40 protein-coding genes and 3 pseudogenes are annotated in these 47,153 nt (G+C 37.5%); 5 read left to right on the top strand and 38 right to left on the bottom strand.

What is annotated here, in order from left to right:
• Positions 1-189: 189 nt before the first annotated feature.
• From LDK52_RS13660 to LDK52_RS13645, 4 genes are all read right to left on the bottom strand, one after another.
• The gene (locus LDK52_RS13660) at positions 190-558 is read right to left on the bottom strand and encodes a hypothetical protein (RefSeq protein ID WP_277586510.1); all 369 of its coding nucleotides are present in this window, start codon (positions 556-558) and stop codon (positions 190-192) included.
• A 59-nt stretch (positions 559-617) separates the two neighbouring features.
• On the bottom strand, positions 618-1,022 hold the full coding sequence (locus LDK52_RS13655; RefSeq protein ID WP_277586509.1) for a hypothetical protein: 405 nt from the start codon (positions 1,020-1,022) through the stop codon (positions 618-620).
• Between the two features lie 228 nt (positions 1,023-1,250).
• Entirely contained in the window at positions 1,251-1,802 is a 552-nt protein-coding gene (locus LDK52_RS13650) for a hypothetical protein (RefSeq protein ID WP_277586508.1), read from the bottom strand.
• A 7-nt stretch (positions 1,803-1,809) separates the two neighbouring features.
• Positions 1,810-2,589 (bottom strand): hypothetical protein, encoded by a 780-nt coding sequence (locus tag LDK52_RS13645; protein ID WP_277586507.1) that lies wholly within the window; start codon positions 2,587-2,589, stop codon positions 1,810-1,812.
• 754 nt (positions 2,590-3,343) lie between these two features.
• Between LDK52_RS13645 and LDK52_RS13640 the strand changes: the two genes are divergently transcribed.
• Positions 3,344-4,900 (top strand): YifB family Mg chelatase-like AAA ATPase, encoded by a 1,557-nt coding sequence (locus LDK52_RS13640; protein WP_277586506.1) that lies wholly within the window; start codon positions 3,344-3,346, stop codon positions 4,898-4,900.
• The gene (locus tag LDK52_RS13635; RefSeq protein WP_277586505.1) at positions 4,857-5,468 is read left to right on the top strand and encodes a transposase; all 612 of its coding nucleotides are present in this window, start codon (positions 4,857-4,859) and stop codon (positions 5,466-5,468) included. Before LDK52_RS13640 ends, LDK52_RS13635 begins: the two co-directional genes overlap by 44 nt.
• 97 nt (positions 5,469-5,565) lie before the next feature.
• On the opposite strand, the gene LDK52_RS13630 is transcribed toward LDK52_RS13635, so the two are convergent.
• From LDK52_RS13630 to LDK52_RS20135, 9 genes and pseudogenes are all read right to left on the bottom strand, one after another.
• A complete protein-coding gene (locus LDK52_RS13630) occupies positions 5,566-5,982 on the bottom strand; it encodes a hypothetical protein (RefSeq protein ID WP_277586504.1) in 417 nt (138 codons plus the stop codon).
• Positions 5,983-6,374: 392 nt separating this feature from the next.
• Positions 6,375-9,506: a hypothetical protein gene (locus LDK52_RS13625; protein WP_277586503.1), complete on the bottom strand. Its 3,132-nt coding sequence runs from the start codon at positions 9,504-9,506 to the stop codon at positions 6,375-6,377.
• Between the two features lie 550 nt (positions 9,507-10,056).
• Positions 10,057-10,305, bottom strand: coding sequence for an ROK family protein (locus tag LDK52_RS13620; protein ID WP_277586511.1), 249 nt, complete (start codon positions 10,303-10,305; stop codon positions 10,057-10,059).
• A 90-nt stretch (positions 10,306-10,395) separates the two neighbouring features.
• Positions 10,396-10,584 (bottom strand): hypothetical protein, encoded by a 189-nt coding sequence (locus LDK52_RS13615; protein WP_277586502.1) that lies wholly within the window; start codon positions 10,582-10,584, stop codon positions 10,396-10,398.
• A gap of 164 nt (positions 10,585-10,748) precedes the next feature.
• Positions 10,749-11,146, bottom strand: a pseudogene (locus LDK52_RS20140) (LutC/YkgG family protein).
• Between the two features lie 15 nt (positions 11,147-11,161).
• Complete coding sequence (locus LDK52_RS13610) at positions 11,162-11,347, bottom strand: hypothetical protein (RefSeq protein WP_277586512.1); 186 nt, start codon at positions 11,345-11,347, stop codon at positions 11,162-11,164.
• Positions 11,295-12,085: pseudogene (locus tag LDK52_RS13605) on the bottom strand (lactate utilisation protein LutB domain-containing protein); the annotation flags it as partial. The pseudogene LDK52_RS13605 and the gene LDK52_RS13610, both read right to left, overlap by 53 nt.
• 610 nt (positions 12,086-12,695) lie before the next feature.
• A pseudogene (locus LDK52_RS13600) lies at positions 12,696-12,922 on the bottom strand (class II aldolase/adducin family protein); the annotation flags it as partial.
• Complete coding sequence (locus LDK52_RS20135) at positions 12,882-13,286, bottom strand: Gfo/Idh/MocA family protein (RefSeq protein ID WP_407081819.1); 405 nt, start codon at positions 13,284-13,286, stop codon at positions 12,882-12,884. The gene LDK52_RS20135 and the pseudogene LDK52_RS13600, both read right to left, overlap by 41 nt.
• A 73-nt stretch (positions 13,287-13,359) precedes the next feature.
• Between LDK52_RS20135 and LDK52_RS13595 the strand changes: the two genes are divergently transcribed.
• The gene (locus LDK52_RS13595) at positions 13,360-13,656 is read left to right on the top strand and encodes a hypothetical protein (RefSeq protein ID WP_277586501.1); all 297 of its coding nucleotides are present in this window, start codon (positions 13,360-13,362) and stop codon (positions 13,654-13,656) included.
• Between the two features lie 80 nt (positions 13,657-13,736).
• Here the strand turns inward: LDK52_RS13595 and LDK52_RS13590 are convergent, their stop codons facing one another.
• From LDK52_RS13590 to LDK52_RS13570, 5 genes are all read right to left on the bottom strand, one after another.
• Positions 13,737-14,585: a nuclease-related domain-containing protein gene (locus tag LDK52_RS13590; protein WP_277586500.1), complete on the bottom strand. Its 849-nt coding sequence runs from the start codon at positions 14,583-14,585 to the stop codon at positions 13,737-13,739.
• 527 nt (positions 14,586-15,112) lie between these two features.
• Positions 15,113-15,334, bottom strand: a complete 222-nt coding sequence (locus LDK52_RS13585; protein WP_277586499.1) for a hypothetical protein — start codon at positions 15,332-15,334, stop codon at positions 15,113-15,115.
• 231 nt (positions 15,335-15,565) lie between these two features.
• Positions 15,566-16,294, bottom strand: a complete 729-nt coding sequence (locus LDK52_RS13580; RefSeq protein WP_277586498.1) for an amino acid ABC transporter ATP-binding protein — start codon at positions 16,292-16,294, stop codon at positions 15,566-15,568.
• Positions 16,295-16,315: 21 nt separating this feature from the next.
• Complete coding sequence (locus LDK52_RS13575) at positions 16,316-16,975, bottom strand: amino acid ABC transporter permease (protein ID WP_277586497.1); 660 nt, start codon at positions 16,973-16,975, stop codon at positions 16,316-16,318.
• Between the two features lie 81 nt (positions 16,976-17,056).
• Complete coding sequence (locus tag LDK52_RS13570; RefSeq protein WP_277586496.1) at positions 17,057-17,884, bottom strand: transporter substrate-binding domain-containing protein; 828 nt, start codon at positions 17,882-17,884, stop codon at positions 17,057-17,059.
• A 269-nt stretch (positions 17,885-18,153) separates the two neighbouring features.
• Here LDK52_RS13570 and LDK52_RS13565 point away from each other — a divergent pair, with 269 nt between their 5' ends.
• Complete coding sequence (locus tag LDK52_RS13565; RefSeq protein ID WP_277586495.1) at positions 18,154-18,708, top strand: helix-turn-helix domain-containing protein; 555 nt, start codon at positions 18,154-18,156, stop codon at positions 18,706-18,708.
• 544 nt (positions 18,709-19,252) lie between these two features.
• Here the strand turns inward: LDK52_RS13565 and LDK52_RS13560 are convergent.
• The 12 genes from LDK52_RS13560 to LDK52_RS13505 all read right to left on the bottom strand — a co-directional run bounded on the left by LDK52_RS13560 (position 19,253) and on the right by LDK52_RS13505 (position 32,738).
• The gene (locus LDK52_RS13560) at positions 19,253-20,206 is read right to left on the bottom strand and encodes a nuclease-related domain-containing protein (protein ID WP_277586494.1); all 954 of its coding nucleotides are present in this window, start codon (positions 20,204-20,206) and stop codon (positions 19,253-19,255) included.
• A 485-nt stretch (positions 20,207-20,691) separates the two neighbouring features.
• Entirely contained in the window at positions 20,692-21,816 is a 1,125-nt protein-coding gene (locus LDK52_RS13555; protein WP_277586493.1) for an acetylornithine transaminase, read from the bottom strand.
• Complete coding sequence (gene argB / locus LDK52_RS13550; protein ID WP_277586492.1) at positions 21,813-22,592, bottom strand: acetylglutamate kinase; 780 nt, start codon at positions 22,590-22,592, stop codon at positions 21,813-21,815. Before argB ends, LDK52_RS13555 begins: the two co-directional genes overlap by 4 nt.
• On the bottom strand, positions 22,555-23,781 hold the full coding sequence (gene argJ, locus LDK52_RS13545; protein ID WP_277586491.1) for a bifunctional ornithine acetyltransferase/N-acetylglutamate synthase: 1,227 nt from the start codon (positions 23,779-23,781) through the stop codon (positions 22,555-22,557). Before argJ ends, argB begins: the two co-directional genes overlap by 38 nt.
• Positions 23,782-23,798: 17 nt before the next feature.
• Positions 23,799-24,833, bottom strand: coding sequence for an N-acetyl-gamma-glutamyl-phosphate reductase (gene argC / locus LDK52_RS13540; protein WP_277586490.1), 1,035 nt, complete (start codon positions 24,831-24,833; stop codon positions 23,799-23,801).
• Positions 24,834-24,999: 166 nt separating this feature from the next.
• Positions 25,000-25,686, bottom strand: a complete 687-nt coding sequence (locus LDK52_RS13535; protein WP_277586489.1) for an L-ribulose-5-phosphate 4-epimerase — start codon at positions 25,684-25,686, stop codon at positions 25,000-25,002.
• Between the two features lie 21 nt (positions 25,687-25,707).
• The gene (locus LDK52_RS13530; RefSeq protein ID WP_277586488.1) at positions 25,708-27,243 is read right to left on the bottom strand and encodes an FGGY-family carbohydrate kinase; all 1,536 of its coding nucleotides are present in this window, start codon (positions 27,241-27,243) and stop codon (positions 25,708-25,710) included.
• A 38-nt stretch (positions 27,244-27,281) separates the two neighbouring features.
• Positions 27,282-28,355 (bottom strand): alcohol dehydrogenase catalytic domain-containing protein, encoded by a 1,074-nt coding sequence (locus LDK52_RS13525; RefSeq protein ID WP_277586487.1) that lies wholly within the window; start codon positions 28,353-28,355, stop codon positions 27,282-27,284.
• Positions 28,356-28,374: 19 nt separating this feature from the next.
• Positions 28,375-29,367, bottom strand: a complete 993-nt coding sequence (locus tag LDK52_RS13520) for an ABC transporter permease (protein ID WP_277586486.1) — start codon at positions 29,365-29,367, stop codon at positions 28,375-28,377.
• The gene (locus LDK52_RS13515) at positions 29,360-30,868 is read right to left on the bottom strand and encodes a sugar ABC transporter ATP-binding protein (RefSeq protein ID WP_277586485.1); all 1,509 of its coding nucleotides are present in this window, start codon (positions 30,866-30,868) and stop codon (positions 29,360-29,362) included. The genes LDK52_RS13520 and LDK52_RS13515 overlap by 8 nt, the downstream gene beginning before the upstream one ends.
• Before the next feature lie 62 nt (positions 30,869-30,930).
• A complete protein-coding gene (locus LDK52_RS13510; protein WP_277586484.1) occupies positions 30,931-31,884 on the bottom strand; it encodes an ABC transporter substrate-binding protein in 954 nt (317 codons plus the stop codon).
• Positions 31,885-32,156: 272 nt separating this feature from the next.
• Positions 32,157-32,738: an ANTAR domain-containing response regulator gene (locus tag LDK52_RS13505; RefSeq protein ID WP_277586483.1), complete on the bottom strand. Its 582-nt coding sequence runs from the start codon at positions 32,736-32,738 to the stop codon at positions 32,157-32,159.
• Positions 32,739-32,813: 75 nt separating this feature from the next.
• Between LDK52_RS13505 and LDK52_RS13500 the strand changes: the two genes are divergently transcribed.
• Positions 32,814-34,667 (top strand): GAF domain-containing protein, encoded by a 1,854-nt coding sequence (locus LDK52_RS13500; protein WP_277586482.1) that lies wholly within the window; start codon positions 32,814-32,816, stop codon positions 34,665-34,667.
• 217 nt (positions 34,668-34,884) lie between these two features.
• Here LDK52_RS13500 and LDK52_RS13495 read toward each other — a convergent pair whose 3' ends face one another.
• The 8 genes from LDK52_RS13495 to LDK52_RS13460 are packed head-to-tail and all read right to left on the bottom strand — an operon-like array spanning position 34,885 to position 47,087.
• A complete protein-coding gene (locus LDK52_RS13495) occupies positions 34,885-35,565 on the bottom strand; it encodes a DUF4956 domain-containing protein (protein WP_277586481.1) in 681 nt (226 codons plus the stop codon).
• 19 nt (positions 35,566-35,584) lie between these two features.
• Positions 35,585-36,295, bottom strand: coding sequence for a polyphosphate polymerase domain-containing protein (locus LDK52_RS13490; RefSeq protein WP_277586480.1), 711 nt, complete (start codon positions 36,293-36,295; stop codon positions 35,585-35,587).
• A gap of 1 nt (position 36,296) precedes the next feature.
• A complete protein-coding gene (gene pelG / locus LDK52_RS13485) occupies positions 36,297-39,383 on the bottom strand; it encodes an exopolysaccharide Pel transporter PelG (RefSeq protein ID WP_277586479.1) in 3,087 nt (1,028 codons plus the stop codon).
• Positions 39,355-40,800 (bottom strand): GT4 family glycosyltransferase PelF, encoded by a 1,446-nt coding sequence (pelF, locus tag LDK52_RS13480; protein ID WP_277586478.1) that lies wholly within the window; start codon positions 40,798-40,800, stop codon positions 39,355-39,357. The genes pelG and pelF overlap by 29 nt, the downstream gene beginning before the upstream one ends.
• 5 nt (positions 40,801-40,805) lie before the next feature.
• Positions 40,806-42,635 carry a DUF2194 domain-containing protein gene (locus LDK52_RS13475; RefSeq protein WP_277586477.1) on the bottom strand — a complete coding sequence of 610 codons (1,830 nt, stop codon included), beginning with the start codon at positions 42,633-42,635 and terminating at the stop codon, positions 40,806-40,808.
• On the bottom strand, positions 42,610-43,527 hold the full coding sequence (locus LDK52_RS13470; protein ID WP_277586476.1) for a hypothetical protein: 918 nt from the start codon (positions 43,525-43,527) through the stop codon (positions 42,610-42,612). The genes LDK52_RS13475 and LDK52_RS13470 overlap by 26 nt, the downstream gene beginning before the upstream one ends.
• Positions 43,524-45,704: an NAD-dependent epimerase/dehydratase family protein gene (locus LDK52_RS13465; protein WP_277586475.1), complete on the bottom strand. Its 2,181-nt coding sequence runs from the start codon at positions 45,702-45,704 to the stop codon at positions 43,524-43,526. Before LDK52_RS13465 ends, LDK52_RS13470 begins: the two co-directional genes overlap by 4 nt.
• Before the next feature lie 36 nt (positions 45,705-45,740).
• Entirely contained in the window at positions 45,741-47,087 is a 1,347-nt protein-coding gene (locus LDK52_RS13460; RefSeq protein WP_277586474.1) for a right-handed parallel beta-helix repeat-containing protein, read from the bottom strand.
• Positions 47,088-47,153: the final 66 nt, after the last annotated feature.

The following is a 47,153-nucleotide window of genomic DNA, read 5'->3' as shown; positions in this document are numbered from 1 at the left end:
GGAAGGTCGTCTAGACCTTTAACTTCAAAATCCATTTCAACATTTAACGATATGTACATCTTAATCACCTCAAAATTATTATAAAGAAGTGATCATTTTTGTCCATATTTATTCAAGCAACTTTGTACATATTTAAATTAACATTTGTAAATAGTTAATATACATAAAAAAGAGTTTTATTCTAACGGATTAAACGTTAAGTTTATTTCCTGGCCAAGTAACAAATTCATTCTTGGGACAACGAAACACAACATTAACCCCATTAATATTCAAAATGATTCCTTCATTTTCCAAAGCTTTTCCCACGATTGGAGCTAATTCTATAGCATAAGCATTTTTCCAGCTCCTAGTTTTGCGTTCTTGTAAAAATTCTTTCCTTGTCTTAAATCCCACCTGTAGCGCTAACTCGTCTAATTCTTCATTGTTAGTATGACAAAGCCCACTTATGTAAGACTTGCTTGGTTCTGCGCATCGTTTGTCACCATAATATTCATAAAATCCCGAAACTCCGTCTTCTATATCAGGAAAACCAATGTATCTTACTTGCACCTCTTTCATGCACTAAACATCCTTTCCTTTAATTGAAAATATGTTTGTCTTTGTATACTAATTCACAACTAGACATATCTATTTACTTCAAACCATATTTCTTTAGATACGGGAAAGCTAAACTTTAGTGCAGTTACATTAAAGGGTTTGGCAAAAGAAGGGTCGGCTTTTTGCAAGATACTCTGAATTTTATTATAGGGTATGGCTTTAATATATTCATAGAATTCATTTAATGACATATAATATTCAGCATCTATTTCACCTAGATCATCTTTCATCTTTACCTCTCCATCTGCTATTCCCCTTGCCACTATCCCAGAACCATTGCTATACAATAATACTTTATCTCCCTTTTGAATGTATTCAATTTCCCCTTTAGTAGAACGGTAAGCAGCACACTTTTGTTCTTCAATCATTTCCTGCTCATAGCGTTGGTCAGCTTGTTTATTCGTGTTGATTATATATAAATTCATTTAGATCACCTCATAGCATTATTGTAGAATCCAAAATCCCAATTATTTACCTCTTGACTCAATTCAATATTAAAAAGTAAAAATAATCGTATATATGTCTACCAAGTTCTAAACATATATAAGCATTCAAAAATTTTAAGTTTCTTCTATTATAATAAATTTACATTCATATACCTTTTAAACCAGACAATCACTACGTTTGGTATTGGTGTTAACAGAAATACTTAATTATAACTTGCACATATCCTCCACAATTTCTAAGACGTCGTTATTTGATTGAATAGTTGTAAGAGGCTTGATAGAAAATGTGAACTTATCTTTGGAATCTATGAAAGGAGTATATGTATATAAATTTTTATTAAATAGATCTATCTTCAAATCACCTTCAAAAATAGCATACTTCATAAACCAAGGCTTAAATATACTTCGAATGTTATCAGTAGGATGCTCAAATGCTAATCTTCCTGCTGCTATGGAAGGAATGAGTTGCTCATGCAAAGGGTGTGTGAACTGGATATTAATGATAAGTAAATGATCTACTTTATTGCTTTCAAGTTGTAATTTAAATCCATAAGGTCTTGCAATGTATTGAGGGATAAGTGTCGTGTAACTATCAGGTGTTTGTAAAATACTTTTACTAGTTTCGGTAGCTAGTCCGTTACCGATAATTGGAATATAACCTTTATCTGACAGTAAAGCATCAGTATCTTTTAAAAGTTTGATTGAATTGTCTACAACTTTACGTACATTTTGAAATGATTGAATTAAAATATTATCCATTGATTAATCACCCCTTATTTTGATTATAATTCCATTCTGTCTCGTTAAGTACCTTTTGTGGCCATTTGATTGTTGACCCAGATGAGTAAAAACCGTAGTAAGGTAAGACATTCGACATTCTTCCCCATCCACTAAAACGAGTAAGATTTTTCCGTTCACATAAGTCTCGTAGTTCGGAAAGAATAATTCGATCTTGTTCTGTCTTAGATTTCATGCAAGCAGCTTCATAAAAGCTTGCCCATGACATCCAGTAGAGGTTACTTACTGGAGCTTGTGAATACTTAAGACCAGACTCAATATCCTCTTCCGGATAGACAGTATGATTAGTCAAATAGATTAATTGTATTGAGATGATGTCTCTACAGTCAATTCCAAGTTTCTTTGGTGTATCCGAATCATTTAAATCTTCAAGTTCTCTTGAAAGTTGGTCACGTTGCCAACTTTCTCTCTGCTCAACATCTACAGTTTCATCTTCTTCACTTGATTTAGGTGACATGTACTTTGCCTCAATCCCAACGATATGAATCCCATCATTTTCATCAGTTAATATCAATACTACATCAGGTTCACATTGTTTAAGAGATGGCCAGAATACATAGCGAACCTTTTTGATGGTAACTGGAAAAGAAAGCAAATTTCTATCAATATCTAAACTAGAACACAAGGCTTGCATAACGTACTCTACATTGGACAAATACCGAAATCCTCCGAGTATTGAACTTGTTATCACATCCTCACTATTCCACACTGAAGAAGGGAGCTTTCCATGAATAATTGCATTAAGCACACTAATACCTCCTTAGGGACAGTAATACATTTACAATATCTATTTCTATATTGCCATAAGTATTCTGACTAATAAACAATAATTCGGAAAAAAAGTACATTTGTCTTTTATCCGAAAAAAATATACATGTCCAACTGTATTATAAATGTAGACATATACGGTTTTTTACAATTATGTTAAAAATGTTTTTTTAGAATGGAGCTTCAGTATATAAACGTAGCTAAGAATGAACTTAATCATCCAAAGTAAATAAACTAATTTAAATAGAAGAAAATAAGAGAGGATTGATTAAATAATCCTCTCTTGTAGTCAGTTATGCAATACCTGCATAAGTTTCTCCTCATACCCATATTTTTGAAAGAATTCCGCAAGCGCAATCTCCATGATTGCTCGCTGGGTGATATTGAACTCGTCACTGAAATCTTTTAATAAGACAAGGACAGACCAGGGAAGTCCTAGTGTTTTGGTGACTTAATCTAGGGTACCAGGTTCTCATACAATTCAGATACTATTCGGACGATTTTGTAATGCCTTGTAAGCTCCTCGTTTTTTTGATAGAGGAGCCTTTCTTTGTAATAGATGTAATCTTTCACTATCTTCGTGATTATCTAAAATTTAATTTTGGGACCACTTTTTGCTTCAAAAATGAAATTTTGATGCGAAATTCTTCCTTTTGACTGCCCAAATTGCCATTGTTGCGTTTTTAGGACAATTTACTTATTTGCTCCTTTCTATTAGGATAGTGGCAAAGGATGTGACTTTTAAATTGGAACAAGTGACGAGTGTTGGATTAGAAGGGATGCGCGGGCACAGAGTTGTGGTGGAAGCAAATGTACGGGATGAAAAAGAAGCATGCATTATTATTGGATTGCCAGATGCACCGATGAAAGAGTCGAAAGAACGTATATTAAGTTGTTTACATACACTTGGCGTCGATGTATCCATGAAAAAAATAACGATTCATCTATCGCCGGCTGACAAACGAAAGACAGGTACTGGTCATGATTGTGCGATGCTTATTGCTGTGTTGCAAAAAATGGTGGTGGAGCCTTTGCCAACTGGCAGGAATACTTGTTTTCTCGCTGCCCTTTCCTTATCTGGTAACCTCGTCCCATTCCATGGATTAATACCTGCTATCCAACAAGCTGTATTATTAGGGTTTGAACGGATTATTTTACCTCCAATTGATATTAGATTTCTTGGAAAGATGAAAGCAGTAGAATTTGTTCCAATTCATACTATTTCAGATTTATTAACTTATTTACGTGGACAACAAGTACTAAACCTTTCGCAAGAAGATCTCCTATTACCAAATGAGTCTTCTCATGCAGATGACTCTGATATGTATACAGATTTTGCGAATGTTCGTGGACATGCTGAAGCGAAACGTGTATTAGAAATAGCAGCAGCTGGTGGCCATCATGTTTTACTTAACGGTCCTCCAGGATGTGGGAAAACGATGCTTGCGGATGCTTTTCATACTATTTTACCGGATTTATCGAATGATGATATGTTGGAGGTTTTTGGAATCTATCATCTTGCCAAGGAGAATAGAGGTTTTTCCAAGAGACCACCTTACCGGCATCCTCATCATTCTGCATCTGCAGTTTCTCTTATTGGGGGCGGAACATTCCCAAAACCCGGAGAGATTTCACTTGCTCATAAGGGTGTACTGTTTTTAGATGAATTAGGAGAGTTTTCCCGAAAAGCACTTGATATGCTTCGACAACCGATGGAAACAGGAGAAGTGACCATCAATCGAGTAAGGCAATCTGTGACGTATCCATCCTCTTTTTCACTCATTGCTGCAACCAATCCATGTCCTTGTGGGTACTTCGGATCGAATGAGCGCTACTGTACATGTACGCCAACACAAGTAAAATCCTATCAATTAAAAGCATCTGGACCACTTTTAGACCGTATCGATTTCATCTTGACTTTGCATAGTGTTGGGTTAGCAAAAACAGATGTCGGAGAATCTTCTGAAATTATTCGAAAACGTGTACAAAATGCAAGACGCATACAAAAAGAACGATATTCTAGCAGTGAATTAAACGGTAATATCCCATTCGCACTTCTAATGCAAACCGCATTGTTAACCGATGCAGAACATACAATGCTTCAAGCAATCTGTTTCCAGGAAAAATGGAGCAATCGGACACAAGCAAAACTCATTCGAATTGCTCGCACAATCTCAGATTTAGCAGGTGAAACAAACATTAGCAAAGCTTCTTTAGAAGAGGCGATAAAGTGGAAGCGTATAGCTAATGGGATACAAAACATTCCTAACGAGAGACTTAACAATGGTTAGAAGAAAAAGAAACTGGCATCCAAACGGCTTCTATCACATTATCGTACGTGGCAACAATCGCCAAAATATCTTCAGAGGAGACCAAGACGTCAACGAGTACTATCGCATTCTAAATTACGTATTTGATAAGTATCCCTTTGACATATTTGCTTATTGTATCATGACAAACCACCTTCATTTTCTTTTAAAGTCTCCGAATGTACCCATTGGTAAACTGATGATGCCTATTAATAGAAGATACAGTGACTACTATCGTAAAAAACACAATTACACAGGTCAAATATACGAAAACCGGTACTATTCCAAAGAAATTTTAGACCCTACTGGATTACTACATGTTAGTTCCTATATACATCGCAATCCAATCGAAACAAAAAATCCGATGGTCCAATCATTAGAACACTATCCTTATTCTTCGTATCCTTATTATTTTCATAATAGGAAAAGTCCGCATCCATTTTTAAATCTGGATCTTCTCCCATCCCTTCTTCCAACAAGTAGAGAAAAATCACCAACCGAATATTCGAGGTACTGTATCGAATATAATCCGCAACCTAATGAACAATAATAATCTCTCTACTTTCCCAAAGAAGGTAGAGAGATTATTTATTTCCACTTACTAACTATATTTACCCTATAGAGAAAATCCCCTCGATTAAATAGATTTACAAATAGTATTTAGTTATATGTTGCCATACCCTTAAACCAATAAAATATGGCAAATGAATCATTGTCTGGTTATATTTAATAGTATACTTGTCATCCGTAATAGACTTGGCTAGCTCTGTTACTTTTACTGATGGCAATGGAATTTCCAAAGTTTCAAAACGCTCTAGATGCATATAATGCTCTTCGTCAACATGATTATCTATATCGCTCAATTCTACTATCCCTGTTGCAATTCCTCTTGCTATTATTCCATTACCATTGCTATATAAATAAACAATGTCTCCCGCTTCAATCTCATCAATCAAATACTTCCACGGAGAATAATAAGCGGATACTTTTTTGTCATTTATCATCTCAGTCTCATTTTTGGTATTATGTGTTTTATTCGTATTTACCATATACACTTTTGACACTATTAATCATCCTTTTCATTGTTAATACGCTACTTTAGACTTTACGCAACTACTAGTAAAAAAGTTTCATTATGTATATTAAATCATGATCTGACCTATGAAAAAAAAACAAAAAGAAAAAGCCCCCCAATCGATTTCTCGATCAAGAGACTTCCCCCCCCCCTCACAACCAAGCTTTCTTAAACCAAATTGTCAGAATTGTATTAGAACCTGGTACCCAAGATTACTTCATTTAGATTCTGAAATCTGTTAAAAGAAATCGTTAGTATTATAATTAAACTTTTATAGGAGAAGCAGGAATCTATACAAAAAGAAAAGCCCTTAATCGATTTCTCGATCAAAAGGACATTTCTTTTCATTTAAAAATTATATTTTACTTTTCTCAAAAGAGATTATTTACCAGTTAATACTACTTCTGATAGAGCATCAAATGTAGCTTTAGCTGTATTAGCTGTTCCAACTGCAGTATCTAGTGTAGATGTAGCCCCACCAATTGTTGTCGGAGATGAAGCGTCTGCATCAACTACAGCTGCTGCTTTAGCTGTATCAATTGCTGTTTTTAAAGTTGATAATGCAGTGTTGTATGTTGTAAATCCACTAGCATTATTTGTATTAATTGCATCAATTTCTGATGCTGCAAATGTAGCTAATCTAGATTTTTGAGTATTATATACTGTTTCTGCATCTACTACTTTAGCTGCTAATGCTGTTTTTGCGTCTACTAATGCTTTTTCAGCTGCTACTAATAATGATAGATTAGTAATTTTAGCTTGATCCGCTGCACTTAAAGCATTGTAAGCTGCTCTAGCATCTTTAACTTCTTTGTTAGTATCAGCAGTTGTAATTGCAGTTACTAATGATGATACTGCTACACTTGCATCAGCTTTGTTAATTACTGCTTGTAATTCAGCAAGAGTATCTACATCAGCTGCTGTTAATGCATCAATTGCAGCTTCATATGCTGCTAAGTTAGCTGCTACTGATCCTTTATGAGTTAAGTCAGTTACAGCATTTAATGTTGCTGCTGAGATACCAGCTCCTGCTGCTGCTACTTTAACTGCTGCAATTTTAGCTTGTTCAGAAGCTACTGTTACTCCTGTTAATGATTTTACAACGCCGTTTTCTACTACGATATTAGAAACTACATCACCGTTCGCTAGTGCTGCATCAATTGCTGCATCACCAAAAGCAATTACTGTTCCATTAGCATTTTTCAATACTGTAGCCGCGTTATAAGTATAACCATTTCCACCTGCAACAAATGTATTAGAAGCAGCAGTGAAATTAGAAACTGTACCTGAACCTGCAACTGCACCAGTTCCACCGAAGTTTAATGAAACATCAGTAGATTCAGCTACGTTGTAAGCAAGTTCATCTTGGTTAACTATTCCAGTAGCAGCCGTAACTGTTAATGAAGCAGAGTTATTTTTGAATTTGTCATTATTTGTAGCAAAACCAGTAACTTTTAATGTATTAGTACCCGTTTCTTCAACATTTACAACAACAGATTGACCAATTCCATCTGCAACTGTAATTGTTCCAGTTATGTTCTTCTTGAATGCGTGACCATATGATGATCTTTCAAACGTGAAGTTTAAAGTATCACCAATAGATAATCCTGGATCACCGATATCAGTTAAAGATAATACTTCTGAAGCAAATTCACCTTCGTTGATTAATACTGTAGCAGCAAGTCCTTCGAAAGCACCAGTTAATCCACCATCTTTACCAGGTGCATATTGGATTGCTTTGAATTCGTTTCCTACATTTTGAGTTAAGTTAACTCCACGAAGAGTCCAGTTACCGCTTGCATCAGCTACTGAAGTACCCATTAATGTAGTACCACGGTATACTTTAACTGTGTGTCCAGCTTGTGCTGTACCACTTAAGTCATAGTTGTAACCATCAAAAGTAACTTTTTCTTTAGCTGGGTTTGTGAATTCTACATCAGCTGCAAGAGTTACATCATTAGTAATATTCCAAGTTGATGAGTTTTCAACTTTTGATTTGTAGTCTACAGCAAGTGTATCGCCATTTGACAAAGCAGTTTCAAACGCTGCTTGTGATACTACTTGACCACGAATGAAGAATTGATCGTTTGCATCCCATTTATATTTTAAAGAGTTAGCATATACATAATCATTTTCTGCAGAAACGTAGAATGTTTTAACAGCTAATGATGATACATTTCCATCAGCAGCTAATTTAAAGAAATGAGTTTTAGCTGTTTTCTTAGAAGTTTCAGCACTATCAGTTTTTTCGATAGTTGCTACTACATCAACTACAGATGCGCTACCAGTTGGTACGCCAACAGTGAATACTAGGTTACCATTTGAGTCAGTTACACCAGACCAAGCTGTACCAGAAGTTAAAGTACCGTTAACTGTAGTAATTTGAGCTGCAGTTAGTGAAATTTTTACACCACCAACATATGGAGTACCATCAGTGTTAGTTAGTTTAGATGTGAAAGTACGTGTATCAGTAGTTTCAAGGTAAGCTACGTCAGTTTGGTTAACTGCAATACCTGAAGTATCTGCTACTGCTGGTGTTTTGAATGAAACTGTCTTACCTTGCCAAGTAACAGTATACTCAGTGTTAGCTTTTTGAGTAGAAGTTCTTAATAATACAGATTTTTTATCAGCTGAAAGTACTGCTGATTGAATAGTTAATCCGTTAATTTTAAATTGACCAGCTTCTAAAGTAGTAATTTTTTCATCTGAAGTATAAGCTTTAGAGAATTTAACTGTAACTTGGTTTGCACCATCACCAATAGCAGAAACTGCTTGTAGTGGAAGTGAAACAGCTGCATCGTCATAGCTCTTTTGTAATTGAGTTTTGAATGTGAATTTAGCATCTTTAAGAGTTAAATTGTAATCTGCTTTAGCTAATTCAGCTGCTGCTTCTTCTAATTTACCTGCTTTGATCAAAGCAGAAGCTTTGTCAATGTGCATTTTAACAGTTACATCATACTTAACTGAGTCAAGTGCTGCTTCCATTGCCGGTTTAACTGCGTTACGGATACCGTCACGAGTAGATTGTCCGTATACACGGTCCAACAATTTAGCTTGTTTTTTATATTCGAATGAAGCTGCATGGTAAGCAGTTTCAACTTTAGCAAGATCACCAGTTGCGATTGCTGCATTAAGGTTGCTTGTTAAAGCTTTGATTTTTTCACTTGAAGTGATTGCATCAATATAAGCTGTAGCGCGTACGATTTGAATTTTAGCATCTACTAATTTAGCTTGTAGGCTTAATTTTTCATTAGCACCTAATTTTGCTGCTGCTGTCTCTGCTGCTGCAACTGCTTTTTTAGCTGCATTAAACTCGTTGAATGGACGAGTTTTGAAATCTGCTGAACCTTCATAAGAGATAGCCCATTTTAGTACTGTACCTGCATTTTGTGCGTTTGTTGCTAATTGTGTTGCGTTAGTTGCTGCATCAGCTTGTTGAACTGGTGCTACTGCAACGAAAGCTGAAGCTGCTACTGCAGTTGAAGCTGCAATTTTGATAGCTGTTTTCTTCATAAACTTGTGATCTCCCTTCGCTTGTGTGGTGCAATTTTTTTGTAGTGTGTAATGCCGGTCGCTGATCGCGTCCAATATCGTCACCCTAACTAATATATGAGTATACAAAACTCATATGCTAAAATCAACTAATATCGTAAAAGATTACCAGTTTTTTTCGAGTTTGACATTTTGAAAGCACCAAGGACACCATTACATATTCCATATTACAGCAATGTATCCAATAACGCTAGTATTATTAGTGAATAATTTTTACTATTTTTAAAATTGATAGATTTTGTTTTTCATTTCATCCGTTGAATGAGTGAATCTTTAGAATAAATCTTTCTAAAAAACTTTTTAATATTTTTGTATTTAATGCGTGCTTTTTTTTTATATTATGTTATGATGTACAGTATAGAAGGTTACTTATAAATGTGTAACGCCGTAAACTTGTTTGTACATTCATTAATGTGCAGCCTTCTACTTCCTTCGTTTTATCGCTCAAGAAAAGAAGCATCTGAACTTCGGATGCTTCTTTTCTTATTTTATCGGGACTTTGATCTGTTGATCATAGTCGCTTTTTTATTTGTCCTGCGAATATTAGCCCTCCTATTAAACCAGCATTATCTCCTAAAGCTGGTGCTATGATTGTATTCTCTAAGTTTGCAAGTTCTGGATAATAGGTGTAATCGTTAAGTTTCTCGATGATATTTTGTTTTACTTTCAGAAGAAGTTGGGTTTGGTTCAACACTCCACCCCCTATAATGATGCGATCAGGGGCATATGCAAGCATCATTTGATATACTCCTTGCCCTATTCAGTTTGCAATTGTCTCCCATGCAGGATGTATCTGTTGGGAGACTTTTTGCGTTAGGGCCCAAGCGTTTTTCAATAGCAGGTCCCGATGCTAACCCTCAAAGCAGTTGGTGTGAAATGGACAGTCACTATCTTTTATGTCTGAAGTGTCTCTTATTATAGTTATATGTCCCATTTCAGGGTGTTGCGGTGTATTTAGAAATTGCTTGTTAATATTACCTTGTTCATCTCCTATTGCGCAGTTCAACTTCGTACCGCCCACTTCTATGGAACCTAGCATTGAAATACCTCCTTTTTAGTTAGTAGGAAAGTCCCGTCCATTGATATTATAGGCCTATAGTAGATTTAGCTAAACCTTTTTGACGCATTAAAGTCTTGTTACAGAAGTTAATTTCTGCAATCAAACTGTTAAGAAACTTTCTATTTAGATATCATCATCTATTATTACGTAAATTGTACGCAATGCCCGTGGACTCCTACTACTAAATAACTTTCTATATCAGCAGAGTTACTAGGTCCGGTAATAAAGTTAATACAGGTCGGTATAGGTTTTCCTTGTTTTATGCGTTCGCTTAGTGTTGTCATGCTCTTCTGTAATCTTGGAATAATCGATTTTGCAGGGATGAGTACGACATGGATTTCTGGTAATAGACTGACCGACCTTCCTTTGTTATGTCGGTCAGTAAAACTACTGCGCCGGACTCCGCAAGCGCATGATCACAGGTGGTGAGTCCGATGGTCGCTCGTTCTGCATGTTGAATATTTTGTGAGCCTAATGCAGGATTCCATGTGGTCGTATTAGCATGGAGCCATTCATCTAATTTTACGTTTCCTCTTTCTATAGAAGAAAGTACTTTTTATGGCAGTATTTCTTTTATTGGTTCACTTAAGGTTTTGATAATATTTGTTTGAGTTGTTTCTACTATATCTGCTCGGATCAGTTTGGAAGATTCGATGAATACTTGTGTTAATAAGTTTTTATTGAGTGCACTATAAACACTCGAAATAGGCAGTTCTATTTTGTTTCTTTGTAGTGTAACCACCCTTCGTTCCCTTCCGCTCTTTCATCCAGTCTTGGAAACGACTTTGTTTTGGGGTTGGAAAATCCCGGCTATTTGTTCATTCATTTAAAAGACCTGGACCATTTGATATAGATTGTTTGTTTTTCAGTAGCATTTTGATACTAACTACTGCCATTTTGGAGCCCCCTGTATATACAAAGTTTGTAGATGCCCCGAAACCAAATGCTTTCATCATGAGGCGCTCGCTAATAGGCGCTTTCCCTTCTGTTTCTACTATTTTTTGGCGATGCTTTAGTAGAAGGCTATGCAATGGGATTTTCACTGGACAAACATCTGTACAGGCACCGCACAGCGTGGATGCGTACGGTAGTTCTTTGTGATCCTCATAACCGTCGAGCACTAACAGGACCTGGATAGGTAGATCCATATGCATGCCCACCAATGTGCCGTTATTCTGGGTACACGTTTAAGCATGCTCCGCAGCGAATGCATTGGAGAATTTCTTGAAAGTCAGTACCGAGAATTTTGGAGCGACCATTGTCTACAATTACGACATGTAACTCTCCCGACCCATCCACTTCCTCTTGTTTTTTAGGACAAGCGAGAAAGGTTACATAGCTTGTGATTCGTTTACCTACAGAAGCTCTTGTTAGTAGAGATATTGACGTCTAAGTCTTCAAAGGTTGGTACAAGTCAGATGGATCCGCTTTCTGCTACTCCAAAGTTACAGCCTGTTATTCCTAGGTCAACTTCAAGGTAGGATATATTCACCCGGAGTAATAGAGACTTGCTGATTTATTTGAATGCAGTATTGCTTAATCGCTTGTAGCATGGATATTGGGTTAAAGAAGAGGTCATCATCTGGATCGATGAATTTGTCTAATGATTTCGCTTGTTGCAGTGCGAGTATTTCTTGTTCATAAGTGAAGTGGAGTCCTTGTTGCTGCCATTCTTCTCAGCATTTTTGGAGAATCCAAAATCCCATGGCGTTTTTTGGGAATCGGTATTGCCCTTCACTTGTTCCCTCGTTTGTAAAGCGTTGTTGAAATGCTTCTATATGTAGTAATTGGAGATTTTATTTCCTTGCCGATCAGACCCCATGTTCCAATACTGATGAATATGGCGTTAGGGCGTTGAATTGGGAGTGCAGATAATGCGCAAGCTGTGTCATGGCCTGGAACGAGTGCCATTTGGATAGTTGGGTGATCCTTTAGCGTTCCACGATTTGATGTGGCATTTCGATTGTTGCAAATGGGAGTGTTTGATTGAAAAGAGTAAGTTGAATATCTTTGACCCATTGCTTGTTTTTGTTAACTAGCTATGATGTAGAAGCGATAGTGAATTCGTTCAGTTTGACGCCTGATAATGCGTGCATGAGTACTTCATATGGTGGGCGAAGATTCCCTTCAATTTCTCCTGTTGTAATGTCCACCTTCATCCATTGATAAGGTTCTATTCCTTTTATATCAAAGCCGCTTGGAGAGATGTACATGTCATTTCCATCTCGCATACTGAGGTTTCCACCAGCTCCTCAACTAGACTTTGATCTACTAATTTATGTGCATATTTGTTTAGTTCTTCGATAACATTGGGCATTCAGTCGCTTCCTTTCTATTAATATGCTTGAACATTGCGTTCGATGGTCTCTGTTTGTTGGAGCATTTGTGCAATCAATCGTTTGGGTCATTGGGCCGTAAAAACTTGCATCGAACTGCGCAAGGATTCCGGATGGATAGCTAAGTTGGACCGCTATATGAGTATCGATTTCTTTTGTTGATTTACCCCGGGGAGCTTGAATGTTTATTGGACTTTCTTCTATTAAATAGTTCAGTACATTTACCGGATAACAGCCGATGTCATTTAGTACCCCACCTCCAAGATTCGAATCGAGGCGAATGTCATCGTCCCAGTTTTCTAAAGTGAGGTGGAATCGGGCCCGCATTGTAAGGATTTCCCCTATTGCATCTTCTTTTTCATTTGCGGATGGAACGATACATGAAGGCTTGGCTTCAGGTGGAACTTGGGGGGGTTGGGTGGAACTGAGGGGATCTCGGGTGGAACTGGGGCGGGTTTGGGTGGAACTGGTGAACTTGGGTGGAGCTCGGGCGGGTGTGGGTGGAACTGGAGTTGCTTTGGGTGGAGCTCGGGCGGGTTTGGGTGGAGCTGGAGTTGCTTTGGGTGGAGCTCGGGCGGGTGTGGGTGGAACTGGAGAACTTGGGTGGAGCTCGGGCGGGTTTGGGTGGAACTGGAGAACTTGGGTGGAGCTCGTGAACTTGGGTGGAGCTCGGGCGGGTTTGGGTGGAACTGGTGAACTTGGGTGGAGCTGGTGAACTTGGGTGGAGCTCGGAGAGGCTTGGGTGGAACTCGTTTTTTGGAAATTTTAAAACACCAACTTGGGAAAGTTGGTGTTTTATGTCTTACTTTTTTGATAGGTGGTGTTGTTTCCTTTTTTAGTTTTGATTAGTTTCATTTTCTGGAATGTATAGTTCAGAGTGTATCGGGATTTTAGTTGTAGTAAGTTCATACATTCTTTCATGGTAACTTCATGTTTCATTAGAATAAATAGATCTTCTATATTTCGAGGAATTGGGTCCTTATCAATTTGTCCACAAGCATTGCACTTCCACTGACGTTCGCTGACTTTAATTAATCGATTTCCGCAATTTATGCATAGCACTCCTTTCTTTAATGCTCTTGCAGGGATTTCATATTTTTGGCAGAGAGGTGTTTCTATAAAATGTATGTTTTTTTGCGTTATTATTTCTTTTACTTTTAGAAAATGGTCTTTGGTGAGGTGAGGTGGAATTTTGTTTAACTTTTGGATATAGAGTGGTAGATTTTTTGCGAAAAGAATAGTTTGATCTTTCGGGGCTTTTTCTATTATTGCTTTATCGGATGCAAAAACAAGTACAGTGTATATTGGTACTTTCGATTGGGTTTGATTTAACCAGCCTTGAAGACCATCTCGATTTCTTTGTAGTTGAATGATTGGACATTTGAAGGCGGTAATTTCATCATCTAAAGTTCTTATTAATTGATTGGGGGAGGTTTTAAAATTGATAGTGCCAATGATATTTTTGACTTCTACTATAAGAATGTAGCTGGACGTGATGAGTAGCGTATCAATTTGGATGTAGCGGTTCTCATGAATTTTCATGTGAAAATCCGGGATGATATGAACTTCTGAAGGGAACTGTACTTCTTTGATAGAACGGTCAACACGCAATTCGCCGTAGTGGCCAGCTTCTATGTAGCCCATTTTTTCGACAATTTTCTGATATTGCTTGTGGTGTTCTGGTAGACGATGTTTTAGGCGGATGTAGTTGAAGTAGTTTGAGGGAATATTCCTGTGAATTTTTATGTTGGATTCTCCTTTTGATGTGTATTTGTAGATAGAATAACAGGTTTTAGGTGGTGGCGCAATAGGTTTTGGCTTATTTGTGGGGTACTCGAAGTTTGGGTGGAACTCGGGTGGCTTTGGGTGGAGCTCAAGCTACCTTGGGTGGAACTCGGGTGGTTTTGGGTGGAACTCGCGGATCTTGGGTGGAGCTCGGGCGGCTTTGGGTAGAGCTCGCGGATCTTGGGTGGAACTCGGGTGGAACTCGGGTGGAACTCGCGGATCTTGAGTGGAGCTCGAGCAGCCTTGGGTTGTGCTCGAGCGAGCTTGAGTTACTTTGATAGAAGAAAGTACTTTTTCTGGCGGTGCATCTTTTATTAGCCCAAGTTGCCATCTTCTCCCCTTTTTTTTTTAAAAAGAACACCCAATCGGATGTCCTTCTGCCGTTCCTAGACTCCTATTTCTCCTGTTAAAATGAAATCATGTATTTTCTTGCTTTCCGAATCATAAGTTTCTTCAAAAAGTTGTTCTAGTTCTTCCTCTGTAATAACACCTTTATCAATTAATAACTGTATCAAATTGTTCATGCGTATATGACCTGTAGTGACTTTAGCACCTATATTAACGACAACTTCACTTATGTCTAAGTTTTCCTTTTCGATTTTTTCCATCTCCCCTATCATCCATAATTCTACAAAAAAGGAAGTAAATCCTTCTTTATATTAAAATATATACCTTCTAATGATGTCGTATTTTAATTGCTTAGTAATATTAGAGTTCACTAGTTTGTCTCGGTGCACTTTGTTTAATTTGGTGTTATATCCAATCAATTGTTTGATGTTTCCGAGTTCAGGGAGTACTTAATGAGAGCTTTTATTCAAAACAAAAACCACTAGATCGCTCTAGTGGTTTAGGACTTTGGATAGGAAGTCTTGAGCACGCTGGGTGTCTGGATTGGTGAAGAATTTGGATGGTGCGGCGCGCTCGACTATTTTACCTTCTGCCATGAAGACGATTTCGTCGCAGATTTCTTTGGCGAAGCCCATTTCGTGTGTTACGACAACCATGGTCATGCCATCTTTTGCTAGTTTACGTATGGCATCGAGCACTTCGGTTACCATTTCTGGGTCAAGTGCGGATGTTGGTTCGTCAAATAGCATGACATTTGGGTCCATGGCTAGTGCTCGTGCGATGGCTACACGTTGTTGCTGGCCTCCTGAAAGTCTGTTTGGGAAGGCATCGAATTTGTCTGCTAGGCCTAGAGAGGATAGTAGTTCTTTCCCTCTTTTTTCAGCAGCTTCTTTGCTTAGTCCTTTCACTTTCATCGGCGCCATGGTGACATTTTCTAGTGCTGTTAGAAACGGGAACAGATTGAAGCTTTGAAATACGAATCCTATGTTAGTACGAGCTACATTAATGTCCGTTTTTTTGTTGTGAATGGAGATGCCGTCTACTGTTACTTCCCCGTTATCTATTGGTTCTAATGCGTTGATGGCACGGATTAATGTGGATTTACCTGCTCCACTTGGGCCGATCAAGGCGATAACGTTCGATTTTGGTACTTCGAGCGAAACGTCGGTTAGAACTTGGTGGTCGCCAAAGCTTTTATTAACATTTTTGATCGTAATCATTTGGGTACTCCCTCCTTAACGTTATGCATCGCTTCTCGATAATCGTTTTTCGAAGTATCGAATGATTAGTGATAGGCTGAATGTCATGATGAAATAGACTAGTGCAACGAATGTCCATACTTCAAGCGAGCGGAACGAGGTTGCTACCAGGTTTTTTGCATTTAGCGTCAACTCGGTTGCTGCGATTACGGATACTAGTGATGAATCTTTGATAAGCATGATGAATTGTGATGCAAGCGGCGGTAATACGCGTCTAAATGCTTGCGGTAAGATAATGTAAGTCATTGCTTTTGTATGAGACATTCCTAGTGAGCGAGCTGCCTCCATTTGTCCTTTTGGTACCCCTTGAATACCGGAGCGAACGATTTCAGCAATGAATGCACCAGCGAATATTGCAAGTCCTACAATCGAGCCCCAGTAGGAACCTAATGAGAAGAATTGCCCTAAAACATAGAAAATCCAAATGAGTAGTACGAGTAGCGGTACTCCTCGAATGATTTCAATATACGCAGATGAGATGTAAAAGATAATTTTGTTTTTCGAGATACGTCCGAGTCCAAATATTATACCTATTGGAATCGCCAATAGGATGGAAATCGCAGAAAGTTCTAGCGTCTTCAGCGCACCTTCGATGAACACGTCCATATTTCGACTAATGACACTCCAGTCGTACTGATACATAGTTGTTCCTCCTCTAAGTTGGCTGATTATGATGGATTAATATGTACTGAGCAGGGATTTTTCCCTACTCGGTGAAATGTTCTATTCTTCTACAACTTCATCCAACCAGTCAGAAGACTCAAACCATTTTGCACGAGACGCTAATTCTGTTGGACTTCCTAGGTAACTATTTAGGAAAGAGTTAGTCCATTGTATTGTTTCGAAATCATTTTTCTTAATAGCAATCCCTAAATTCTCTGTTGAAATTAAACCTTCAATTTGAGTCACAGCATCCTCGTTACGTAATTTCCATACAGCGATTGCTGGCTCATCGTAAACTACTGCGTCTGCTTGGCCTTGTGCCATTGCCGCTGCAGCTGATGGGAATTCTTCAAAATCTAATATTTCAGCATTTTTAAATACATCTTTCGCAAGTAAAGCACCAGTTGTTCCGATACCAACCGCAATTTTATTTCCTTTTACATCAAGATCTTGCCATGTTTTTGTTTTTGTATCTGAGCCAGGAACCATTACTGCTTGCCCAGTTTGGAAGTATGGATTTGCAAAGCTTACTGCTAATGCACGGTCTCCTCGAATTGTCATACCAGCGAAGATCATATCAACCTCGCCTGTTTGTAGTGCAGGAATCAATCCATCAAATGTGAATTGTTTATATTCTACTTTAATATCTTTTCCTAACGCTGCTCCAAGTGCATTCGCCGTGTCTACATCATAGCCAACGAAATCGCCTTTTGGATCTTTCATATCAAATGGGAAATATCCTGGAGACATCCCGATTACAAGTTTCTTTTCCTTTAATACCTTTTGGATTGTGGAGTTTTCTGTTGATACTCCGCCGCCTGAATCATCGCTACACCCTGCGATCATTAATACGGTAATCATAAGTACAGCTGCTAACCATTTTTTCATTTTCATTACCCCCGTTTTTGAAATTTCTCTGTTCCCCTTTGAAACTAGTGAATTATTAGTAGTATAAATTATTATTATTCACCTGTCTACATAAAAAATTATTATTTATAATATTTTTATTATTGATTCTATTTGCAAAAAGGTGCAAAATGGTATATATATAGTTGTATTATATGGTTTTTAATATGTATTTAGTATTTTTATATATTTTAAAATCAGAGTGTTTTATTATTCTGTCTAATGTATTTTTATTCATAAGGGGTGTTTTAATGGTATTTCCTAAGAGTGAGGTTGGTAAGCGAATTAAGTATTTACGTAAGTTTCAGGGATTGACGTCCGATGAGCTGGCGAAAAAAACGAATGTGAGCCAGAGTATGATTTCGCAAATTGAGCGCGGACAGGTATCCCCTTCGTTGGAGACGTTGTGGAAGTTAAGCCATAGCTTGAAGGTTCCGGTGTTTTCGTTCTTCGAGGCGGAGGAGAGTAATGCGGTAACTTTGACTCGTAAAGGTGAAGGTAATCTGATCAAGCGCGTGCGGCCGAATGTGGAATATGAGCTTTTGTCGCCGAGTTCGGGTAAGCAGATGAGTTTTTTTAAGATGATTGTGTCGCCGGGCGAGGGTACCGACGATCCGCTGATGTTCCATGGCGGCGAGGAATGCGGGCTGATGCTGGTTGGTAGTTTGCGGTTGGAGATTGAGGGCGAGATTTATGTTATTGACGAGGGGGATAGTATTTACTTTGATAGTTCGCTGCCGCATCGGTTTTTGAATGATGGGGATGCGGATGCGGTGGCTGTTTGGACGATGACGCATAATTTTTAGGTGAGGGGTCTTTCGCGTGGGCGGAGGGCTTTTTTTGTTGGTGGTTTTTTTGGCGCTCTCGTATAGCAGTTGTCCTCTCGCGGATAGGACGACTTTCCTCTCGTATACGGGTGACTCTCTCGTATAGCGGTTGTTCTCTCTCGGATAGAACGGAAATCCTCTCGTATACGGATGGCTCTCTCGTATAGCAGTTGTCCTCTCGCGGATGGGACGAAGTTCCTCTCGTATACGGGTGGCTCTCTCGTATAGCGGTTGTTCTCTCTCGTATGGAACGAAAATCCGGATAGCTCTCTCGTATGGCAGTTGTTCTCTCTCGGATAGAACGGAAATCCTTTTTTATACAGGTATCTCTCTCGTTCAGCGGTGGGTCGCTCTCTTATGGAGTGGAATTCCTCTCGTTTATGAGAGGCTCGGCTGTCCGCTGATTGGTTTCACTATTATATGGTTAAGAAATGGTTCCCATTTTATTGCTTTCCAGTTTTGATTAACATTCCATTAGTTAGACTTAATAATAAATAAAGCCCTTTGACAGTGGTCAAAGGACTTACTTCGGAAAGATCATTTGGTATTTAGTGCTTGAGGATTTTCCTACTTTAGTTAGATTTGCTTTTTTCATTATTCTAGTAGCCTCATGGTTGTTGTTTAGGCGCAAGAATTGTCTGCACTCTCTGTTTGATAGTGTTTTTCTAGCTATTAAAAAATATTCTTTAATTGTTTGTTGATGTGCAGTTTGACTCGTTGAATTACATTTAGGGCAAACCCACGTGCGTTTGACTTTTTTGATTCCAATATAGGTGCATTTTTCGCAGATTACTCCAGTGATTAAGTCATTGGGCTCAATCAAAAAGTTTTCACTTAGCGGAAATGGTTTATAGTCTTTGCTTTTCTGTAAAATGAGATTTTTTATTCGTTCGAGTTGCGTTTCGGTTAAATGAGGCTTTTGAGTTTTTATTGCTCTTAGATAAGGGAGTAAATCGTTTTTTAAGAGAATAGTTGCACGGTTGGAAGAATTGATGATATGCAGTGTTTCAAAGGCGAAGACAACAGCACCTAGCACTGGAAGATTGATATTGAATTGTTTGAAAAAGTAGGTTAGTTGGTAAATATAATCTTCTACCTGTGACTCGGGGCTGCGACAGACATTTATTGTTCCATTCGCAAGGGTCTGAACCATTTGGCTGGGGTTGGATGTTATTTCGACGGTGTCTTTAAAGTTTTTCACTTCCAGGATTAATGCGTAATGCGGGGTAACGATTAGGATGTCCATTTGGATTAGCTTTTCGGCGTAGAGACTGATGTTGTGGTAGGCGTGAAATGGATACGGGAGTTTGAGTTTTTCCAGTTCGCGCATTACTACCTCTTCTCCAATGTCTCCACCAGCTTTGTTTTTTGCTTTTTTCTGCATCTTTCTGTGCATCGGATGGGATATTGGGAGTCTTGTTGCAAGTGAATTTAGTGCTTCTGCTTCTAGTGTTCGTTTGAATGGTTTTACTATCAATATTTATCACCTCCATGATAGATTAGCATATTGTTTTTGGGGAATCTATCTAATTTTCAATTTTACATTTCTGATGGTTGTTTTGCTGTAGAAATGGAATAGTTGCGTATTTTAAACAATTAAAAGAAGGATTGATTATTAGTAATTGAGGTTGATATGATTGCGTTTTTCAATGGATCGGAAGGTATTCACCTATGAAATTGTTGGGGATTATACAAAATTAAGAGGCTGTTAGAATTCATGATTTTTAGGTGCTTTTCATTTTGATGAAAAGCTTGCGGTTGGGGTTTATTGTGGGATATATGGGAGATTCCACTTGTGTGTGAGTGAGGCTCTCTCGTATAGGCGGCGTTCATTCTCGTATAGGTCGATATCTCTCTCGCATGAAGCGGGGCTCTCTCGTGTAGGTGGCGATCGCTCTCGTATGGGCATGATTAAAGGACCTGCCGAGCCGGCAGGTCCTTTAGCGATTTAATTCAAGTTGATTAGGAAAGGATTGCTTGTAAGATGTCGACGGCTTGGTCGATTTCTTGGGTTGTTACGGTTAGTGGTGGCAGGAGGCGTATGACGTTTGGTCCTGCCGATACTAGTAGTAGGCCTGCTTGGTCGGCGGCTGTTATGTAGGTAGCGACTTCTTCTTTGCATACGATGCCTAATAGTAGGCCAGAGCCGACAACCTTGTGACTTGGTAGAGCTTCGTTTAATTTCTCGATAAGATAAGCAGATTTTTTATTCACATCTGCTATGAATTCTGGTACAAATACGTTGTCTAGAACGGCTTGTGCGACGGCTACTGCTAGAGGGTTTCCTCCGAAGGTTGTGCCGTGGGTGCCGGGACCTAATGTGTCGTGTAGGTCAGCCGTTCCGAGCATTGCACCGATTGGGAACCCTCCGCCTAGTCCTTTTGCTAACGTGATGATGTCAGGTTTGAGGACGGTTTGCTCGTATGCGTAGCGGGTACCTGTGCGGCTAATGCCTGTTTGGACTTCATCTACGATAAGCAGGATACCGTTTGCAGCGCATATGTCAGAGATGGCCTCGGCAAATTCGGGTGTTACTGAGCTGACGCCGCCTTCTCCTTGGATTACTTCGAGCATGATTGCTCCGACTTCATCGTCGATTACTGCTTCGAGGGCAGCTATGTCGTTGAATGGGACAGTTTTGAATGTTTCGAGCAATGGACCGAAGCCGTTTCGTATTTTGTCTTGGCCAGTGGCGGACATGGCACCGAATGTGCGTCCGTGGAACGATTTTTCAAAGGTGATGATGGTGTGCTTGCCGGTATGTTTGCGCGCTAGCTTGATAGCAGCTTCGTTTGCCTCTGCTCCACTGTTGCAAAAAAATGCGTGGGCAAGGTGTGTATCGTTTACAAGGGTTTCCGCAAGTTTTTCCTGTTCTGGATTTTCGAATAGGTTCGATATATGCCAGAGTTTCTCACTTTGTGCTTGAATCGCTTGGACTATCGCAGGATGCGTGTGACCAAGACTGAGCACGGCTATACCACTTGTGAAATCGAGGTAGTCTTTTCCGTTGGAGTCTGTAACGATTGTACCTTTCCCTTTGACAAGATGAATTGGTCGGCGCGTATAATTTTGGAATAATGAGCTCATGCGTATACCTCCTGTTGCAAAATGGTTGTGCCGGATAGTTGATCGTCGACGATTTGGACGGATGGAATACCTGCTGTTAGGCAGTCAAGAGCCGCTGTTACTTTTGGAATCATCCCTCCGTAAATATCACCAGAAGTGATCCAGTCCGTAATTTTTTCGGACGTAACAGTTTGTTGTACTTCTCCACCTATTTTTATACCTGGTATGTCGGTAACGAGTTGTAGACTTTCTGCTTTTATCGCTAAAGCGACTTCGCTCGCTACTGTGTCGGCATTGATGTTCAGCGGGACTCCTTCTGCCGTGCAACTAATGCTTGAAATGACTGGTGTGATTCCATTTTTTAGCAATGTTTCGATAAGTGACGTATTCACCTGTTGGATTTCTCCGACAAAACCGTATGTTGCTTCATCTAGTATCGTGCACTGCAGTAGTTGGTTATCGTAGCCGCTTAGACCGATTGCTTGGATTCCGCTTTTATTCAGTTGATGCACTAATGCTGGATTTACTTGACCGATTAGTGTTGACTGGACGATTCCGATTGCTTCAGCGGATGTCACGCGTAGTCCATTAATAGAAGTAGATTCTATTCCGCTCGTAGCCAACGCTTTATTGATCGCTGGACCTCCACCGTGAACGATGACGATTTCATTGCCCACCGCTTGCAGTTTTTTGAAATTGGTGAAGAAGTTTTCATTTAACCCCTCGAGCATACTACCGCCTAGCTTGATGACGATGCGTTTAGGAGCGGTACGTTGCGTTGATTTGGACGTAGTCATATGTCAAATCGCACCCCCATGCAGTTCCTTGGCCATTGCCTTGATGAATGTCGACGAAAATTTTGACTTCTGGTTGCTTCAAATAAACGATCAAATCCTCTTCGGAGAAAGGCACTGGCTCGCCGTTTTCTACTACTTTTGTCGTGCCTAGTAGGATAGTAATGGCGTTTGGATCAATTGTTGCACCGCTATAGCCGACCGCAGCAATGATTCGTCCCCAGTTTGCATCATTTCCAAAGATGGCTGTTTTTACAAGCGGAGAACCGACTACTGTTTTGGCGATTTTACGCGCTTCTATATCAGTAACGGCACCTTTTACTTCCACTTCGATTAGCTTTGTTGCGCCTTCCCCGTCTTTCGCGATCATTTTCGCTAGATCTTGTGAAACGGTGTGTAAGGTTTGCACGAAGTTTTCCCAGTCTGGATGGTCCGGTGTTAATGTGTTATTTTGCGCCATTCCATTTGCCATTACGATGACCATATCATTGGTCGATGTGTCACCGTCCACTGTAATTGCATTGAAAGTCACGTCGGTAATAGCTTTTAGTGCGTCTTGAAGATGGTTGGATTCGATATTCGCATCGGTAGTAATGAAACCAAGCATTGTCGCCATATTTGGTTCAATCATGCCAGAACCCTTTGCGGTTCCTGCGATAATTACTTCTTTACCGTCAACGATTGTGGAATAAGTTGTATTTTTCGTTACAGTATCTGTCGTCATGATTGCTAATGAAAAGTCGATCGCACCTTCCAGATCGTCCACTGGTTCTAGCTTTTGGATCCCTGTAGTTACTGGCTCCATTTTCATGAGCTCCCCGATTACTCCAGTAGAAGCAACTCCGATAAGGGATGGGTCAATGCCTAGTTTTTCTGCTGTGAGTAGTTGCATTGTGTATGCGTCTGCCATTCCTTGTTTTCCTGTGCAGGCATTGGCGTTTCCTGCGTTGACGATGATTGCTTGCATTTTACCTGTCTCATAGACGACATCTTTTGTGATGAGAAGTGGTGCCGCTTTGATCGCATTCGTTGTGAAGACGCCTGCTACACTCGCAGGTACGTCGCTAACTAGTAGTGCTAAATCCTTCTTTTTGTGTTTTAAACCACAATGGATTCCTGTTGCCTGGAAGCCCTTTGGTGAAGCGATGTTTTTATAAGAGATGCTTTTCATCGTAATCGTTTTTGTCGTCATCGGTTTTCCTCCTCTGTCTAGATAAATAGTGGAACTTGCTGAAGACCAGTCGTTTGGTCGAGATTAAATTGTACATTCATATTTTGAATTGCCTGGCCTGCTGCTCCTTTTACAAGGTTGTCGATAACTGAAATGATTGTTGCGCGATTTGTGCGTGGGTCGACTTTCACGTGAATATCACAGAAATTAGAGCCGTATACTTGATTGGTACCGAATTTGTCGGTTTGTTCGATGATTCGGACGAATGGATCGTATGCATATGTTTCTTTCAATGCGTTTGTCAAACGTTGCTCGGATACGTTCGGTTGAAGAGCGGCATAGCTTGTTGCTAGAATTCCTCTAGTCATTGGAACAAGATGCGTTGTAAAAGTGATTGGTGAATCTTGACCTGCAAAAATGTTGATCGCCTGTTCGATTTCCGGTATATGTTGGTGTTGATGTATTTTGTATATAGCAGTGTTTTCATTTGTTTCGCTGTAGTGTGTCATTTGAGATGGTTTGTTACCCGCTCCTGATACGCCACTTTTTGCGTCTATAATTATATTCGTTGTGTCAATTAAGTTTTCTTTTATTAGCGGTAATAAAGAAAGCAATACCGCTGTCGGATAGCATCCCGGGTTTGCGATTAGATCAGCCTGCCTGATTGCGGCTTCGTTCCACTCTGTTAGACCGTAGACACTTTTCTCTATTGCATCAGCTGGTGCGGGTGTTTTTTTGTACCACTGCTCGTAATCTGCTGGGTTTTTTAAACGGAAGTCACCCGATAGGTCAATAAGCTTCGGACCACTTCCTATTAAAGAAGGTAAAATCCCGGTAGATACCCCTGAGGGAGTACTCGTAAAAATGACGTCATATTCTGTTAGTCTATTATGTTCGATTGCTAGAAGCGCTTGATCGTGTATATTCAATAAATGTGTATATTTATGCGAAAATTGCATTCCTTCTTCTGAAGAAGTGAATAAATCAATATGCTCGGCTTCTGGATGATTATGCAATAGCCTTATTAACTCTAGTCCACCGTAACCAGTTGCTCCTATAATTCCTATTTTCATATCTATCACTCCAACCGTAAGATTAATGATTAGTATAATACTGCATAATTATAAAGTCAATTGTATTTTTAATTATTTTTAATAAATATATCAGATAATTCAAAAAACCCTTCGTAAGGAACAAAGGGTTTTTCGAATTACTCATGGCTAATTAATCAATTTTTTCCTACTGCCCATAATATGCATTTGTACCATGCTTCCGTAAAAAATGTTTATCTAATAGGGTTTTTTCCATGTTGTCTACTTTTGGTTGGAGCATACATGTATTAAACGCTAGCTTCGCAACTTCTTCCATTACTACTGCATTTTCAACTGCATGCTCAGGTGAAGTTCCCCAATTGAAAGGTCCATGTTTATCTACAATCACACCTGGAAAATACAATGGATCTCTGCCTTCCATCGTTTCTACAATAACTTTTCCAGTATTAAGTTCATAATCTTTTTGAATTTCACTGTCCAATAAAGCCCTTGTGCATAATATTTCACCATGGAAATAATCTGCGTGCGTTGTTCCAAAAGCCGGGATATTTCGACTAGCTTGAGCCCATGATGTACACCATGAGGAATGGGTGTGAACCACCCCCTGTACTTCATCAAAATTTTTATAAATTTCCAAATGAGTCAGTAAATCTGAAGAAGGCTTTAGTTTTCCCTCTACAATATTACCTTGCAAATCTACTACGACCATGTCATTGAAATCCATATTGTCATATGAGACACCACTTGGTTTAATCACAACTAGATTTTGTTCTCGATCAATTGCACTAACATTTCCCCAAGTGAATAAAACTAAACCATGATAAGGCAATGATTGGTTGGCCAATAGTACTCTTTCTTTTAGTGTCTCTAACAAGTGTAAACACCTCATCCCATATTAGTTTGTATTAGCTAAGGTCCACATTGTTTCTTTCACATTTTCATAAAGCTTCTTATACTCTTCATAGTAAATGTTATATAACTGATGATTTTTCATGTCGGGCTCTATTGGCTCTTCAAAGTCTAACCAGTCTTTGACTATAGATGCGTCTTTTATGACACCTGTTCCGATACCAGCTAGTAATGCGTCACCTAATGTAGCCTCTACATCATTTTTAATAATTCTTACTCTTTTTCCTGTTACGTCAGCATAGATATGCGGCCAAATTAGAGATTTAGAACCACCACCTACAATAATTACGTCACTGTCTAACTGGATATTAGTACCCGCTACCATTTCCATATTGTGACGAAGCGAATAAGCTACACCCTCCATTAATGCTTTGTAAATATCCGCTTTGTTGTGCAGAAGGCTTAATCCTATTATTAAGCCTCTGGCATCACTATCCCAAATAGGACTTCTCTCTCCCATAAAATATGGCAATGCAATTAAACCGTTTGATCCTGCTGGAACATCTTTTGAGATCAAGTCCAGTAGTGTGTATGCATTAATACCTGTTAAAGATTCAGCTTGCAGCTCATTTTCACCAAGAATATTTTTAAACCATTTCATTAATGCACCAGCTGTCGCTGCACCACCGAAGGTATAAATCTTTTCCAACGGATCAATTGCATGGGGCATACTCACCAGATTTGGAGAGAGATTCGCTTTACTTGTGACAAATCCCCAACACATAGAGGTTCCTAGCATAGCAACATGATTGCCTTCTGCAAGGGCACCCGCACCAATAGTTGAAACTGGGGCGTCCACCCCTCCACTTACCACAGGAGTACCTTCTGCTAGTCCTGTTATTTTAGCCATCTCAGAAGTGACTCCCCCTACTATTTCTGTAGAAGAAACTAATCTTTCTGGTAGCATCGAAATAGGAATTCCTAGCTTCTCTGCCATAATAATCGACCATTCTTTATTTCTAAGATCAAATACTCCACCTATGTTCCCTGCTGAAGAAAAATCAACTGCAAGACTATTAGTAAGTTTATACACTAAGTAAGGTGCGGGTGGAATAAAGTAGTTTATTTTATCCCATATGTCCGGATGATTATTTTTATACCAAAGGATTTTAGTGAATCCAAAATATGAGTTAACCGAGTTTCCTGTAATCTCGAAAAGCTCGTCAAGATCAATATTTTGTTGAACCCATTCGACTTCTTTTTTTGCTCTTCGATCCATCCAAATTAGGCATGGAGCAAGAGGTTCCATATTTTCATCAACTGGTATACCCGAACCGCCATAAAGACTACTTATTCCTACTCCTTTAATTTGTTTTGGTTCAATTCCTGATTTTTTGATTACATTACTAATCGTCGTGTAAGTTGCTTGCTCCCATACATCTGGCCATTGCTGAGCCCAAGATTGCTTAGGCGTTTCCACGTCATAACCGCTGTAACTATGAGAAAGAACTTTCCCATCTTTGTCTATAAGTACTGCTTTTGTTCCTTGTGTGCCAATATCTACACCAATTAGATAATCCATGTTCTATCCTCACTTCCTAAAGCTTTAAGATTCTCGTGCTACGGAATAAGTTGTACTTTGATTGCTTCTGAAGTTTGAGCTGTTGCAATAGCCTCATTGAACTCTTCAATTTTATACTTGTGTGTAATGATTCCTTCTGCTGTAACTAATTTTCTTTCAAATAAATCAATGGCAATTGGATATGTATATGGCCCTAAATGGGATCCACGTACATCGAGTTCTTTTTTATCACCAATAACGCTCCAATCAGTAGTTACTTCTGAGCCGAAGACGCTAAATTCTACGAAACGACCTAATTTTCTAACCATTTGAAGACCTTGCGTTACACCAATTGGTGAACCAGTTGCCTCTATATATACATCACAGCCGTACCCATCTGTTAAATCCTGAATGTACTTAACTGCATCGATTTTAAGAGGATTAATAACTTCATCTGCCCCTAATTTCTTCGCAATTTCTAGTCTTTTATCATTTGTATCAAGAACAATTAGTTTCTTTGGTGTTTTTAGTGCAATTAGTTGTACCATACATAAACCTAATGTCCCTGCACCCGCTAATACAACCACATCTTCAAATTCAATAGTTCCTCTTTGAACCGCATGAACAGCACATGCCATCGGTTCTATTAAACTAGCTTCATCTGCAGTAACCCCATCTGTAATTTTATAAACTCGAGAAGTATTACTAAAACGCATGTATTCAGCCATACCGCCTTCAGCAATTCCTTGTTGGAAGCCGTAGATATTATGAACTTGACACATCCAATATTTACCACTATCACAGAATCTACATTTACCACATGGGTTAATTTGATCAGCTGTTACACGATCTCCAATTTTAATATCATGTTTTTCTCCAGCACCTTCACCTAATTCAACTACAGTACCGTAAAATTCATGACCAGCAATAACTGGTGCTTTTAACCAAGGGTTCTCTCCTGCCCAGTACATATCAGATCCATGATATGCTTTAATATCACTTCCACAAATGCCACATGCTGCTACTTTTATAACTACTTCGCCTATTCGTGCTTTAGGAACTGCTACATCCTCTACTCTATAATCTTCTGGTCCGCAGCAAACAACTGCTTTCATCATTTTTTCATCTGACATCTATAATCTCTCCTTTAATCTAGTCAACTGTTTTCTTACTGCTAAAGTAAATTGCTCCAATAATAATGATTCCTGTTAATACCATCTGTACATAGGAAGACACGCCCATTAGGTTTAATCCATTCGAAAGAACACCCATTAATAATGCTCCTAGTAGGGTTCCACCTATATGTCCACGACCCCCAGCTATACTAGTTCCGCCTAATACAACTGCAGCAATTGCACTCAGTTCATAGCCTTCTCCAGCGTTTGGTTGACCTGACATTAGTCGTGACACTAAAATCATTCCACTAATGCTAGCCGTAATCCCACTAATCACATAAACCATAATTTTGTACTTTTTAACTTTTACACCAGATAATCGTACTGCTTCTTCATTTCCTCCGATTGCATAGATATATCTACCAAATGGGAGGTGATTTAAAATAATATAAGCTATAAGAAAAACTACGGCCATAATCAAAACAGGCACTGGAATTATCCCAAATACATAACCTCTTCCAATAACCGAAAAATTACCTGGTAATCCTGACAGAGGATAACCACCTGTATAGAGTAAGCCTGCACCGCGAGCAATTTCCATCATTGCTAAAGTTACAATAATTGCTGGTATTCTTGCATAGGCAACTAACGAACCCGTGATATAGCCAATCAATACTCCGATTGCAATCCCAATTAATATTGCAAGAATTGGAGGTAAAGAGAAATTTATCATCATACCTGCCATCATTGTTCCTGTAAGGGCCATCACAGAACCAACGGAAAGGTCAATTCCTCCAATTAAAATTACAAATGTCATACCTACAGCCAAAATCCCCACAATGGAAACTTGTCGAAGAACATTGGTTAAGTTAGACGCTGTTAAAAACTGGTCACTACCAAAACTCATGATAGCCATTAGAATAATAAAGCCTATCAGTGTGAACATTTCAGGATTCTTAAATAAATTTTTAAACTTCAGACTCATAGCTGAAGACTTAGGTCTTGTTTGATTGTCTGCTAGATTATTCATTGTCTACACCACCCGTTGCATAATACATAACCTTTTCCTGTGTTGCTTCTTCCCCAGCAAGTTCTGCTTTTATCTCGCCTTTATACATCACTAAAACGCGATCACTCATACCTAAAATTTCTGGTAGTTCTGAGGAAATCATAATGATGGAGATTCCTTTTTTCGTTAAATCCCTCATAATTTTATAAATTTCTTCTTTCGCACCGATGTCTATTCCTCTTGTCGGTTCATCAAAAATCAGTACTTTACAATCTGTATTTAACCATTTCGCTAAAACTACTTTTTGTTGATTTCCTCCACTTAAGAACTTAACTTGTTGGTTAGCACTTGGTGTCTTTATTCTTAAATCCTTTATAGAGTTGTTCACAATTACTAATTCTTTTTTTCGATCAATCAGTCTCATTTTGCTTTGCAAGACTTTCAGATTAGGTAATGTGATATTCTTCGCTACAGTCATTCCTAAAACTAAGCCTTGTGTTTTTCTACTCTCGGGTATTAAGCTTATCCCGTGTTCTAGAGCTTGTGTCGGTGAGTTTATAGAAACACGTTTATCATTGATATATACTTCTTTTTCCTTTGTTGGGTCTGCTCCGATTAACGCTCTAACTGTCTCCGTGCGACCAGCACCAACAACCCCTGCAATACCCAAAATTTCGCCTTTATTTAAATGAAATGAGATATTTTTTATATGATTGTTGCTAAGTTTTTTCACATTCAGCAACCAATTTTCTTCCGAATTTTGGACTTTCAATTTTTCTGGAAAAGCATTTATAACTTCTCTGCCAACCATCATTTTTATAATGTCTTGTTTCGTAACTTCACTAACTTTTTTTGTATCAATCCATTCACCATCTCTAAGGCATGTTAGTGAATCACAAATTTGTGAGATTTCATCTAAGTGGTGGGATATGTAAATAACGGTAACTCCTTGAGCTTTTAATCTTGCAATTAGTTCAAATAACTTATCAATGTCTTTGCCTGTTAAACTTGCAGTAGGTTCATCAAATATTAGTACTTTCGTTTCTATGGATATCGCTTTGGCGATTTCAATAAATTGTTGGTTTGCTACACTTAATCTGGAGACTAGATGGGTTGGATCAATCTTTGCGTTCAATTGATCTAATAGATCTATAGCTTTTGATTTCATTAATCTTTTGTCTAATACTGTACTCCACTTTTTCAGCTCTCTCCCTAAAAAAATGTTCTCAATGCCATTTAAGTGTGGAATTAAACTGAACTCTTGATGGATAATACTTATACCTTTTAATTGAGCATCTTTTGGATCATTAAATTCAACCTTTTTTCCTTCATAAATGATTTCTCCCGATGTCGGGGTATATACTCCCGATAGGAGTTTCATCAATGTAGATTTTCCAGCACCATTTTCTCCGACAAGCGCATGAACCTCTCCACGCTTAATCTTAAAGCTGACATCATTAAGTGCCACGACACCTGGAAATTCTTTTCTTATATTTTTCACTTCAAGAATAGTTTCACTCATTTTTACCACCTTCCTCGCAACTTAAGGAAATAGTAAGGCACTAATTAGTGCCTTACTAATTACTACCAGCTAAAACCTTCTGCGTTTTCAATTGTTATAAGCTCTACATCTATTGGAACTTCCTTAGGAACTACTTCCGCCCCCCATAGTTTAGCAAGTGCCATTCCCAAAGCAATTCTTACTTGGTCAGCAGGGAATTGTGCAGAAGTCGCTTTAAATGCCCCGCCAGCTAAAATAGCTTCAATTACTTCTGGGTGTCCATCAACACTGTATAACCAAACATCTTTTCCAGAGGCTTCGATTGCCCCAAGAGCTCCTAAGGCTCCTCCATCATTTACACTGAAAAGTGCATCCAAGTCAGGATTAGCTTGTAGAATATTTTCAGTAACGTCAGTAGCAACTGCACGATCTTGTTTACCATTTTGAATATCAACAATTTCAATTCCTGAACTTTCAGCAACAGCTGCTTTAAAGCCTTCTACTCGTTCTAAAATTGGTACTACTGGGATTCCGTCTAGAATTGCCACTTTCCCTTTTCCATTCAAATCTTCAGCCATCTTTTTACCCGCTAGATAACCAGCATCATAGTTTCTTGAACCAACGAATGTATCGATTGGTCCACTTGCCTGTGCATCTACTGCAACAACTATTACTCCTGCTTCCTTAGCCGCAACTACTGCAGGCTCTATGCCTTCACTATCTGTTGGATTAAGAATTAGGATATCAATACCACGTTGAATCATATCGTCAATGTCATTCGCTTGTTGAGCTACATCATGTGCAGCATCTGTTATAATAACTTCTGCTCCAATGCTATCGGCCGCTTCTTCAAAAGCCTTTTGCATGGAAATAAAGTAAGGATTATTTAATTCCTGAAATGAAATTCCTATTAATAAATCTTTTTTTTCTCCCGATTTCCCTTCACCTTCTGTAGTACCTTCTCCATTACTACATCCAAAAGCCACTAATACTAGTCCCATAAGGATAATTAAAAATTTTAAGCTAGTTTTTTTCATTGTCATTTTCTCCTTCACCCCTTTTATTTTTAAAGCGCTTACAAAAATACCCACTCCTCCTTTAACTTTAAATAACTTGATGTTTGAAAAAAAAATAAAGAGCACCTTGAAATAAACAGGATAATTCCTGCTATTCAAGGCACTCTTCACCTAGTTATATCAACTCGCCAGCCGTAAGCAAATTGCATAACAAATATTAAATTTTCAAACTATTATTAAGCACATTATATACTTAATAATAATTTAATGTCAATGTAATAATTGGTATTTAATCAGAATAATTCGTCAGCTTGTATTAAGCTTTTGGCAACCTGCACAACTTTTTCGTTTTTTTCGTTACTAATCTTTTGGAGTAATTTCATCGCTTCTGGTTCAGACAATTCTTTTCTTTTCATAAGTATTCCCTTTGCCTTCTCAATAAACACCCTATTATTTAAGGCCTCTTTTGTTGTTTTTAACTCCGTGTTTAACTTCATAATTTCTTCTGCTTTACTCATACTTATTTTAATCGCAATACTCAAATCTTTTTCATCTACAGGTTTCACAAGATAATACAAAACACCTTCAGCACTAGCTCTTTCGATCAATTCCGAATCATGATACGCACTAACAATTATCGATGGAATAAACAATTTTTCATTGATTCTTTTTATAGCCTCTATCCCATCTATTAATGGCATATTAATATCCATAATCAATAAGTCAGGATTATAGATATTAGCCAATTCGACAGCTTCTTGCCCATTCTCGGCTTCGGCAATCACTCTATGACCAAGTGATTGCAGCATAACCTTAAACCCTAATCGATTAATAGAACTATCATCAGCTATAAGAATTTTTAGTTCTTGACTCATATTTATACCTCACTTCTATAATTCATCCTATGATTATGTTAGGATGTTTAGTAATAATATCGATGGAGTGATTTGATGTATCCTTTACTAGAAATTAAAGAATTAACTTTTTCAAATCCCGATGGTTCACTTAAAAACCTTTCAATCACTCTTAATCAGGGCGAAATTCATGCACTAGTTGTAAAGAATACTTCGGATCAGGCATTAGTAATGGCAGCGTTACTAAAATTTCAAGAATCAAAAGAAATTGAAGGTGAAATTCTCCTGTCCAACGTAACACTTGCTAAAGGTAAGCAAAGTTTTAGGAAGGAAAATATTCAGTTTATGCATGCAAAAACCCAAGTTATCGAGAACTTATCTGTTACTGAGAATATGTATATGTCGAGTATGCCTAGGTTTAGACCATTGCCATTTATTAATTGGTACGCTGCAAAGAAGAAAGCTTACCGAACGCTAATCGAAGCTAGTTTTGATATCAATCCTAGCATTAGAATATCAGAGTTGTCGAGAGAAAATAAACGAATTGTCTATTTTTTAAGATTACTATCTCATGATCCTAAAATAATGATACTACAAGAACCTTTTGAAGATTTGTCTGAATCGACTATTACAGTTTTTAAAGACCTTATTAAACGTTACGTAAATAATGGTGGTAGCATATTATATCTAACCAAACAGTGGGAAGATGCTTTAATGATTTCTAATAGAATATCTATCTTATCTAAAGGGAAAATATTAAGTGAAATGTCTACCGAAGAAGCAACTAAAAACCCAGCTGAACTTGTGAGACGTATTGAAAATATTAACTTAATCAATAAATCAATTGCCGAAGTGGAAGATAAAGAAACTCAACAATTACTAGAAGCTGTCTTTAAAGCAGCTGAGTTTTTAACTTCAGAATACGAATTAAACGATATATTGCAACTATTAATTTCAGAGGCTATCAAAGCTTTAAACGCAGTAAATGGATCAATTATTCTCTATGATGAAAAAACAAATTCCATCATTGATGAGTTTGTTATAAATGATAGCAATATTCGTTTTCAAAGACTTAACCGTTCATCCATTTACAATGTGGCTGAAAGTAAACAAGTGTATTGGGCCAATTCAACTCACGCAAATTTCAAAACTAATTTTAATAACACAGCGGACATTAATAGCTTTATTTGTGCCCCCATTCTATCCAGAGAATTGTATGGAGTTATACATCTGAACTTCACAGAGTTAACTACTTTTACCGATAAAGAAATAAAATACTTAAAAGCCTTTTCTAGGCACGCTGCTTTAGCCATAGAGGATACTCGTCTAATGGGTAATTCCATAATGATGAAGGAGAGTCACCATAGAATTAAAAATAATCTTCAAACCGTTTCCAATTTAATTTTATTGCAGAAAAATGCCCTACTGACCAATCCTGATAAAACTATTGATGAGACATTAGATAATATCTCAAGTTATGTTAAAAGTATTGCACAAGTACATGATTTAATGTCCAAAGATCATATGGGACGAAGTATTATAAACCTTAAGGATTTGATCTTATCAATTGTACAGTTAATGAATATAAACCCTGATATTACAGTGAGTATGGAATTGGAGGATATTTTCATTCCCTATAATAAGGCAACTTCCATTGCATTAATCATTAATGAGCTATTAATGAATTCTTATAAACACGCATTTAATTCTAATAAAACAGGTTCCATCAATGTCAGTAATTATAAAGATAATGACCAACTTGTTTTTTCAATTCAAGACGATGGTATCGGCCTACCAAAAGATTTCAATGTAGCTGACTCCAAGGGACTAGGTCTATCCGTTATCGAAACAATACTGAAAAGCGAATTTAAAGGAAACTTGAATTTTATTGGCTTGGAAGAGGGCTGTCAAGTAGAAGTTAAAATTCCACTTCAGAGATTATTTTCTTAAAGGTGGTTTTTTAAAATACTAAACTTCAAAAAAACAAGAGCAACTTTAATCGCTGTTGTTTTGGTTTTTAATTTTGTCAATTTAATAAGTCATATATTTATTAAAGCATTTTGTATTTTCATACTTAGAGCCGCAAAAGCTTAGAGCTATGAAATATTGACTCAATATATTTAGTAATGTGAAAAACCCTTCGTTAATCACAAAGGGTTTTTCGTCATTATTGAGCATAGTCACCGGTATAATTTACGAGAGAGCAAGATTCTACTCCGTCCGTTTGGTCTAGTATACGCATGAAAGAGGTGTTGTCATCTTTCAAGTTTACTTCTACTGTTTGTTCCGTGTAGCCATTGCGAATCGTTTTAGATTTTAATGTCGTGTTTAGTTTTCTAAGTTGGACTCTAATGTCATCTGTTGCTAGGTCTGTATGTCGAATGATAAGCAAATACGTTTGTTGTTTTATTTTCTTTCTTGATAGCCATGCTAGTGTGAGCCCGAATGCTAAAGAACCGATGATTGCTAATGGGTACATTTTAGCTCCAGTGGAAATGCCAGCTGCAATTGCCCAAAACATATAAACTATATCGAGAGGATCTTTAACGGCTGTACGGAAACGCACAATACTCAGTGCTCCTACCATCCCAAGTGACAGGATGATATTCGTACTTATTGTCATGATGATTAACGTTGTAATCATCGTCATTAATACAAATGATGCATTATAGTTATAGCTATACACAACTCCACGAAAGAATTTTTTGTATACGTAAAAAATGAATATCCCAATTGCAAACGAGCATAATAGACCTAAAAATATATCAATATATGAAACCGATCGAAATGCTTCCAGATGTAGTACGCTCTTTTTTATAACATCTTGGAAATTGACTGTCTCACCCAAATCGAACTCCCCCAGTGGATTATTGTTTAAAATGTTGGATATTAGTCTCTCTACAAATCACATACTTTGAAATTGCGGAACGGACAAACTGATCTGGTCTAACAAGTTGCCTGATGTTATCTGGTAAAAATTGATCGAATTTCACTTCCAGTATTGTTTGTTCTGGTAGTAAAATTTCCTCGTATACTAAATTGTTATTAAACAGGTCAAAGTCGTTTATTCCAGCAGCTAATTTTTTATCAAATGTCACTCGAACATTGCCAAGTTCATATATATAAGCCTCTCTCCAATAGTCCACAATAACTCGAGGTTGAAATCCTCGATATTTTAATGCAGCATAGAAATCCTTTAATAAATGATGTTCTTTTTTTGCAAGAACGTCCGCATCTCCCTGTAATATTGCTTCATATTCTGAAAGAGATAGAGGTGCAGATTCTTTACTAATGAAATCTCCGTATTTACTTTTCCTCTCCAGACTTATTTTTTGATCACTACCGTTATAAATGCGAATACGGTATTTTTCCCTACTAAATACACCATTATTTTTATCGTAAAGGGCATGATCGTGGAGTCCATCAAAATATAAACTCCGAATATTGTAGCCTTCCTCATTCAATGAGTTTTTATCTAAAGTGAGAAGTGCGGCTACTTTTTGGCGTAACGTAAAATAGTCTTGGATATTCATGTAATATTTCAGTTCATTACGGAATTTTCTTCCTTCTAACGTCATGTTACTCCACCTCAAATTCTCTTATGCCATAGAAATTATTTCCTTCTTCATCAATGTAAATCTCAAAGGAGGACTGTTCATTTCCTTCGTTGTCTGAAACGGTTACTTTCCAGAAGTATTTTCCTGGAGGTAGCTTTCCTAAAGTGAAGTAATTCTCCCTAAGTCCCTTCTTCTCCGCTACTATATCCGTAAACAACGGATCTTTTGCAACCGACACATTATATAGTAGATTATTCATTTGAAGATCATAAGAAATTGCCCAGGACAACTGAATTTTTTCTAATTCTACAATGACATCATTCATAAAGAACGGCTTTGGCTTTTGTAAATCATCATAAAACCGTTGCTTCGCGCGTTTTGGTGTATCCCTAATAATTTGCAATTCATTCTCAAAGTTTGTATTTACATCAGGTAAGTAGTCCTTATCTGGCTCGCGAAGTAAGAATGGCTTTACCACTTCTTCATAGTTAGCTAGCTGTTGATCAATCGTTTCGCTATTAATAATTTCTGATAGCTCTTCCACTTTTTCAATTAAATTTTGGACGTTTTTTTCACTTCGGAAATAACGGTTAAATAATTCATTTCCCCAAAAGTTACTTATCCCTGCTTGATAGGTCCGAATGCTATTATCGTTCCTTTGCAGCTCCCATCCGCCATCATAATCCCACGGAAGAATAAACCATCTCTCCGAGTTTAAAGGGGAATAGAGATAAAAATTATTCGCATCTGTATCCATATTGTCCATCAAAATATTCATCGCAGCCCAAGTCATTAAATTATCCAGGTCAAAATGTTTTTCCATGACGTCTTCTATAGGTATCGCCTTATTATTCACATCATCCAGCATAGCAATTAGCTTATCATGCTCTTCCCGACCCTTTACTTCCAGAATCGTTTCGAATTGTTTCTTATCATACGTTGGATCAGTATGAGATTTTATAAGCTCTGGATATCGTTGAAATTCAAAAAAGTTCACTTTATATAAGTAGCCATTCGGATCAAGCCAATGATTTTTTAAAAACATTTCGTTTGGTTGCTCGATTTGTGTATATAGTCCGTAATCTTCATAAGTTCCATTATTTTCTTTCGTCATATCTTTTACATATACATGGACAAATTGAGTCCGCAAACTAGTGGTGTTCGGTATGTTCTCCATTAAGTCAAAGCTTAGTTTGTTTCGCACACGGCTTAAATCGGAAATATGCTTATTCAAATTTATCGTCCGCTGATCCTGCCAAAGACCTGCACTGTCAAATAGCTTAATTTTGTATGACTTTTGAGCAGCATAGCGAGCAGTATTCCCTCTAAGACTAATCTTGGCATTTGCTTCTGATATACCGTGTCCAAACATTCCTTCCATTGAGCCTTCTCCATTTTCTATACCCTCAGACATGATAATATCCAGTGACTCGTCACTATATCGATCGGTAATACGATTTAATGCATACCAATCTACGTCCTGCTTTTTTTCTGACTTTTTTGGTAAAATAGTTAAATAGAGCGTTTTAATCGCGCTATCTTCATCTCGTTCATATATCCTTTTGTCTTCTACTAATTTGTCGTTTGAAGTAGTATCTTCCACTACAGCCGCTTGTGTTTCCGTGGAGCTTTCTGCTGTCTGCTCGGCCGAACATCCTACCATCAAAAGAAGGGATGACAGTACTATCCCAAAAAGAGAAAGTATTTTCTTTTTCTTCACTATCTTCATCGTTAAAGGCTGTGAAAGGAACGTATAGTAATCAATATGCGAAAGTACATACAGTAAGCGAACAATCGTGCAAATTAGCGCCAAAAAGGAAGCAATAAACATTCCTAACCCATCAATCCCCATTTGAATCGTCACAATTGTAAGAACACCGTTTAACATAAAATACAGCGCACTGATCATTAACACACCTTTCCGATCATCAAAATACATCAGTGCATGAATCATCACAAATGTAATAATAAAGAAAAAGTAACCTAAACATAATAAAATATATAAATCCAATTGATCCATGGAAAAACCGATTTTAGGTAAATAAATAATTCCTAATGCTATGCCCATTACAGTAAATAATAGTTGCACCTCTACCAAGAAACCGATTCGATGTAATAATACACTTTGCATTTTTGTTTTAGCGTTGTTCATACTCTTATATGTACCGCCATTCAAAACATTTTTATAGTAATGAACAAATCTTTCATAAAAGTCCGTTTCTACGACTATAACAAATAGCACAAGCGATGGTACTACAGATAGATACGCATAAAATACTGGTAAATCATAAAAAGGGGCTAATAAAAACCGACCAGAAACTAGTAAACGTTGCTCCGAAAAAAGCCAGTACATAAAATTATGTACATAGACACTGCTATAGAGAAAGAAACCACTAAAAAAGATAATCGGGTATTTACGAAAAGTGGAGAAGAACGCAAAATAGTCCTTATTATTATTCCTTGGAAATACCTGTTCGAAATGATACATCCCCATTGCAACAATTACTAAAAATCCAACGTCCATCCCCACTAATGAGCTAGTAGTTGGGGGAAGTGAAGTAAATTTAAATACCAAAAAACTAACTAAAAGAGAGGTCAACACCCCAATTGTGAACCCCCTTACAATTCGCTTATAATCTTTAAGAGCAGACATATAGACGTTTTGAATCCAAATGATGATTAATTCGATAAAGAACAGATACGCAGAAATTTTGTATCCTAAACTTTCGTCTACCCCATATAAAAATACAGCAGTCGCGATGCCCGCAATAGGCAAAACAATTATTAAAGCACCATAGAAGGAAGATATAATCTGTTCATATTTTTTTTGATATAGCATGTCCGCCACATGTCTTGTTAACACAATACTAATCCCACATGTAAACATGATTGAAAATATAAAGCTGTAGGTCATCGTTGAAATAAACAATTGTTTGTCAGAAAAACTGCTTGCATTTGCAGTCATCAATTGCTGTTGCACTATTACTAATAGAATACAAAGAATCATTGGCCCAATAGTGGTCATTGATGAATATGCATAGGCTTTTATATTCCCAACAATTCCTTCCTCCTTGTATAATTTACGAAGTTCGAAGCCTATACCCGCCATCCACTTTCCCCCCTATTGTTTGATAGATTTCACGATAACTAGAGATAAATTCACTTCGCTTGTATTCATTTTTCACACGTTCAAAGCCATTGTTTCCATATGTTTCTCTTAGTTTTCTATCTTGGCATAGTTTAATAACATAGCTTGCGATTTCTTCATAGTGCATAACTGATGCTACAAATCCGGCAGGTCCGTACATGTCATTTGGTCCTCCATTTATTAATTCCTTACAGCCCCCTACATTTGTACAGACAAATGGCTTAGCACTTGCTAATCCCTCTAAAATTGCTAAAGGCTGTCCTTCACTTATACTCGTGAGTATCATGACATCCATTTTCCCAATATAGTCCTTAATCTGCACCATCCCGGTGAAAATTACATCCTCTACTCCGAGCGACTCGACCATTTGCTTACATTCTTTATCATAGATTTCGTCTTCCTCTGCAGGACCCATTATATATAGGACAGCATTTGGAACCTCCTGTTTTACAAGTGCAAAGCTTTGAATCATTGTTTTAATATCTTTGATCGGCACCATTCGAATAACCGCTCCAATTCGAATGATCCCGTCATCTAATGCCGTTTCTACATGAGCAAAGCTTACTATATCTACACCATTTGGGATGATTCGTATTTTCTCTTCTGCACATCCCAGTTCAACCTCTATTTCTTTATTTCTATTGAATAAAGTGATGACTTGATCGGCAGATTCATATATTGAACTAGAAAGCGTGTAAAAGTAATTGATCCATAAGTCTTTAAAATATCCTTTGAGCCAATCCGCTTTAATAATTTCTTCTTCCCGTTCCCTAGAGTAAATACCATGTTCCGTCAGTAATAATGGCTTGTTATATACATGCTTTGCTAAAGTTCCAATAACTCCAGCGTACCCTGTTGAAACAGAATGATAGACATCTGCATCTGGTATTTCATGTCGTATAGTTAAGAAGAGTGGTAAAATCATAGAACTAAGCGTCCAGAACAATTCCGTAAATGGAACCTCCGAATACGTATTCTTTCCTAACTCTTCCACCAAATCAAAATAATCCATACTAGTTAGAAAGTCTCCTACGTTTCTAAACTTGTCACTGCGAATTAAGTCAAATAACTGTCCCCAGTTCACCTGCTCCTGACCTTGAATCAAAGCAGCTAGAGACTCTTTTTCCGCTACGCTAAGGTTATATCTTTTTCCCCACTTGTTGCCTTCATACATATATTCGTCTAAGAAAACTTCCTTCACTTCTATTAAATTAGGAGGTAGTTCATAACGAAACTCACTCTTCTTCTTCGTCTCTGCTCCGATGGCGAAAATGATGAACTCATGCTCTTTCATCTCCGTAATAATGGAGTGGATCCAGCTAGAAACACCTCCAGACACATAAGGATACGACCCTTCTGCTATTAAACAAATTCTCAAGTTATTCACTCCAACTCTATTTTGAATTCTGAGCTCTTTGCAGTTACTAAGTAAACATTGTCATCAATTTTCAGGGCTTCACAATGATGAAGCCTTTTAACTTTCTTATCCGTTCTAAAAATGTAGGAAGTTTCTGTTTGATAATTAGCTATTGAAGCAGAAACACTATTTTCCTCTACTCGCCAATTTACTTTCGTTTGAAGCGTATTTCGCATATCTAGCGCAGCCTCGGTTGCTGTCATCGGTCTAATCCATGGGTATGTTTCATGCACTCTGTCCATATACTGATTAAACTGGAGATAGAGCTCTTCCCATCCCATATTATTACCTCTATCACTACTTATTACATCATCTGGATGAATGAAGTGAGAAAATACGCCAAGCCCAGTCATTGTATTTGCTTCTGCCCAATGGTTGTATATGTCATCATAGTAACCAGATGTAATACGTGGCATTTCGAGAATATTGTCTTGTGCTATTTCGAATTCCTGTACATATGCCAAGTTCTCCTCATCTTCCCCATATAGAGATGAAATAACAGTCAAATCTGGCCACCCATTCTTTAAAGCTGCTCTCCCTGTTGAAGATAGTACATTGGAAGGAGGAACATAAGCGGTAACCGTATAGGATGGAAACGCAGTTTTTGCATAGTTTACTAACTCATCAATAGCTTCTGTCATATCTTCTTCACTTTTCCACGCGTTGTATCCAAATTTGTCGGATACTTTGGTATCTAACACTAATGACTGATGATTATATCCATGAAACGCTAATTCTCCTCCACTCTTAATAATTTCTCGTCCATAGGATATGAGGCTATTCCCTTCAATATCGTCGGAATTATTAAAGGGAGGAATAACTCGATCATTGTAAGACTCGATCACTGCACCTGTGTATTTCATGTCATACTTCTTAGAAGCTTTCAGCATATTTGGCCACCAAATATCTCTGAAGAAAGAGGGGGTGTCCAATTTATATTCTTCATAAATCGTTTCGTTCTTCCCATAGGCAATGGGCGCCGGAAAATCATCTATAAAAAATACTTTCGAGTTGAAAATTGTATAGATAAAGTTTGGCTCCAGCATACTTAAGGCACCTGTAAAAAATCCTCGATTCATCTTCTCTGATAACAATGTACTGTTAAATGTCATAAAGGCTCCTTGGCCGTATTCCCTTCTCCAAAGTAACGGGATTTTCTTTTCACTTTCAGCCAATAATTCTGCTTCATCATCCAGATCAACCGTAACCGATACATTGCTTAAAAATTCGTTCTCTATTAATAAGTCTTTTTCTCCAATAAGGACATTAGAAGTTAAATGTACTCCCTTTGTTTCTACAAAATCCCCAAAAGAGGTAACTCCAAATAACCTATATAACAATTGATATTCTGAGTTTATTTCCAAATAGGACATGAAGAATATATAGCCCCCGCCGTAAACAAATTGCTCAATTTCCTCTGGTGTTCCCATATTGATAATTTCATTCGTAGCTAGTATAACCACTTCACATTTTGTTAGATCTGGCTGTTCGACATTGATATCTACTGCTACCGTTTTTTTCTGCATATACTCCAGTGATTTAATGGCATTTGCAGATAGCTTCTTACTATATTCCTCTTTCTCATTGGAAATTACGCAATAGTTACTTCCTTCGAGCTCTGTTAGCTCTGCCTTCGGTAATTCCGTGGATGCAAGAGTTGCTTGCCGGGCTAAACTTTCGTTTATTTGAAATTTCAACACATATTGGGAGCGGGAGAATTGCAGCATAATCCCTAACATTAAAACTAGCGCAATAATCATGTATAACTTTTTAGAAAAGTTTTTTTGTACTTTCATAACCCAATCCTCCCGACCAATAACGGACAATTGATAATGCTTGATTAGAAAGCCGAATACTCGATTTCTTTAAGTCCTCTAATACTTTTAACATGTTCGTAATAGAACGAGTTGTATAGTAGAGATCCATTAAATTTAAGTAGGCATTTTCTTCATCAGGATATTTACTCAAATACTGTTGACACGTTTGTTCTGCTTGAATATACTCCTTCATCTCCATTTCCGTTTTAAATTTTTCTTCAAATACTTCCATATCCTCTGCCCCATTGATAATAATTTGATGGAGGGTTTGAATATACGTATATTTATATCTTCTAAGTGTTTGATTGTCCAAAAATCCGCTTTTTATATACTTCTTTAAAACTTCCGCATAAGTCTTCGCTACTTGGTTGTTTTCTTTATGTTGATCGAATTTTACGGAAATCTCTTGTAACGAGATAGACAATTTCCTTTTTGCTTCCATGATCGCTGAAACTGCATAATGAGAGGTTTCTGTATCTTCATTGAGGACCGCGCTTTTGATAACTTCTATATATTGCATGGTGTCTTCCTTCAATACATCAATCATTACTCTTCTTCTCGTCATATAATCATTAACCAACAGCGCATCTTCGATTGGAATAATATTTAGCTCTTTTTCTTTGTTTACTTTTGTAAAGGTTTTAAGTAGCTCTACATCTATATTTTCTTCCTGTTGCTTCATGTACTCACTAAATAATGCGCCTCTATTAGTAATCCACGCTTTTGATAAGAAAACCGGAAATAACCAGCCGACACCTGGGAGAAAAGAAACGATTGTCATCTTCAGCAGCCATTCCTTCCAGCTTTTATTGGAGATAAATATTAATATGATTCCACTTATAGCTAAGTAGAGAAGATAGTAGAAAATCATATGGCACCTTCTTCTATCCAGTTCATTCTAATCCCATGTTGTTCAAATCTATTTAGAACAGTTGCTCCATCTACATGATCCGTATTGGATAACAAGACAAAAAAGTTTTCATCTTCCAACTGTCCTATATAATCTGTATCTCTTAGCAGATGTGATAATTGGTTCGCATATTCAGATAACGGTTTTTCATTCAAGAGTCCTTTCAACAGTAAGAATGGCGTTTTGTTTGTTAACTGTGCTTCTTTCTTGCTTTCTAATATTGCGGAGAACACATTTTTCGTTAAAATTCTTGTATTCGGTATATATCGATTCACTTCAGTTGCTTCGATATATGCAAAAGCATTACTTAGCGCTGATTCTACTAGTAGGGTCGTAACCTTAAAGAGATTCTCATAATGTAGCGAAAATCCATCAAATCTTAGATCATTTATTGTAATAATGGCAGATAATTTTCCCTCTCGATGAAGAGGAGCAGCCATCATAGGCATTGTAGGATCCAGCTCTTTATTGACAAATACTTTGTCTGTTCTCATTAAATACTGAACATATTCGGACTTTTCCACATTCAGTGATTTAACCGCTGACATACTTTCGTCATTGGAATGAGCAACTAATCTTAGGAATGTTCGCTCTTTATTGATCACATAAATAGATACATTTTCGACATTCATAATAGTTTGTATAACGTGGATCGTACGGTTTATTACTTTTTCAGGCTCTAGCCATTCCAGTTCTTTAATAATCGAATACACTTTTCCAAAACTATCTCCACTGTTAAGTACTCGTAGTTGAAGTTCATCCTTTACTTCTTTCATTTCTGAATAAATGCTATTAAGGAAGTTGTAACGTTCTTCCGTTTGCGCTAATTTTTCTTTTTGTTCCTTTAACTTGTTATTTTTACTTTGCGTTGTATAACCTACTATTAAGCCAATTAGTAGAAACAACGAAACCTGGAAAAAGAAAGATGTATCGTAAAGTAGCGAAATAATTTCTCTTCCATTTTGAAGCTTTTCTATTGTCAGTAGAAGAACAGATAAACCTACTGCGATAAAGGATTGACGATTTCCATACACAATACCAATCAGCACAATGTAAAAAATAGATACATTAATTGCACTTAGCATGCTGAATTGTTCCGTAAAGACTAGTAAACATACAATCGTAAATAATAGGACGTTCTCAACATATGGCTGAAAGACTCTATAAAGTTTGGAAGGTTCATATTTAGGTATAGGTTTCTCAGGTGCCTTTTTCTTTTGATTAAGCTTTTGTTCCAGTGCCCAATCATAAGTCTGCTTTAATCCTTGTTGGAGGCTAAACATTGGACTCCAATCCAATGCATCTTTTACTTTGTCATTGCTTAATACGGAATTGTAAATATCTCCTGTTCTAGCCGCTGAGTAGCTAATATCTAATTCTCCATGAAACTCTTCCAGACAATGCATTAGATTATTTACGCTTTCTTGTTTGTTTGTCGATAAATTATACACACCCTCTAACTCGGTATTAGAAGCTCTATACAATGCATCTGCTACATCTTTTACATAGATAAAATCTCTCGTTTGTTCTCCATCCCCATGAATTAGGATTGGGCGATTGTCCAGTATATTTTTTAAAAAAGTGGATACAACCCCCCCCTCTCCTTCATTACTTTGCCTTGGTCCATATACATTGGAAAAGCGAAAACAAACGCTTGGAAAATCATACATTTCGTTCCATTTTTGACAGTAGGACTCCCCCATCCACTTACTAATTCCATAAGGAGATATCGGATTGCAATTGGCATCCTCTTTAATCGGAAGCTCGTCATTTGCCCCGTATACAGCTGCCGAAGACGCAAATAGAAATTTGGGGACACCGTATTTTTTGGAGAGACTTAGCATGTTCACTAAACCAACTAGATTAATTTCCATATCCTTTAATGGATTCTGGATTGATTTTTGTACACTAACCTGTGCAGCCAGGTGAATAACTACATCAAATTGGTAGGATTTATATATTTCTTCACACTTGGTATCTTGCACGGAAAGATGATAGCTTTTATGTTTAATCGTTATATTTTCTTTTTTCCCTGTAGATAGATCGTCGATTATAAATACATCGTATCCTTCTTTGAAATACCTTTCTGCCACATGAGAACCTATAAAGCCAAAACCACCAGTTATTAATACCCTCATTATCTGTCCTCCATTATCCTAGTCATTCACCATAAGCTACTGTTCTATTTCATTTACTAACCTATTTATACGGTTTTCAATACTTTTAGGAATGTCTGTTTGCTTGGTGATCGAGTAAACATGATTGTTTTTGATTAAATTATTTTTCCCTTTTTTTTCACTATGTTGAATCGCTTTTTGTCCTGGTAATTTGTAAATATAATTGCTTGTAAACTTGTTGTTAGAAGTATTATTTTGTAACGTGATTTCTCCGTACCCTTCTCGTCTTTTGTCATTATGCATTAAAATGTTTTTGATAATAGTATTTTTATATGCTCCCCCGTTATCCTTACCTGAACCTCCCATAATTAAACCTGCACCGTTATTGTTATATATCACATTGTTTTTCACTGTGATAAACGAAGTGTTTTTTTGATAATTTTCACTTGCCAATTCAATACCAAAATCATTTTCGTACACTAGATTATTTTCGATTATTATATTAGTTGACCCATCCGCATAAATTCCTCCTGCCGCAAAACTCCCTTCGTAGGCTGGATTATCTCCCGAACTATTTTGGTATACTCGATTATGTGCGATAACACCATTCCTGGCCCGATCTTCACACTTTTCCTCACATGCGTTATAATAACCCGCTATATCTATTCCAATATTGTTATTATGATGAATGTCATTTTGTGTAATCGTGAAACCTTCAATATTCCCGCTTAGCGTAAGTGCCTCGCTCCGCCCTAGCGTCAAGTGATGAATATTATTTTGGTTAATAACTATATTCGACATTCCCTCTTTAGAACTACCATAAAATAAGATTCCATGTGCACTTCCTTTTTTTGCTCTATTTTCAATATGATGAATATTATTACCTACCAAATGAATATTACTTGCTGTCCCTCTAACGAGAATTCCGGCTGGATACTTCTTCTTGCTATTAACAAATAAATTTCGTAACTCGAATCCTATAATTTTTACATATTCTACATTTTCTAATTGAAAAATTGCCCTGCTTCCAGTTTTAAAGGATATATTTGACCCATCCAAAATAACTACTTCTTGCGGAAATGCTCGAAAGAAAATATATCCATTTTCTTTCGACCCTGAGTTAATAATTTTAACTGTCTCTTTGTAAATACCACCTCTCACATATACAGTTTCTCCAGCTTCTAACTCACCTGCAGCCTTTTGAATCGTTTTCCAAGGCGCTCCAATTGAACCATCGTTTAGATCATTTCCTGTAAGCGATACATAATAAATATGTTTTTCCAAATTACTTGCGGTCACCTCCAATGAAGAGAATAAGAATAAAAAATAGATCGATACAACCATAAATAAGCCAAAACAAATATTATTGTAGGTATAATTTCTCCCAAAAATATCCGAGTTCATAAAATACCTCCTCCACAAAAGGTTCTTTGTTACTATTTTCCAGATAGTATAGCAGTATAAAAAAAA

The sequence above is a fragment of the Psychrobacillus antarcticus genome, assembly GCF_029533155.1.
In the GTDB taxonomy this organism is placed as follows: domain Bacteria; phylum Bacillota; class Bacilli; order Bacillales_A; family Planococcaceae; genus Psychrobacillus; species Psychrobacillus antarcticus.
Note: the sequence above shows the minus strand (reverse complement) of the source record. Positions and strands in the feature narration are given on the sequence as shown.

Excerpts from the sequence above, each read along its gene's own strand:
- LDK52_RS13625 (WP_277586503.1), bottom strand. The coding sequence starts at position 9,506 with ATGAAGAAAACAGCTATCAAAATTGCAGCTTCAACTGCAGTAGCAGCT.
- argJ (WP_277586491.1), bottom strand. The coding sequence starts at position 23,781 with ATGACGACAAAAACGATTACGATGAAAAGCATCTCTTATAAAAACATC.
- LDK52_RS13530 (WP_277586488.1), bottom strand. The coding sequence starts at position 27,243 with ATGGATTATCTAATTGGTGTAGATATTGGCACACAAGGAACAAAAGCA.
- LDK52_RS13650 (WP_277586508.1), bottom strand. The coding sequence starts at position 1,802 with ATGGATAATATTTTAATTCAATCATTTCAAAATGTACGTAAAGTTGTA.
- pelG (WP_277586479.1), bottom strand. The coding sequence starts at position 39,383 with ATGGCGGGTATAGGCTTCGAACTTCGTAAATTATACAAGGAGGAAGGA.
- LDK52_RS13660 (WP_277586510.1), bottom strand. The coding sequence starts at position 558 with ATGAAAGAGGTGCAAGTAAGATACATTGGTTTTCCTGATATAGAAGAC.
- LDK52_RS13465 (WP_277586475.1), bottom strand. The coding sequence starts at position 45,704 with ATGAGGGTATTAATAACTGGTGGTTTTGGCTTTATAGGTTCTCATGTG.
- LDK52_RS13575 (WP_277586497.1), bottom strand. The coding sequence starts at position 16,975 with ATGTATCAGTACGACTGGAGTGTCATTAGTCGAAATATGGACGTGTTC.
- argB (WP_277586492.1), bottom strand. The coding sequence starts at position 22,592 with ATGACTACGTCCAAATCAACGCAACGTACCGCTCCTAAACGCATCGTC.
- LDK52_RS13470 (WP_277586476.1), bottom strand. The coding sequence starts at position 43,527 with ATGATTTTCTACTATCTTCTCTACTTAGCTATAAGTGGAATCATATTA.
- LDK52_RS13500 (WP_277586482.1), top strand. The coding sequence starts at position 32,814 with ATGTATCCTTTACTAGAAATTAAAGAATTAACTTTTTCAAATCCCGAT.
- LDK52_RS13635 (WP_277586505.1), top strand. The coding sequence starts at position 4,857 with ATGGGATACAAAACATTCCTAACGAGAGACTTAACAATGGTTAGAAGA.
- LDK52_RS13615 (WP_277586502.1), bottom strand. The coding sequence starts at position 10,584 with ATGCTAGGTTCCATAGAAGTGGGCGGTACGAAGTTGAACTGCGCAATA.
- LDK52_RS13475 (WP_277586477.1), bottom strand. The coding sequence starts at position 42,635 with ATGAAAGTACAAAAAAACTTTTCTAAAAAGTTATACATGATTATTGCG.
- LDK52_RS13515 (WP_277586485.1), bottom strand. The coding sequence starts at position 30,868 with ATGAGTGAAACTATTCTTGAAGTGAAAAATATAAGAAAAGAATTTCCA.
- LDK52_RS13580 (WP_277586498.1), bottom strand. The coding sequence starts at position 16,294 with ATGATTACGATCAAAAATGTTAATAAAAGCTTTGGCGACCACCAAGTT.
- LDK52_RS13570 (WP_277586496.1), bottom strand. The coding sequence starts at position 17,884 with ATGAAAAAATGGTTAGCAGCTGTACTTATGATTACCGTATTAATGATC.
- LDK52_RS13505 (WP_277586483.1), bottom strand. The coding sequence starts at position 32,738 with ATGAGTCAAGAACTAAAAATTCTTATAGCTGATGATAGTTCTATTAAT.
- LDK52_RS13510 (WP_277586484.1), bottom strand. The coding sequence starts at position 31,884 with ATGAAAAAAACTAGCTTAAAATTTTTAATTATCCTTATGGGACTAGTA.
- LDK52_RS13655 (WP_277586509.1), bottom strand. The coding sequence starts at position 1,022 with ATGAATTTATATATAATCAACACGAATAAACAAGCTGACCAACGCTAT.
- LDK52_RS13590 (WP_277586500.1), bottom strand. The coding sequence starts at position 14,585 with ATGGGCTACATAGAAGCTGGCCACTACGGCGAATTGCGTGTTGACCGT.
- LDK52_RS13565 (WP_277586495.1), top strand. The coding sequence starts at position 18,154 with ATGGTATTTCCTAAGAGTGAGGTTGGTAAGCGAATTAAGTATTTACGT.
- argC (WP_277586490.1), bottom strand. The coding sequence starts at position 24,833 with ATGAAAATAGGAATTATAGGAGCAACTGGTTACGGTGGACTAGAGTTA.
- LDK52_RS13585 (WP_277586499.1), bottom strand. The coding sequence starts at position 15,334 with ATGGAAAAAATCGAAAAGGAAAACTTAGACATAAGTGAAGTTGTCGTT.
- LDK52_RS13555 (WP_277586493.1), bottom strand. The coding sequence starts at position 21,816 with ATGAGCTCATTATTCCAAAATTATACGCGCCGACCAATTCATCTTGTC.
- LDK52_RS13520 (WP_277586486.1), bottom strand. The coding sequence starts at position 29,367 with ATGAATAATCTAGCAGACAATCAAACAAGACCTAAGTCTTCAGCTATG.
- LDK52_RS13460 (WP_277586474.1), bottom strand. The coding sequence starts at position 47,087 with ATGAACTCGGATATTTTTGGGAGAAATTATACCTACAATAATATTTGT.
- LDK52_RS13490 (WP_277586480.1), bottom strand. The coding sequence starts at position 36,295 with ATGACGTTAGAAGGAAGAAAATTCCGTAATGAACTGAAATATTACATG.
- LDK52_RS13525 (WP_277586487.1), bottom strand. The coding sequence starts at position 28,355 with ATGTCAGATGAAAAAATGATGAAAGCAGTTGTTTGCTGCGGACCAGAA.